The organism is Paraburkholderia atlantica (genome assembly GCF_000092885.1).
Classification (GTDB): Bacteria; Pseudomonadota; Gammaproteobacteria; order Burkholderiales; family Burkholderiaceae; genus Paraburkholderia; species Paraburkholderia atlantica.
Genome location: NC_014117.1, coordinates 2576719 through 2632892 on the forward strand (window position 1 = coordinate 2576719; position 56174 = coordinate 2632892).

A 56174-nucleotide genomic window follows, 5' to 3' on the forward strand; every position below is an offset into this window, starting at 1 on the left:
GGTTGATGCTCGATCTTTGCCGCGCGCTTCGGCAGGATGTGATCGACCACGCTAACCGGGTTCGACGCAATTTGGCCGTGAGCCCATGCCCATTGCATAACGGCGTGCACGCGCTGGCGGTGCGGCTAGCCTTGCCGCCGAGCTTCGGAAACACACAGGTATCAAGCGTGCTGATCCACTGCGCGGCGTGCTTCCCTCTTCTTCCAGCCGGGTTTGAGTCCGCCATGAAGTTCCCGCGCCGACTCCTCGAAAGTGAGCGCGGCGGGAGCAATACAGGCGGCCTGCTGTTCGCGGAATGACGGCGTTTTTGTTTTTTGCGGCTTCGAAAACGAGAGAAGCCTGTGGAGCTTCACGTACTCGCTTACACCACCCCGAATTAAACCACCCCCACCGCCTCAACCTCGATCTTGAACCCATAGTGCAACTGCGGCACCGGCACGACCGCGCGCGCCGGTTTTGCCTCACCCGCCCAGCGCGCATAGATCTGATTGAAGCTAGCCCAATGTTCGACATCAACGACATACACGCGCACCTGCACCAGTTGCGCGACGCTGCTGCCGACGCTTTCGAGCGCCGCCTTCACATTGGCGAGAACCTGTTCGGCCTGCGCGTCGAATGACGCATCGGCGAGCTTGTCGCCTTGCGCATTGATCGGCAATTGCCCGGACACGAAGACGAAGCCATTCGCGACCGCCACATGACTGTAGTGACCGCCGGGTTTCGCCAGCGCGGCTGGGTTGTCGGTATGAGGCAAACGTGGGGCGTGCGTGCTATCGGTCATCAACCACTCCAGAAGTGAAATTCCCGGAGCGGTTCATCGCCTTGCTTCATTCAGCACAAGCCCGCGCACGGCGCATCACGCAGCCGCCATCTCGAGCTTCTCGCGCGCATCCGCACAACGGCGATTCAGATCGCGATGCATCAGCTGGCTATCGAGCAGCGCCGATACATCCGTCAACCCGTGATCAAAGCGCAACACATATTCGATGTCTGTGTAATCGTAGTAAGCGCCGCTGTCGGCCAGCCGTTGCGCTTCGGCGAATGCGGCAAATTGCCGTTCGCCGTTCATCAGGTCTTTGATCGCCATGACTGCCGCTCCGAGGAACAGTGACTTCATCATAGCAATGCAAACCGCGACGCACGGTGGTGCGCGCGCAACACCAGGTGTTTTCCGGAGAAGCAGCTTTCACGCCGTTTTCACAGCGCTCGCACAGCACGCTCACATAGCCGCAACCGGCGACTTCGTCCCGTTCCAGCGCATCACGAGCATGCGTCCGACAAAGCACAGGCAGCCCGCCACGCCGACGACGATGCCCATGCCCTTCGGCGTGCCGTCCTGCCACAGTCCGACCGCGAGGCTCGACAACGCGCCGAGCGCGAGCTGCACCGCGCCGAACACGGCCGCCGCGGCGCCCGCGTTGACGGGATAGCGATGCATCAGATCGGTCGTGCAGTTGGCGGACAACACGCCCACCACGCTGACGACGAAGAACAGCCCGAACACGATCGACCACAAGCCGCCCCACCCCGTCAGCGACACGACGGACACGAACAGCGACGCGACGAAGCTCACGGTCGCCGCGAACGAGATGATCGGCACCGGCCCGAGCCGGCCGACGAACCGCGTATTCAGGTAATTGCCGAACATGATGCCGACGATATTCAGCCCGAACAGGAAGCCATAGTGCTGCGCGGACACGTGGAAATACTCGATATAGACGAACGGCGTCGCCGTGATGTACGCGAACATCGACGCGAACGCCATGCCGCCGCACAGCATGTGCCCCCACGCGACCGGATCGCGCAGCAGCGTGCCATACGCGCCGAACGACTTCAGCAGCGCCGACTGCGCGCGCATCTCGCGCGGCCACGTCTCCGGCACCTTCAGGAATGCGGTCGCCGCGCACACGGAACCGAACAGCGTCAGCGCGACGAACACGGCGCGCCAGCCGCCCAACAGCAGCAACTGTCCGCCGATCAGCGGCGCGAGCAGCGGACCGATCGCCGTAACGATCGCGATCATCGACAGTACGCGCGCCGCATCGCCAGGCTCGTGCGCGTCGCGCGCGATCGCACGAGAGAGCACCGACGCCGCGCCCGCGCCCAGCGCCTGCACGAAGCGAAAGCCGACCAGCGAGCCGATCGAGGTCGACAGCGCGCAGGCGATGCTCGCGAGCGCAAACATGATGATGCCGCCGAGCAGGATCGGCCGGCGGCCATAGGTATCGGACAGCGGACCATACAGCAGCATGCCGATCGAAAAGCCGAACATGAAGCTCGTCAGCGTCGATTGCGCGGCGCCCGTGCTGACCGCGAAGGCCTGCGCGATGGTCGGCAGGCTCGGCAAATACATGTCGATGGAAATCGGCCCGCACGCGGCCAGCGCGCCTAGCAACAAAATCAGCCGGCCATCTGGCCGGCGTTTGACGACGTGAGACATGGGAAATCCGGATGGAACGCCGCGCCGGCATCGGCAGCGGAACGGGTGAAGCCGGAACGGCCATCAGCTGACCGGCTCGATTGTACGCGACGGTTAACCCGCTGACTGTGCGGGAGGCAGCGCCGCGCGGCGCAAACACCATCGATCGGTTAAGCTGCCGCCTGCATGTCCAACGCACTTTCCCCGATCCCGTTCGAACCCGCGATGACCGCCTTCCTGCTGATCTGGAGCCCCAAAAAATGGCCGTGGCCCGAGCTGCCCGACATCGCGAAACGCGTGGCGGCCGGCGAAGCGGTGACCGACGCATGGGGCTGCGGCTTCGCGCGCGGCATCCTGCCCGGCGATCGCGTGTTCCTGCATCGCGTCGCGCAGGAGCCGAAGGGCATCTTCGGCTCGGGCTACGTGACGCACGCGCCGTACGAAGTCCCCGACGCGTCGACCAAACGCGGCTACCGGCTGTGCATCGACTTCGTCTACGACTGGCTCGTCGATGCGCATCACGCGCCGGTCATCCCACGCGATCAACTGCGCGTGCATCCGTTCTCGGTGCAGACGTGGGATGCGCAAAGCTCCGGAACGATCATCAAGCCCATCGCCGAAGGCGCGCTGGAGAAGCGCTGGGCCGAATTGACCGGCAAGCGCAAGCCGCCGGCGATACCCGCGCCGGGCAGCTAGGCCCCAAAACGCTCGCCGCTGCGACCGCCCGCCCGCACAGCCCGCCTGCGCCGACTCCGGTACAATTTCTCGATCCATCCCAGCATCGCGCGAAGTGCCCGCGGGAATCGTCCGAGGCCCTTCGCGCCGCTGCGCAACCCTTGCTCCCTATTCCAGCCATCGCCATGTCCAGAAACGAAACCCTCTTCGAACGCGCGCAACGCACGATCCCCGGCGGCGTGAATTCGCCGGTGCGCGCTTTCCGTTCCGTCGGCGGCACTCCGCGTTTCATCGAGCGCGCGCAAGGCCCGTACTTCTGGGACGCGGACGGCCAGCGCTATACCGACTACATCGGCTCGTGGGGTCCCATGATCCTCGGCCACGTTCACCCCGAAGTGCTCGAAGCCGTGCAGCGCGTGCTCGTGAATGGCTTCTCGTTCGGCGCGCCGACCGAGTCGGAAGTCGAGATCGCCGAGGAAATCTGCAAGCTGGTGCCGTCGATCGAACAGGTGCGCATGGTGTCGAGCGGTACCGAGGCGACCATGAGCGCGCTGCGTCTCGCGCGCGGCTTCACGAACCGCAGCCGTATCGTCAAGTTCGAAGGCTGCTATCACGGCCACGCGGACAGCCTGCTCGTGAAGGCCGGCTCGGGCCTCCTGACCTTCGGCAATCCGACCTCGGCGGGCGTGCCGGTCGATATCGCGAAGCACACCACCGTGCTCGAATACAACAACGTCGCCGAGCTCGAAGAAGCGTTCAAGGCATTCGGCAACGAAATCGCCTCGGTGATCGTCGAACCGGTCGCGGGCAATATGAACCTCGTGCGCGCAACGCCCGAATTCCTGCAGGCGCTGCGCCGCCTGTGTACCGAGTACGGCTCGGTGCTGATTTTCGACGAAGTGATGTGCGGCTTCCGCGTCGCGCTCGGCGGCGCGCAGCAGCTGTACGGCATCACGCCGGACCTCACGTGTCTGGGCAAGGTGATCGGCGGCGGCATGCCGGCGGCGGCGTTCGGCGGCCGGCGCGACATCATGGCTCACCTCGCGCCGCTCGGCGGCGTCTATCAGGCGGGCACGCTGTCGGGCAATCCGATCGCGGTCGCGGCCGGCCTGAAGACGCTGCAGCTGATCCAGGCGCCCGGCTTCTACGACACGCTCGCCGCGCGCGCCACGCGTCTCGCGCAAGGGCTCGCGCGGGTCGCCCGCGAAGCGGACGTGCCGTTCGCAGCCGATGCGCTCGGCGGCATGTTCGGCATCTACTTCCGCGAATCGATCCCGACGAGCTTCGCCGACGTCACGAAGAGCGACGTGCCGCGCTTCAACGCGTTCTTCCACAAGATGCTCGACGCGGGCGTGTACTTCGCACCGTCCGCGTATGAGGCGGGCTTCGTGTCGAGCGCGCACGACGACGCGGTGATCGACGCGACGATCGAAGCAGCGCGCGGCGCGTTCGCAGCGTTGAAGGGCTGAAGGCGGACCTGACGCAAAGGCCGCAACCCGCACGACCCAGACACCGCACCACAACGGACACCGATGTTCTCGCAAACCGATTTCGTCCATATGGAACGCGCGCTCGCGCTCGCGAAGCGCGGCATGTACACGACCGACCCGAATCCGCGCGTCGGTTGCGTGCTCGTCAGAAACGGCGAGGTGATCGGCGAAGGCTACACGCAGCCTGCCGGACAGGATCACGCCGAGATTCGCGCGCTGAAGGACGCGCGCTCGCGCGGCCACGATCTGCGCGGCGCAACCGCCTACGTGACGCTCGAACCGTGCAGCCATTTCGGCCGCACGCCGCCGTGCGCGAACGCGCTGATCGAAGCGCAGATCGGCCGCGTGATCGCGGCGATGGAAGATCCCAATCCACAGGTCTCCGGCCGTGGTCTCGCGATGCTGCGCGAAGCCGGTATCGAAGTGCGCTGCGGGCTGCTCGCGAACGAAGCGCGGGAGCTGAACATCGGCTTCGTGTCGCGCATGACGCGCGGCCGTCCGTGGGTGCGCATGAAAGTGGCGGCATCGCTCGATGGCCGCACCGGCTTGCCTTCGGGTGAGAGCCAGTGGATCACGAGCGCGGCCGCGCGCGCCGACGGTCATGCGTGGCGTGCGCGCGCGTCGGCGATCCTGACGGGCATCGGCACCGTGCGCGAAGACAATCCGCGCATGACCGTGCGCGCGGTCGATACGCCGCGCCAACCGCACCGCGTGCTGATCGACAGCCAGCTCGACGTGCCGCTCGACGCGCAGATCCTGGCCGGCGCGCCGACGCTGATCTTCTGCGGCGAACTCGATGCGCGTCTCGAAGAACGCGCGGTTGCGCTGCGCGAGCGCGGCGCCGAGATCGTGCCGCTGCCGAACGCGTTCGGCAAGGTGGATCTGCCGCGCATGCTGAGCGTGCTCGGCGAGCGCAACGTGAACGAATTGCACGTCGAAGCCGGCTACAAACTGAACGGCTCGCTGCTGCGCGAAGGCTGCGTCGATGAACTGCTCGTCTATCTCGCGCCGAGCCTGCTCGGCATGGACTCGATGAGCATGTTCAATCTGGACTCGCCCGACCTGCTCGAAGACCGCGTGAAGCTCAATTTCCACATGGTCGAACGGATCGGCGACGATCTGCGGATTCTCGCGCGCTTCGCACCGACAGCCGCACCCGGGACCGACGCCGTGTCCCCCACCGTTTCGAAATGATCAAGGATTAGCACGATGTTTACAGGAATCGTCGCGGCAGTGGGCCGCATCGAATCAGTCAAGCCGCTCGGTACGGGCGGCGACGCGGGCGTGCGCCTGAACGTCGAGGCGGGCGGCCTCGATCTCGCCGACGTGCAGCTCGGCGACAGCATCACGATTCAGGGCGCCTGCATGACGGTGGTCGCGAAGACCGCGCATTCGTTCGAAGTCGACGTGTCGCGCGAAAGCCTGAACCGCACGGCTGGTCTAGGCGAAACCGGCGAGGTCAATCTCGAGAAGGCGCTGCGCGCGCATGACCGGCTCGGTGGACATATCGTCTCCGGACACGTCGATGGGCTCGGCACCGTCACGCGTTTCGCGCCGGTCGGCGAATCGCACGAGCTGCGCATTCTCGCGCCGCGCGACATCGGCCGTTATCTCGCGCACAAGGGTTCGATTACGGTCAACGGCGTGAGTCTGACCGTGAACTCCGTCGCTGATCGCGACGATGGCTGCGAGTTTTCGATCAATCTGATTCCGCATACCGTGCAGGTGACGGCGCTCAAGCATCTGCGCGATGGCGTGAAAGTGAATCTGGAGATCGATCTGATTGCGCGCTATGTCGAGCGGATGCTCAATGCGCCGCGCGATGGCGATCAATCGTTGAAGTAATCCCGTTCGGGGCGAATCGCTCTTCTGAGTGAGTCAGGAGCCGTGGCCCAGCGCGCGTGCACGGTCCGAATCCGATCAGGACAATGAAAATGCCGCGCCTGCACGGTTGCTGGAATTCACGGCCTGTCCGCCTGACGAAAGCGTCGCTGATCGTTACCTGCATCGGGGCGTTTGAACGGCGCGTCAGACGGATTCCGACCGCACCTGCGACTTCAGATCGAGCAAGCCTTCCTCATGCGTCGCTAACGACGCTTCAAGACGCCGCGCGAGCTTCGTCAACCGAGCGATCGACGCGCGGCACCGTTGCGCGGCATGGCCGGACAGGCTCAGCACGCACTCGCGAATCGCGCCGCTGAGCGCGGCATGGAGGCGGCCGTAATCGACGCCTGCGACCTCGGACACCGGTCCATTTGCACCCGCGCGCTCGACGGCGATATCGTCGAAACCGACATCGTCAGCCAGCTCGATGCGTGCGAGCGAAGCGTCGGGCTCGATCAGATAATCGCCCAGCAGCCTGTCTGCCTCGCGACGATACAGCTCGAATATCGATTGCGACAGCGCATTGCACAGCCCGATCACGTCATGCGTCGCCGCATGCGCATCGAGCAACGCGGGCAGCGTCGGCACGATGCCGCGCCACACCGAGTTGGCAAGCTGCTCCTGCTGTTGCTCGAGCTGCTCGAGCGCCGCCTGCGAAGACTCGCCCAGTCCGGCGAGCAACGGCAGCACATCGCTTTGCAGGTTGCCGAGCACATTCTCTTCCAGATGATGCAGCAGCACCTCGGCCCGCTTGCGCCGCTTATACGCGAGCGCCGGTCCGGTGATGTCGAGCAACGCGGCATACAGCCGCTCGAAGCCAGCTTCGCTCATGGCTTCGGCCGTCTGCCCCGCCTCGCGCGCCACATACGCGGAGATCGACACCGGCGGTTTCAGCAGCGTCTTGTCGACGCCCATCGCGACGAGCTTGTGTTCCGCTCGCACCTTGACGTCGTGCTCCTGCAGCGCGCGACGCGGCGCGCTCTTGTTGCACAGGTACTTGACGAGTTCGCCGTCGACTTCGTCTTCCTCGTACTCGTCGCTACGAGTCACGACAGGCAGCAGCGGCTTGTTGCGATGCAATTCGCGGCCGAGCTCGTCGAGCTCCTGCACCTGGCCGGGCGACGTGGAGCCGCTCAGCCACAGCACACCGTCAGCGCTATCGGTAAAGCGCTGCGTCAATGCGGCGTTTTCCGGCGTCACCGAATGCAACCCCGGCGTGTCGAGCAGCACCAGCTTTGCGCCGAGGCGTACGCCTTGCAGCCGCGAGGTCGTTTCGGTCGCGCCTTCAGTAAAGGGCTCCGACGTTTCGACTACGCGACCCGCATCGACATGGAAATACTGCACGCTGCGCTCGTGTGCAGCGAAGCGCTCGGCCAGGAAATTGCAGAACGAGCTTTTGCCCGCGTTGAACTTGCCGAACACGAGCAGCAGTGCCTGATCGTAGAAATGGTCGGCGAGCTGCCGGGCCGCTTCGAGGCTCGACCACTGTTGCCTCGATGCTTGCACGCTGTCGCGCAGCAGCGCGTTGATCGCATCGGCCCGAATGGCCAGTGCGCTGTTTGCGTGCAAGCCGTCGCACGTCAAACAGCCGTTGTGCAGATCGGCGCTCAGCTTCGCGAGCCAGTCGTTCAGCGCATACAGCAGCGCGTCGATATCCTCGGCGATGAAATCGAATGCATCGACCTCGGCGATGAAACATTGCTCGTGGCTCGCGTCGGCTGTCATGCGCGCGCCCCCAGTATCCGCATTGCGGCCGCCGCGTCGTCCGATGCGACGAGCGCCGCTTGCGTATCGGCGATCTGCGCGGCCAGCGCCTTGCGGTCGGCGGACAGCTCGAAGTAGTGCGTGAACTCGCGCTGCATGCGTTCGCGTCCCGTCGCTTCGCAGAACATGCGGCGCAGATCCTTGCGGAACTTCACCGACACGCCCATCACCGCGATCATCACCGAGTTCAGACTTTTTGCCGCAGTGTGCCGCTCCGCCGGCAGACCGATGACACCGTGCCCGGTCAGCATCGCATCGATCTCGATGCACGCGCGCGAGTACGCGATCTGGATGTGCGCGCGCTCCAGTTTGCCCGCGGTGATCGCGTAGGCGTCCTTCGCGGTATCGGGCACGATCGCGTGATCGGTGCCGAGCGCATTCAACATCGCGTCGATGTCGGCGCTGACCTTGCCGATGACGGCCGCGAGGCTCCGATCGAAGGCCTGCTTTTGTTGTTGCTGGGTGGTGCGCAAAATGTCCAGCGACGTCTGCCGTGCCGCGCGCAGCCGTTGCAGTTCGTCGCGGATTTCGCCGATCAGAAGCGTGATTTCGTGAGCGCGCGCATCCGGCACACGCGCGAGTTTCGCGCGCAACGCGGTGTGCAGCGCGGGGATGCCGCTCTTTTCCAGCAGCAGTTTCTTGCCGCCGTCGAGCCCCTTGCGATGCCGCATCGACGACACCGCGTTCAGCGCGAAACCGGGCATCTGCCGGTCGATCGCCGCGCCGATGTTCTGCAACGCTGCGTCGTCGGGGAGCTGGTCGACTTGCGACAGCACGAACAGCGTCTGCCGGCCGGTCCTGACGCGGTCGGCGTCGAGCTCGGTCAGCAGCGTCAGTTCCTTCACGTCGAGCTCGCCCTCTTTCGCGGCGTGCACGAACAGGCGAATGTCGGACTTCAGCCACGCGGCGCGCAACGCTTCGCGGTCGTCTTCGCTGCCGACGTCGGCGTCGAGTCCCGGCGCGTCGAGCCAGCGCACACCCTGATGCACGCTGTCGGACAGGCGCACCGTTTCGCGCCGGTCCGACACCGCGAACGCATCGCGGCCCAACAGCTCGTTGAGCAGACTGCTCTTGCCGTGGTTGTATTTACCGACGACGGTGACGACCGGTTCACTGTCGTCGATCAGAATCAGCAGGCGCGCCAGATCGTGGGCCCGATCGGGCAGCACGGACGCGACATCGTGCGCTGCCTGCTCACGCAGTTTGCTCGACACCGTCAACTCCTCGACGCTTCAGGGGATTGATCCGGCCGGCAGGACTGCCGGCCGTTGGCAACGAAAGGCGGCGGCCGTGTCGCCACGGCGCCGCCTCGTGCGATTACGCTTCGGCCGAAGCGCGCAGACGATGGACGAGCTGGTTGTCCTTACCCTGGACTAGCGGCGTGATCGTGAAGTTGAACTCGATGTCCTTGTACGCATCGGCCTTCAGACCCAGCGCCGCGCCACCGGTTTTCTCGACGACCGGCGGAATCAGTTCTTCGCGCGTTGCATACGCGAAGTCGTCCCAAATCAGCGGATCGCCTTCGATGTTGAACTGCGTGGTCAGCTTGCGATGACCGTCGCTGCTGACGAAGAAGTGCACGTGCGCCGGACGGTTGCCGTGACGGCCCAGCACGTTCAGCAGCTGCTGCGTCGCGCCGTGCGGCGGGCAGCCGTAGCCGACCGGCATCAGCGTGCGGAACTCGTACTTGCCGTCGGCGCCGGTCTTCACCGCGCCGCGCAGGTTGAATTCGCTCTGCGCGCCGGTCGGGTCGAAGTGCGAGTAGAAGCCCTTCGAGTTCGCGTGCCAGCACTCGACGAGCGCGCCCGCGACCGGCTTGCCGTCCAGATCCTTGACCGTGCCGCGGATCACCAGCGGGCCCGCGTCTTCGTCGGCGTTGATGTCGATCTTCGATACGCCGTCGCGCACCGGCGCGCCGGCCACGTACAGCGGGCCTTCGATCGTGCGCGGCGTGCCGCCTTCGAGACCGATCTTCTTGTCCTCGGCGTCCATGCGGATGTCGAGATATTTCTCGAGACCGAGGCCGGCTGCGAGCAGCGCTGCTTCGCCGTCCTGGCCCAGCTTGTTCAGATAGTTGACGCCGGCCCAGATTTCGTCGGGCGTGATGTCGAGGTCATCGATTGCCTTGAACAGGTCGCCCAGTAGACGGAAAACGATCTGCTGGGAACGTGCGTTGCCGTTGCCGGCATCGACGTTGGAAGCGGCCTTCAGCAGATCCTGCACTTCTTTGGTTTCAAATACTTTGACGCTCACGATGACTGTCTCCAGTTGGTATAGGGGGAAAAGATGGCTTTGGATGCGCTCGCCTTGAAATGCGCCCGGCCCCTGGGCTCAGATGTCGTCGTCCCGAATCGACGACGGGTGACGACACAGAGGCGTCACCGAAATCTTCATGTACGGGAACAGAGGCAAACCGGACAGAATGTCGTGAAGTTCGGCATTGCTCTCTACATCGAAGATGCTGTAGTTCGCGTACTCGCCAACGAGGCGCCAGATATGACGCCACTTGCCGCTACGCTGGAGTTCCTGCGAGTAAGCTTTCTCGCGGGTCTTGATTTCGTTCGCCACCTCGGCCGGCATGTCGACCGGCAGGTTCACGTCCATTCGTACATGGAAAAGCATGTTTGAATCCTCTTGATCTGAATCCGTTTAGCGGGTGACCTTCATCAGCCCTTCTCGAGTGAATCGCTTGACCTTCGCCTCGTCGAGTTCGATGCCGAGACCCGGGCCGTTCGGCACGGTCAGTTCGAAGTCGCTGTAATCGAGCGGTGTGGTCAGAATTTCTTCGGTGATCAGCAACGGCCCGAACAGCTCGGTGCCCCATTGCAGATTCGCGAAGCTCGCGAACAGATGCGCCGACGCCACCGTGCTGAACGCGCCTTCGAGCATCGTGCCGCCATACAGCTCGATGCCGGCCGCATCGGCGATCGCGGCCACGCGCTGCGCGGCGAACAGGCCGCCGCTCTGTTCGATCTTGATCGCGAACACATCGGCGCCGCCGTTCTTCGCGATCTCGAACGCGCTGTCCGGACCCTGCAGCACTTCGTCGGCCATCAGCGCGACCGGGAAGCGGCGCATCAGGCGCGCGAGCGCCGCGGCGGATGCAACCGGCTGCTCGACCAGATCGCAGCCCGCGTCGGCCAGCGCCGGAATCGCCCAGGCGGCCTGGGTCTCGCTCCACGCCATGTTCACGTCGACGCGCACCGCGGCGCGTTCGCCGACCGCTTTCTTGATGTCGGCGACGTGTTTGATGTCGGTCTTCAGTTCCTTCGCGCCGATCTTCAGCTTGAAGACCTTGTGGCGGCGTACGTCGAGCATGTGCTCGGCTTCGGCGATGTCCTTCGCGGTATCGCCCGACGCGAGCGTCCACGCCACCGGCAGGCGCTCACGGCGACGGCCGCCGAGCAGCTCGCTCACCGGCACGCCGAGGCGCTTGCCGTGCGCGTCGAGCAGCGCGGTTTCGAGCGCGCTCTTCGAGAAATGATTGACCTTGACCAGCTTGCCGAGGTGCGCCATCAGCGCCTGGATCTGCGTCGCGTCCTTGCCGATCATCGCGGGGGCGAAGTAGGCGTCGATCGCGAGCTTCATCGCCTCGGGGCTTTCCGGGCCGTACGCCATGCCGGCGATCGTGGTGCCTTCGCCGATCCCGACGATGCCGTCACTGCAGTACACCTTGACCAGCATCAGCGTCTGCCCGTACATCGTGGCGACCGACAGCTTGTGAGGGCGGATCGTCGGCAGATCGACGAGGCGGGTTTCGATACGTTCGATGGTCGCGTGGGTCATGGCGGCTGCGGCGGGAAGTGAGTTCATTGGATGTTTTTATACCCCTCGCCCATTCGGCCCGTCCAATACTTTTCCTGTCCTTTTTCATACCTTCAGGGTATGGCGAGGCCCGCAACCCCGGCCTTTCTATGGATTCTGCATCGCACCATGCATGTGGCGCATTGAAAAACAGGCCGTTTTCGCGCCGCGAATATGATCTGCGTCAAGCTTCGATGCTCGTAGAGCATGTTGTGCCCGGCGGATGTAACTGGCGATAAAGCCTCACACCGCGGACAGCGCGCTGACCATCACGTAGTACGTCGTGAGCGGGCGACGTCGGCGGCTGACCGAATAACTGCTGATACCAGCCGAAGCTGCGAGCCACGTCATCGACACCGATGATCGTCCAGATACGCTTCATTCAGGCCTCCATCCGGCCAACGATATGAACGCTATAGCTCGCCGCGCGCGGCCAGCGCGGAGATACGGTCGGCGGTGCGGCACGCGATCGCCTGGATCGTCAGTGACGGATTCACGCCGCCGACGGTCGGAAACACCGAGCCGTCGCACACCCACAGGTTGCGGATGTCCCAACTGCGGCAGTCCGCATCGACGACGCTCGTCGCCGGATCGTCGCCCATGCGCGCGGTACCGTTCAGGTGGCAGGTGTCGTCGGTCTCGCGCCAGATCTCCTTGCCGCCGGCGGCCGCGAGCGCCTGCTCCATGAAGTCTAGCGAATGCGCGATGAGCCGCTTGTCGTTGTCGCACCATGAATAGGTGACGCGCGCGATCGGCAGCCCGTACTGGTCCTTCTCGTCGGCAAGCGTGACGCGGTTGCGCTGCTGCGGCAGCATTTCGCCGACGATCTTCAGCCCCGCCTGGTGGTTGTACTTGAGCATCTCCGCGCCGAGCGCGTCGCCCCACAAGCCGCGGCCGTTCTGCACCGCGACCCAGCCGTTCGGCAGCGGCCCCTGGCTCATGTAGCAGTAGCCGCCGAAAAAATCCTTGCCCTTGTCTTCGTAGTTCCAGTGCTCGGTAAGCGCGAGCGACGGCGGTCCCTTGTACCAGCGGATGTCTTCGTCGAAGGTTCCGTAGACGGCCTGGTTCGACTGCGCCATCAGGTTTTTGCCGACGAGGCCCGAGCTGTTTGCGAGTCCGTCAGGAAAGCGGCTATTGGCCGACATCAGCAACAGGCGCGGCGTTTCGATCGCGTAGCCGGCCACCACCACGTGCTTCGCGCGCTGGAATCGCCATTGCCCTTCGCGCAGATATTCGACGCCGGTGGCGAGCCCCGCGTCACTGGTGACGACTCGGCCGACCATCGCCAGATCGCGCACTTCGGCGCCGGCACGCAGCGCGCGCGGAATCCACGTGACGAGCGCGCTTTGCTTCGCGTTGGTCGCGCAGCCGGACACGCAAAAGCCGCGGTACACGCACGGATGCGCGCGGCCGCGCGGCGCCGAGATGGTCGCGAGCGGCGTCGGGCTCCAGCCGATGCCGAGCGCCTCGGCGCCGCGTGCGAGCACCAGCGCCGCCGCGTTCAGCTCATGCGCGCGATACGGATAGCGCGGCCGCTTCGGCCCCCATGGATAGTTCACCGGTCCGGAGATTTTCAGCGCGTCCTCGACCTCGCCGTAGTAGCGCCACATCTCGCGCCAGTCGAGCGGCCAGTCGGCGCCATAGCCGAGCACGCTGCGCGACTTGAACCACTCGGGCCGAAAGCGCAGCGACACCATCGCGAAGTGGACCGTGCTGCCGCCCACCGCCTTGCCGCTGTTGTTGTGGCCGAGCTTCAGCGGATTGTCGCCGTCGCAGATGCGCTCGTCGGTCCAGAAAAGTTTTTCCTGATGCGCTTCGTCCGATGCGAACTCTTCGAGCGGACGCCACCAGGCGCCGGCATCGAACGCGACGACCTTGAAGCCTTTCTCCGCAAGCCGGCACGCCAGCGTGCCGCCGCCGGCGCCAGTGCCGACGATCGCGAAATCGACCTCCTCGCCGTCGGGGTACATGCGCATCGGCACCCAGCCGCCGCGCTGGAACACGTCGGGGGCGCGGCCGTCCTTGCCGCGCGGACGTTGCTGCGCGTCATCGGACACGGCGGTTCTCCCTGGCGGCCTGCTCGTGCGTGTCGGGCGTCGCTTCGACCGCCTCCCACGGATCGCGCCGGTTCAGGTACATGCGCACATAGCCGCGCGGATTCGCCGGGCCGCCGAAGCCGATCTCGCTCCATGCATGCGGGTGCGAGTAGTAGAGCCCGCAGATGTCGTGCAGCACACGCTCGCTAAAGAACAGCTTCGACGGCATGCCGCGCCACGCGGGGTTCGTCAGATCGCCACGCTGCATCTCGCCAAGCAGCGCGATCTGCGCATCCTCCGCGAGGCTCGCGAACGGCAGGCCGCCGCGCGCGCGGCACTCGGCATCGAGCGCGGCGAGGCCGACGCGCCAGGCGTCGCGCATCGGCGGCAATCGGGCGTCGCGGTAGCCGTCGTTGCTGTTGCCGGCAAGGCGGGCGTCGAGCAGCGCGGCGAGCGGCACCACCGGCTGCGCGTTCGCTTGCGGCACGATGCGGGCGCACAGCGACGTGACCGCGAGCCACTCGACAGCGCCGAAAAAGCGCGGCTCGAGCGGTGTTGCGAGGCGTTCGGCGATCACCGCGCGGGTAGGCTCGTCCCACGACGGCGTCGTGCGTTTGTCGAGCACGTCGTAGCCGGGATAGCGGGTGGCCCGGGTCGAGCGCGGTTGATGGGTCATCTTTCACTCTCCCGCAGACGCAGCGCGGCGAGCCCGGCGAGCGCCAGCGCGGAAAAGCTCGGCGGCGCGGGCAGCGGCGGCCCGTCGAACAGGTTCTGGCTCCAGTTGCGCCAGCCGCCCTGGCGACGCGCGATCCCGCGCGCGTGAAGACCCGCACCGACAAAGCCGAGCGCGCTCGTGACGCGCAACCAGAGCCGCGTGTACCAGCGCTCGCGCGGAGCGGCCAGCGCGGCATGCACGAGCAGCGCGGCGGTGACGGGCGGAATGCTGACCGGCGCGTACATCGCGCGATGCTGGAACGCGCCTCGAAAATGCAGCAGCGCGGCCTCCCCCACGGTGCCGACGAGACCGGCCGCGACCAGCAGACCGAGCGCCTGACCGGCCGGCATGCCGAGCAGTCGCGGGTCGTCGGCGGGCTCGTCGCGCAGCCGTTCGGCGACGGCACCGAACGCGCCCGACAGCAGCAACGCGATCGGCGCGCCGAGCGGCGCCGCGTGAAACAGGTTGTTCCAGCTCCAGCCGCCCGGGCGCTTCATCACGTTGTAAACATGGAAGCCCGTGCCGGCGATGCCGGTCGCCGCCGCGCTCAGATAGATCGCATGGCGCGCGCGATGCGTGCGGCCGCGACGATCCGCGCCGCCATGCAGGCCCGCGGCGAGCGACAGACTCGCACTGACGAGCGGAGCGAACATCGCGGGATTGTCGAACGAGCCGCGATAGTGCTCCATCGCGCTGTCGGCGAGCACCGACAGCGCGAGCAGCGCGGAGCTATGGTTGAAGGTGCGTGCCGCTTCGACGTGTGCCTCTACCTCGGCGGCGGGTTTTCTCGTGTGCACACGCGCCGGGGACGTCACGAAGGCTCGACGCTGATGGTGTCGCGGACCGGTCCGACGCAATTCGCGATGCGACTCGGGTCTTCGCGCGCCGCGCGCGGCCAACGTCGCGACGGCCGCCACCGCCGCCGCCGTGTACAGCAATCCGGGTACGCTTGAAGAGCTCATCGATATCGCTTCCTTGTTCTGGCCTGCTTTATTTGATGAGGTAGCGCGCGGCGTCGCCATGCTTGAACTCGAGCCCGCAACCGGGTCGCGACAGGTCCGGCTCCATCTGGCCATCGCGCAAACGCGGCGCGCCGTCGAACAGCATGGCTTCGATCCGGGCGTGGTCGTGGAACCACTCCTGGTGGCGCAGGCGCGGCGCCGCGCATGCGACGTGCAGATGCAGCGCCGGCGCGCAGTGGGCGGACAGCGGCACGTGATACGCGTCGCACAGCCCGGCGGCCTGCAGAAAGCCGGTGATGCCGCCGCAGCGGCTCGCGTCGGCTTGCAGCACGTCGACGGCACCGGTCGCGAGCAAATGGCGGAAGTCGTCCAGCGTGTAGCCGTATTCGCCGGCGGCGATCTCCATGCCGGCCGGCGCGTGCTCGCGCACGTTGCGCAGACCCGCTTCGTCGTCCGATGACACGGGCTCCTCGAACCAGCTCACCTGGTGCTCGGCGAAGCGTTGCGCGTAGGACAGCGCCCGTTGCGGCGTGAACGCGCCGTTCGCGTCGACGAACAGGCCAGCGCCGCCGATCGCCTCGCGCGCCGCCGCGACGCGCGCCGGGTCCTTGTCCGGCTCGCTGCCGATTTTCATCTTGACCCACCGGCAGCCGTCCTGCGCGACCCAGCCGGCGAACTGCTGCTGCAAGCGCTGGTTCGTGTACGTGGTGAAGCCGCCGCTGCCGTAGACCGGCACGGTCGGGCGCAGCGCGCCGAGTACCCCGACGAGCGGCACGCCGAGCAGCTTCGCCTTCAGGTCCCACAGCGCGCAGTCGATTGCTGAAATGGCGGTGGCGGCGAGTCCCGCTCGGCCGAAATTGCGCACCTGGCGTTGTAGCCGTTGCCAATGCGCGCCGACGTCCAGGCCGTCGTGATTCAACACGCAAGTGGCGAGCGCGCCCTGGATCAGCGCGACGATGCAGGCATCGCTGTACGTGTAGCCGATGCCGGTGTCGCCGCCGGCGTCGACCTCGACGACGACCAGTGTGGTCGCGTCCCACGCGAACGTGCCGTCGGCCTCGGGCGCGTCGGTCGGAATCCGGTACGCGCTCGCGCGCAGCGCGCTCACGAGCGCTTGCGAGGAGTCCCCGCTCGTGACGCCGCGCTTCATGGCCGCGCTCCTTGCTCGCGCGCGCGACGCCTTGCGGTAATGCAATAACCGACGGTCCCCGCCATTCCGGTCTCCGGGTGGTAGTGCGACGAAGCTACCTGCTGCGCCGCAAGTACCGTTCCGCACTATTTCAATCCGTAAAGCGGACCGCGATGGCAACCACGCCCGGCTCTTCGTCAATCGGCCAAACCGCCTATGTCGTTTGGCGGAGGCGACTTGGGCCCGCGCGTGGCGTAAAATACGCGCTTTCCCGAAAAACTCGCCAACATGACGCTCGCCTCCACCCAAGAGATCATCGCCGAACTGAAAGCCGGTCGGATGGTGATCCTCGTCGACGAAGAAGACCGCGAAAACGAGGGCGACCTCGTGATCGCCGCCGAGTTTGTCACTCCGGAAGCGATCAATTTCATGGCTCGCTACGGCCGCGGCCTGATCTGCCTGACGCTAACCCAGGACCGCTGCAAACAGCTGAACCTGCCGCTGATGACCTACCGCAACGGCACGCAATACGGCACCGCGTTCACGGTCAGCATCGAAGCGGCCGAAGGCGTGACGACCGGCATCTCGGCAGCCGACCGGGCCCGCACCATCGCCGCCGCGGTCGCGCCGGACGCGAAAGCCGAACACATCGTGCAGCCGGGCCATATCTTCCCGATCATGGCTCAGCCGGGCGGCGTGCTGGTGCGCGCCGGCCATACCGAAGCCGGCTGCGATTTCACGAGGCTCGCGGGCCTGACGCCGGCCGCGGTGATCTGCGAAGTGATCAAGGACGACGGCACGATGGCGCGTCTGCCGGATCTGCTCGAGTTCGGCAAGGAACACGGCCTGAAGACCGGCACGATCGCCGATCTGATCCACTATCGCAGCCGTACGGAATCGATCGTCGAGCGCATTTGCGAACGCACGATGCAAACGGCGCACGGCGCGTTCCGCGCGGTCATGTATCTCGACCAGCCCAGCGGCCAGCCGCACATCGCGCTGGTGCGCGGCACGCCGTCGCCCGATCGCGACACGCCGGTGCGCGTGCACGAGCCGCTTTCTGTGCTGGATCTGCTCGAAGTCGGCGAATCCACGCACTCGTGGACGCTGGATGCGGCCATGAAAGAAATCGCGGAACGCGATCTCGGCGTGGTCGTGCTGTTGAACTGCGGCGACTCGAAAGACCATCTGATCGACGTCTTCAAGGCGTTCGACTCGAAGGAAAAAGCGGAAGCGCTGAAGCGCCGGCCGGTCGACTTCAAAACCTACGGCATCGGCGCGCAGATTCTGCGCGAACTCGGCGTCGGCAAGATGCAGGTGCTGTCGAACCCGCGCAAGCTCGGCAGCATGTCGGGTTATGGTCTCGAAGTGACGGGCTTCATTCCGATGCCCGGCAGCAAAACGCAAGCCCCGCAAGTCTGATCCGGCCACTTACGCGCCTCGCGCCCACTCAAACACTACGGAATTCACATGGAAATCGGACAATACCAACCGAATCTCGACGGCGACGGACTGCGCATCGGCATCGTCCAGGCGCGCTTTAACGAACCCGTCTGCAACGGCCTCGCCGACTCCTGCATCGAAGAACTCGAACGCCTCGGCGTGACCGGCGAAGACGTGCTGCTCGTCACGGTGCCGGGCGCGCTGGAAATCCCGCTGGCACTGCAAAAGCTCGCGGAAAGCGCGCAATTCGACGCGCTGATCGCGCTCGGCGCGGTGATCCGCGGTGAGACATACCACTTCGAACTCGTGTCGAACGAAAGCGGCGCGGGCATCACGCGCATCGGCCTCGACTTCGGCATTCCGGTCGCGAACGCGGTGCTGACCACCGAGAACGACGAGCAGGCCGTCGCGCGCATGACCGAGAAGGGCCGCGATGCCGCGCGCGTGGCTGTCGAGATGGCGAACCTCGCGGTCGCACTCGAACAGCTCGGCGGCGATGACGACGAAGATGAAGACGAAGACGACGAGGAAGAGGCATGAAGAGCGCACGCCGACGCTCCCGCGAACTGGCCACGCAGGGGCTTTACCAGTGGCTGCTGTCGGGCTCGCCCGGCGGTGAGATCGACGCGCAACTGCGCGGCGCGCAAGGTTACGACAAGGCCGACCACGAGCATCTGGACGCAATCCTGCATGGCGTGATGCGCGATTCCGAGGAATTGTCCGCCGCGATCGCGCCGTGCCTCGATCGTCCGATCGATCAACTGTCGCCGGTCGAACGCGCGGTGCTGCTGGTCGCCGCGTTCGAACTGAAGAATCACGTCGACATTCCGTATCGCGTGGTGATCAACGAAGCGGTCGAGCTGACCAAGACGTTCGGCGGCTCGGACGGCTACAAGTACGTGAACGGCGTGCTCGACAAGCTCTCGGCCCAACTGCGCGCCGCCGAAACGCAGGCGGCTCGCAAGGGCTGAGCGCTGTGCGGGTAGGGCCGTGCCGCGCATCGGCTCCCGCCACGCCGCATTGCACAGGGCGAAGCACCTCGAGCGCCCGCAAGGACGCCGCCGCGCGCATCGATGAGCGCATCATTCGATGAGTGGGCGCCGTCTGCTTTTGAACTGGATCTGACCGTATGAACTCCGTGACCGAACCTCTCGTGCGGCTTGCCGCGCGCGTCGATGCCATCCAGCCTTTCTACGTGATGGAACTGGCCAAGGAGGCCGCGCTGCTCGAACGCGCGGGGCGCGACATCATTCACATGGGCATCGGCGAACCGGATTTCACCGCGCCCGAGCCGGTCATCGAGGCGGCCGCGAGCGCGCTGCGCCGCGGCGTCACGCAATACACGAACGCGCTCGGCGTGCACGAGCTGCGCGACGCGATTTCCGAGCATTACGCCGAGTTCTACGGCATCGACGTGGATCCGGCGCGGATCGTGGTCACGGCGGGCGCGTCGGCGGCGCTGCTGCTCGCGTGCGCGGCGCTCGTCGATCGCGACGACGAAGTGCTGATGCCCGACCCGTGCTATCCGTGCAACCGCCATTTCGTGATCGCCGCCGAAGGCAGGCCGGTGATGGTGCCGAGCGGGCCGGCCGAGCGCTTCCAGCTGACCGCCGCCGACGTCGAACGCCTGTGGGGCGAGCGCACCCGCGGTGTGCTGCTCGCCTCGCCGTCGAATCCGACCGGCACCTCGATCGAGCCGGCCGAGCTCGAGCGGATCGTCAAAGCCGTGCGCGCGCGCGGCGGCTTCACGATCGTCGACGAGATCTACCAGGGCCTCAGCTACGACGCGAAGCCCGTGTCGGCGCTGTCGTTCGGCGACGACGTGGTCACCGTCAACAGCTTCTCGAAGTATTTCAACATGACGGGCTGGCGTCTCGGCTGGCTCGTCGTGCCGCCCGCGATGGTCAGCGCGTTCGAAAAGCTTGCGCAGAACCTGTTCATCTGCGCGTCGGCGCTCGCGCAGCACGCGGCGCTCGCCTGCTTCGAGCCGGAGACGATCGCGATCTACGAGGCGCGGCGTCTCGAATTCAAGCGACGCCGCGACTTCATCGCGCCGGCGCTCGAATCGCTCGGCTTCTCGGTGCCGGTGATGCCCGACGGTGCTTTCTATGTGTACGCGGACTGCCGCGGCGTCGCGCATCCCGCGGCCGGCGACAGCGCAGCGCTCACGAAGGCGATGCTGCACGATGCCGGCGTCGTGCTGGTGCCGGGCATGGACTTCGGCACGCACGCACCGAGGGACTACATCCGGCTGTCGTATGCGACCGCGTATCCGAAGCTCGAAGAGGCTGTCGAGCGGCTGGCGAAGCTGTTCGGGCGGCATTGACGCATTGATGAGGATCGACTCGGCGGCGACCGGCCTGCCAGACGCAAAAAAGGACACCCTCGGGTGTCCTTTTTTTCATGCGGCTAGCCAACGTCTAACTCAAGCCCCCAGCTCCGACGCCGACGCCACATGACGCGTTGCCGAATTGGCGTTCGCGTCGTCCTGCTGATCGGCCGGCTGCGAGCGCGCCGCCGGGGTCGCCGAGCTCAGTTCGTGACCGCCCTGCAAAGTCACCTGGACGCGCCTGCCGTTGCCGCCGCTGGTCGAGGCGGCTGGCGTCGGCGTCGCCGACGCGGTCAGCACCGGAGCCTGCGGCGCATTGATCGGCACCTTGCGGCCACGCGCGACGTCGCGCAGGCGACCGCGCTCGGCCATCACCTTCGCACCGTAGCCACCGTCGTCCTGCGTGCTCGAGCCGACGTACAGACGCAGGCCGCCCGGCAGCGAGCCGCCGCGCGCGATGCAGTCCTTCAGCACGAGCGCGCCGACCTTGATGTTCGCGAGCGGTTCGAGCGCAGCGCTCTGGCCGCCGAAATACCGGAATTTGTCCGAATGCACCTTCGACATCACCTGCATCAGGCCCTGCGCACCGACGCCGCTCTCGGCGTACGGATTGAAGCCCGATTCGATTGCCATCACTGAGAGCAGCAGCAGCGGATCGAGGCCGACTTCGCGGCCGGTATCGAACGCGGCCTTCACGAGCTCGCTGACGGGCTCCTGAGCAACGCGATAACGCCGCGCGAGGTACGACGCGACCAGGTCCTGCTCATGACTCGACACGAGCACGCGGTCGTCGCGCGCATCGGCCGACACGCGCTGCTGCGGAATCAGACGCGCGAACGCGCTGACGCCCTGCATCGTGCGCGGATCGAGGCCGTTGAGCGCGACGGTGCTGGTGCCCGACGTGGCGGCGTTGTCGAACGCGCCGTCGAAGCTGGTGGTCGCTGAGGTGAGCGTCATGCTGCCGTCGCTCGAGGCATCGGCGGGGCTCGGCGTGGAGGGCGAATTGGCCGACAGCGATTCGTCGGATGCGCCAGCGTTTCTGGTCGGTCCGATGGCCGGCAGCGGGTTGCCTTGCAGCAGACGGGCGGGGCCCGCTTGCACGGCGGCGGAAATGACCGGCATCAGACGCGCGGCGAGCACGCCGCGCCAGGTCGGCATCAGCCACAGTGCGAGAGCCAGCACCACGGCGATCCCGCCGACAATGCTGAACAGGTGATGACTCAGTCGCGTCCCGCGGCGCAGCGCACCGCGCACAAGCTGCGCAATACGCTCATCAGGACGCCACGATAACCAGGCGTTCATTCAGATCTCCCATCTTGCATGATCCGCGAACTCCGCCGGGTGAAATCAGGCGGTACAGCGCGCTCGCAGAGTCAAGACATCGCGTGCTCTCTGGTTGGGCAGCAGCGACGTCGGGAAAACGGCAACAAATACCGTTTCGGGGAGCCATCTCAAAAACAGCCCACACATATTCAATGTGTACCGGGCTTGGCTCCCACGCGAAAACCAGCGTTGATGGACGCTGGTGAGGGACTTCAATAATGCCGTTCTACCCTGCAGGGAAGTAAAACGGTGACGCGTTGCGTCTGAGGACCGGGGGCGACGGTAAAAAGGTTAACGCCCTGCAACCAATGTGGACGGATTCTATGCACGGTTTTATAGATCGTCAACACTATAGAATGCAATAACTATAACTATTTGTAATTATAAACAGTGTTCAGTCGGCCGAAAGCCCTGCTCTATGTGCGTTTTAGGCGATCCGACCCTGGCTGTTCCGGATAGACCATTTGGTTGATCTACGTGCGCTGGCTAACGCAGGTAAAATCGACAATCGATTTTTGCGCTGGGCAGGGACCACCGTCGTTCCCTGCTGCGCCCTCAGTCCTATGCGCCGTGCATGCGGCCCTGAACCGTCACAGATGAAATATAAAGACTTGCGCGATTTCATCGGCCGCCTCGAGGCGATCGGCGAATTACGCCGAATTTCGCAAAAGGTGTCGCCGAATCTCGAAATGACCGAACTGTGCGACCGCGTGCTGCGCGCGGGCGGTCCGGCTCTGCTGTTCGAGAACACCGAGCGCCACGCGTTCCCGGTGCTCGGCAATCTGTTCGGCACGCCGCGCCGCGTCGCACTCGGGATGGGCATCGATACCGAAGCGGGCGCGGGCGACCAGGCGGCGCTCGAATCGCTGCGCGACGTCGGCCGGCTACTCTCCGCACTGAAGGAACCCGAGCCGCCGAGGGGGATTAAGGACGCCGGCAAGCTGCTGTCGTTAGCGAAGGCCGTGTGGGACATGGCGCCGAGGACGGTCAGCGCGCCGCCCTGCCAGGAAATCGTCTGGGAAGGCAACGACGTCGACCTCGCCAAATTGCCCATTCAAACCTGCTGGCCCGGTGATGCCGGGCCGCTGATCACCTGGGGTCTGACCGTCACGAAAGGGCCGAACAAGAGCCGACAAAACCTGGGTATCTATCGCCAGCAACTGATCGGGCGTAACAAACTGATCATGCGCTGGCTCGCGCATCGCGGCGGAGCACTCGATTTCCGCGAGTTCGCGCTGAAAAATCCCGGCAAGCCTTATCCGGTGGCCGTTGTGCTCGGCGCCGACCCGGCGACGATCCTCGGCGCGGTCACGCCGGTGCCCGACACACTGTCCGAATACCAGTTCGCCGGCCTGCTGCGCGGCGGGCGAACCGAGCTCGCGAAGTGCATCACACCCGGCGTCGACGGCCTGCAGGTACCCGCACGTGCCGAGATCGTGCTCGAGGGCTTCATCTATCCGCAGGAAGGCGCGCCCTCGCCTGCTCCGGCTGGCGCGCCGCCGCGTCCTTCAAAGGGTGCCTCGGCCAGCTACGAACACGCGCTCGAAGGCCCGTACGGCGATCACACCGGCTACTACAACGAACAGGAGTGGTTCCCCGTCTTTACGGTCGAGCGCATCACGATGCGCCGCGACGCGATCTATCACTCCACCTACACCGGCAAACCGCCCGACGAGCCCGCGGTGCTCGGCGTCGCGCTTAACGAAGTGTTCGTGCCGCTGCTGCAGAAGCAGTTCACCGAGATCACGGACTTCTATCTGCCGCCCGAAGGCTGCAGCTACCGCATGGCGATCGTGCAGATGAAGAAGAGCTACCCCGGCCACGCGAAGCGCGTGATGTTCGGCGTGTGGAGCTTCCTGCGGCAGTTCATGTATACGAAGTTCATCGTTGTCGTCGATGAGGACGTCAATATCCGCGACTGGAACGAAGTGATCTGGGCGATCACCACGCGAGTGGACCCGACGCGCGACACCGTGCTCGTCGACCGCACGCCTATCGACTATCTCGATTTCGCGTCGCCGGTAGCCGGTCTCGGCTCGAAGATGGGGCTCGACGCGACCAACAAGTGGCCGGGCGAAACCGACCGCGAATGGGGTCGCCCGATCGTGATGGACGAGGCGGTCAAACAGCGTATCGATAGCTTGTGGAACGAATTGGACCTCGGCCTGTAATGCGCACCGGACAACACAATCAATAACGGATGGAGCGCTCGCGCGGATGCACGCTTTTTCAATGATGTCGGACGGCTTTTTTCTGTCCTTGTCGCTGTGCCTCGACATCGGTCTCGTCAACGTCGCGATCATTTCGCTGACGCTGTCGCACGGCTTCCGGCCGGGCTTCTGGCTCGGCCTCGGCTCGTGCGTCGGCGATCTCATTTACGCGACGCTCGCGCTCGCGGGCATGGCCGCGCTGCTGCAGTTCGAATCGGTGCGCTGGGTCGTGTGGATCGGCGGCGCGGCAATCCTGCTGTTTCTCACCTGGAAGATGGCGCGCGAAGCGATGTTCCCGGCCACGGCGCCCGCTGTTGCCGGCGAAGGCGACGCGGCCGCGCCGCCTCAGTCGCCATGGCGCGGCTTTCTGCGTGGCGTGCTGCTAGCGGTGTCGTCGCCTTCGGCGATCCTGTGGTTCGCGGCGGTCGGCGGCGCGCTGATCGCGAAGGCTGGAGCGACGAGCCCGACGACCGCGTTGATTTTCCTCGGCGGCTTCTTTCTCGGCGGCCTGTGCTGGACGCTTTTTATCTGCGGGCTCGGCAGCCAGGGACGCAAGCGCGCGGGCGCTGGTCTGCTACGCGCGTGTCACGTTCTGTCGGCGCTGCTGTTCGCTTATTTCTCGTACAGCGTGATCGTCAACGGGTATCACGACCTGATCGTGCAGAGCCCTGCGCAACTGGCAAGCTGAAGCGGTTCTCGAATGAAAAAAACGGCTCGCATCGGGGAGCCGTTTTTCTTCATGCGACTCGACGTCAGTCGCTCATGCGAGGTACTGCGCGAGCTTCGGCAGATCGACGTTGCCGCCGCTCACCAGCACGCCGACGCGCTTGCCCTTCACCGGCACGATGCCATTCAGTACCGCCGCCGCCGCGAGGCAACCGGTCGGTTCGACGACGATCTTCATGCGCTGCGCGAAAAAGCGCATCGTCTCGATCAGTTGCGCATCGCTGACCGTTTCGATTCGCGCGACCAGCTGGCGGATGACCGCGAACGTGTAATGGCCCAGATGCGTCGAGGCGGCGCCATCGGCGATCGTGCGCGGCGTGTCGATATGCACGATCTCGCCGCGCGCGAGCGACTGCTGGCCGTCGTTGCCCGCTTCGGGCTCGATGCCGATCACCGTGCAAGCCGGGCTCAGCGCGGCGGCCGACAATGCGCTGCCGCTGAGCAAGCCGCCGCCGCCAAGGCACACGAACAACATGTCGAGCGGGCCGGTTTCGTCGATCAGTTCTTTGACCGCGGTCCCCTGCCCGGCGATCACGTGCGGATGATCGTACGGCGGAATCAGCGTCATGCCGCGCTCCTCGGCCAGGCGCCGGCCGATTTCCTCGCGATTTTCCTTGTAGCGATCGTATGTGATCACTTCGCCGCCGTAGCCCTTGGTCGCGGCGACCTTGGCCTCGGGCGCGTCGTGCGGCATCACGATCGTCGCGTGAATGCCGGCGAGGCGCGCCGACAGCGCGATCGCCTGCGCGTGATTGCCCGACGAATAGGTCAGCACCCCCGCCTGGCGCTGCTCCGCGTCGAAATGCGAAATCGCGTTGTACGCGCCGCGGAACTTGAATGCGCCCATGCGCTGGAAGTTTTCGCACTTGAAGAACACCGACGCGCCAGTGCGCTCGTCGAACGTGCTCGACGTCAGAACGGGGGTACGGTGCGCGACGCCTTCGAGACGCGCGGCAGCGTCGAGGACGTCATCGAAGGTGGGAGCGGGAAGCGCTTGCATCGGCGAAACTCTCCTGAGACGGGGCGAAGCAGCCATTCTCCCAGCTTCATCGACGCTTTGGAACGGGCTTGCGCGAGCGCGCGACACCCGTGAAGAACGCGGCGGAAAGCAAAAAACCGGCGGCGCAAATAGAAGCGGCGTAACCCGGCACAAGCCGGCGTTACGCCGTCGACGTTCCCGCGCGCGTCATGCGCGCCCGTGCTTCTTAATGACGATAGTACGGGTGCCCGTAGCCGCCGCGATAGTAGCCATGGTAACCGTGGTAGTAGCCGCGATAGTAGGGACGGCCATACCCGTAATAGCCTCCGACCACCACTGGCGCCGGTGCCACTACAACCGGCGGCGCATACACCGGCGGCGGCGGCGGCGCGTAATAGACAGGCGGCGGCGCCGCATAGACCGGATAGGCCGGCGCGACCGGAACCCCGAGGCCGATACCGACGGAAACACCTGCTTCAGCAGCCCCGGCAAGTCCCAAGCCGAGTGCGGCTGCAACGACAAACGGAACGATCTTTTTCACTTCTATTCTCCTAGCGCGGCCTGCCAAGGTCGCCGACTGCGCATGCCTCGCATGCTGTGGCATCAATGTATCCAAAAAGCCCCGGCCGAACTGTTCGCATTTGTTGCAAATTGCAAGGGCAAGCCGAAGCGCTTTGCCGAACGCTGCGCGAGGACGCCTACGCGCCGCCGCGACGACGACGAAATCAGCCCGGAATCAAGGGGTTGCACGCGAGCGGCGGGCCGGGCGTCATAGATTTGACGCGAGCGTGAGGAGCTAGAGTTCGCGCATCGGTAAACTTTAATTACAAATTCGCTTCAATCCTGACAGCCGGGACGAATTTCCCAATAAAAAATGCCCGGCTCAATGGCTCGAGCCGGGCACTTTCTCACCTGCGAAGATCGCGCGACTAGCCGACCTTCACATACACGAATTCGCGGGACACGTTGGGCGGCACATATGCGCCGCTGATCCGCACGCGCGGCGTCAAGCGCTTTTTCTGATCCCACCAGCGGCGGCGCTGGGCGTGCGTGAGGAACCGCAAGTGTTTTCGGTAAGAAAAAATACTCATCGCTACCCTCCCGATTTTCCGACTGCGAACGAAGTACGAAAAATACGACCGTCAAAACCGGCTCATCGACCACTGTTCCCTGTCACTACGATTGTGAGCAGTTTTCACACCCGTGGGCGTCGCGCCACCCGATGACCGACCGGTGGCGCCATATCGCCCGCAAACTCATCCGACGACAGCTGTCGACCCGCGCAAGGGGCCGGATCGCCCGCGCTTCGCCGGATGCGAGATACTGCTGCTTTCCCGTTCACACGATCCGTCCGGAGCAGGTGACCATGCCCCAGTCTTCCTTGCCGCGCGTCGGCTTCATCGGCGCGGGGCGGCTTGCGCGCTGTCTCGCGCTCGCGTTTGCGCGCGCCGGCTACCCGGTCACCGCGGTGGCGAGCCGTTCGGCCGATTCCGCGCGCCGGCTCGCCGCCCAGATCGCACACTGCGCGGCCTTTGACGAGCCGCAACAGGTCGTCGGCGCCGCCGATATCGTTTTTTTAGCCGTTCCCGACGACAGCATCGGTACGACAGCGCACACACTCCGCTTTGGCGGCGATGCGACCAGCTACCCCAGCAAGGCGCTCGTGCACTGCAGCGGCGCATCGCCGGTCGAGCTGCTCGCGCCGGCGCGCGATCAGGGCGCGGCGATCGGCGGCTTTCATCCGCTGTATCTATTTAGCGGCGAGCTCGCCGATCTGGAGCGGATCGCCGGCTGCTCGGTGACGATCGAAGCCGACGGCGATCTGAAGGAGACGCTGACCTTGCTCGCGCTCGCGCTGCGCTGCCATCCGCTGTCGATTCCGCCGGGCGGCCGCATGCTGTATCACGCCGCCGCTCACTACGCGGCGAGCTTTGCGCTCTGCAGCCTCGCCGAATGCGTCGCGTTGTGGCGCACGCTCGGCTTCGCCGAGGACGACGCGCTGCGCGCGCTGCTGCCGATGCTCGCCGGCACGATCGAAACGGCGCGCGACAAAGGCCTGCCAAACGCGCTCGCGGGCCCGGTATCGCGCGGCGACACGGGTGTCGTCGAGAAGCAGTTGGCGCTGCTCGAAAGCTTCGACGGCGACCATGCCGCGCTGTACGGTCTGCTGACGCGCCGCGCGGTCAACCTCGCCAGACGCCGCGCAACTCCACCCGCGACGATTGAAGCGATCTCCGAAGCTGTGGAAGAATCGCTGGGCCGCTCGCTGAATCAGGCGGCAGCAGGTGCAAGCGTCAAGTAAGCCGTGATAATGTGACGTCCGGCGCGCCGGGCGAAGCAGATGCGAATCACGCGACGACTCGCGCCGCGCCTCGGGATCAACAGACGAGAACGCACAATGATCAAGGTCAGCATCCTCTACCCGTACCGGGAAAACGGCCACTTCGACATCGACTACTACTGCGCGACCCACATGCCGCTCGCGGCGAAGCTGTTCGGGCCGGCGCTGAAAGGCTGGTCGGTCGACGCGGGCCTGAACGCCGGGCCGCCCGGCACGCCGCCGCCTTACGTGGCCGCGGGTCACTTCCTGTTCGATAGCGCGGACGACTTCTACGAAGTGTTCAAGCCTGCATCCGAGCAACTATTAGCGGATATCCCGAACTACACCGACGGCGGCAACGGCACGATCCTGATCAGCGAGGTCCGGATTTCCGTGTGATGCCGGACAGACAACCACCGGTAGGCGGTGCGCAATGGCGTCGAACCTCCGGTTGGCTAACCAGGTAAAGCCAGAAAACCGCCGGCGCGCACCGATCTTGCGACGCCGGCAGCCCGCGGCCCGCCAGTGGCCGTTATCAGAAGCATAAGGACCCGAGATGTTTGGCGATATCGCCCGTTTTCTGCTCAATACCATTTTCACGCTGTTCGGCGCCGCGCTGCTGTTGCGCGCGTGGCTGCAGGTCGTGCGCCTACCGCCGTACAACCCGGTCTCGAACGCCGTGCTGCAGGCGACCAACTGGCTCGTGCTGCCGCTGCGGCACATTCTGCCGAGCACGCGCAGGATCGACTGGGCGAGCGTGGTCGCGACGCTGATCACCGCGATCATCTACGTCGTACTGATGATCGTGCTGACCGGCGCCGATCCGCTGACGCTCGTGCCGACGATGCTGATCGTCGCGGTGCTCACCGCGATCAAATGGGCGCTCAATCTGATCATCTGGATGACGATCCTGATGGCGCTGCTGTCGTGGCTGAATCCGCGTTCGCCGGCGATGCCGATTCTGTATCAGTTGACCGCGCCGTTTCTGAATCCGCTGCGCCGCGTGCTGCCGAAATTCGGCGGTATCGATCTGTCGCCGATCCTGCTGTTCGTGATCGTTCAGGTGCTGCAGATGGTCGTCACCCGCGCGGCGGTTCAGCTGACTTATTTTGTGATCTGAGCCGATCGCGCTTGAAACGCCGCCGTTTGCGACTGCATGCGGCGGCGCGTTTTCGTGTCAACTGATCGTTGTTGCGGCTTCGACCGCCTCAGGCGGTCAATTTCCAGATAGCGGCACTCGCTCGCGAGCCGCGGATCAGAACCTACTCCAGTCACCATCCGCAGCAGCCGCCACGCGCTCGCGCGCAGGCGCGGCCATCGCTGGTTGCGGCAACGCCGGCTGATCGACACGCACGCGCGCCGGCGTTTGAATGGGCGCCGGCACCGGCTTCGGCAAGGCCGCCGCAAAACCACGGCTTCCCGCCGTCCGGAACACCGATACCGTCTGCTTCATCTTGCGCGCCTGCACTTCGAGCGATTGCGCGGCCGCCGCAGCCTGTTCGACGAGCGCCGCGTTCTGCTGCGTGGTCTCGTCCATCTGCGTGACGGCCTGGCCGACCTGGTGAATGCTGCGGTTCTGCTCTTCGGAGGCCGTCGCGATCTCGCCGACGATATCCGACACGCGATGAATCGCGTCCTTGATATCCGCCATCGTCGTGCTGACTTCGGCCGCCTGCTGCGTGCCGCCCTCGATGATCGCGACCGACGTCGTGATCATCTCCTTGATCTCCTTCGCCGCGCTCGCCGAGCGCTGCGCCAGATTGCGCACCTCGCTCGCGACCACCGCGAAGCCACGCCCCTGCTCGCCCGCGCGCGCCGCTTCGACCGCCGCGTTCAACGCAAGAATATTCGTTTGGAACGCGATGCCTTCGATCACGCCGGTAATCTCCGAGATCTTCGTCGAGCTGCCGCTGATCTCACCGATCGTGCGCACCATGCCCTCGACCGCCGTGTTGCCGGTGTTGACGACCTGTGCGGCCTGAGTCGCGAGCGCGCTCGCGTTGCGCGCGTTGTCGCTATTGCGGCCGACGGTCTGGGTCAACTCCGACATGCTCGCCGCGGTCTGTTCGAGCGAAGCGGCCTGCTCTTCGGTGCGAGCGGACAGATCGATGTTGCCGCTCGCGATCTGTTGCGAAGCGATGCTGACCGACTCGGCGCTTTCGCGGATCGAACCGATCGTCGACGCGAGACGCTCCTGCATATGCGCAACCGCGCGCAGGATGCTGCGCTCGTCGGCGGCGCCGGTGTTCAGGCGCTGGCTCAGGTCGCCGCCCGCGATCTGCTCGACGACCCTCGCGACTTCGGCCGGTTCGCCGCCGATCTGCCGCACGACCGCCCGCGTCACCAAGAGTCCGAGGCCAATCGCAATCGCCACGCCGACGACCGCGCAGCTCGCGATCCACCACGTCACCGAGCGAACCATGTCGACGCCGTTCGCGACGCGCTGTTTGGCCAACTCGTCCCGCACGTCCGACAGCTTGATCATCAGCGTGCGCAGCTTCACGTGCAGCGGGTCGGTGGTCGATTTGAGCTCGGTGAGCGCGCCGGTCTGATCGCCCTGGTCGGCCAGCGCCATCACCTTCGCGACCGAACTCATGTAGGCCGGATAGGCGGCGTCGAAATCGCTCAGCAATTGCTTTTGTGCGTCGGTGGTCGCGTGCTTGCGCTCGTAGTCGAACGCCGCCAGGATCGCCGCTTCACCGCCGTGATTCAGTCGCACGGTATCCGCGCGGCCGGCCGGCTCCGGATTCAGGATGTACGAATAGAGGCGCCGAAAGTGCGAGGCCGCCTGCCACGCGGCGGTGCCGTCGTCGCGCACCGGCACGAATTCGCGGTCGTACATTTCGGTTTGCATCGTCGCGACTTCGCGCACCTTCAGGACACCGACCGTGCCGACGACGGCCGTCACGAATGCGCACAGCATCAACGAGCCGACCAGCTTGTGGCTCAGTTTCAGATTGGAAAACCACTGCATCTTGGGAAAGTCTCTTGAACAGGATGGGGAGCGCCGGGAGCGCGCCGGCTTGCGGGTGCGCGAGCGCACGGTGTTGCGCAGCATTCGGGTTAACGGCAGGCGCAGACGCCATCTGAAGGCGCGCGCCGTTCTGATCGTCGACGCGGAAGGACGGGGTGACTGTTCGTGCGCGCGAACCCTACCCCTGCCCAAACCGCCCAAAAGGCTGTAAAATTGCGAGTTCCGCGGGCGTCGTATAATGGTAATACCCTAGCTTCCCAAGCTAGAGCCGTGGGTTCGATTCCCATCGCCCGCTCCACTTTCCTGCTGAGTATTCAGCGGAAGCTAGCAAGAGCCGCCTCCCTGAAGGCGGCTTTTTTGTAGTGGCAACGGCCCGGCACAGCGCGCAAGCCGCGCAGCCCTCACCCTTGCAGCAGCATCGACGATGATCCACGATCCAAACGACTCCGGTCTCCCGGACGACTCCCCGACTCCCACGAGCGCAGCAGACCAGTCCATCGGCGACGAGGCAAATACCGTCGACGGCACGCCCGGCGCGACGCCGGCAGACACGCTTCATCACCGCCGCATCCGCAGCTTCGTCACGCGCGCGGGTCGCGTGTCGACCGGCCAGCGCCGCGCGCTGGATGAGTTCGGCCCGCGCTTCGTCGTGCCCTATGCGCCGCAGCAGCCCGACTGGACCGCCGTGTTCGGCCGTGAAGCACCGCGCGTGCTGGAGATCGGCTTCGGCATGGGCGCCACCACCGCGCAGATCGCCGCGCAACGTTCTGGCGATGACTTCCTCGGCGTCGAAGTCCACGAGCCCGGCGTCGGCGCGCTGCTGAAGCTGATCGGCGAGCAGTCGCTGACGAACATCCGCATCATTCAGCACGACGCGGTCGAAGTGCTCGAGCACATGATCGCGCCCGACAGCCTCGACGGCGTGCACATCTTCTTCCCCGATCCGTGGCACAAGGCGCGCCATCACAAGCGCCGGCTGATTCAGCCGAAGTTCGTCGCGCTACTCGTGTCGCGTCTGAAGCCGGGTGCGTATCTGCATTGCGCGACCGACTGGCAGAACTACGCCGAACAGATGCTCGAAGTGCTCGGCGCCGATCCGCTGCTCGAAAACACCGCCGACACCTACGCGCCACGGCCCGACTATCGTCCGGTGACGAAGTTCGAGCGGCGCGGTCTGCGGCTCGGCCACGGCGTGTGGGACCTCGTGTTCCGCAAGCGCGCCACCCCGTAACGCGACGAAACGGCAAGCCAACGAAAAAAGGTCCGCATTTGCGGACCTTTTTTTCATCGCACGGCCAACCTCAATCGGCCCAGCTCAACCCGCCGCTATAGCCGATCAGCAGGATCAGCAGACCGAAGCCGATCCGATACCACGCGAACACCGTGAAGTCGTGCGACGCGACGTAGCGCAGCAGCCAGCGGATGCAAATAAACGCACTGACGAACGCAGCTACGAAGCCGAGCGCGAAGCTGCCGAGCGCGTCGGTGGTGAGCAGATGCCAGTCCTTGTACAGCTCGTAGGCGGTCGCGCCGAAGATGATCGGGATCGCGAGAAAGAATGAAAACTCGGTCGCGGCGCGGCGCTCGATGCCGAACAGCATGCCGCCGATGATCGTCGAACCCGAGCGCGAGGTCCCCGGAATCAGCGCGAAGCACTGCGCGAGGCCGACTTTCAGCGCATCGAGCGGGCTCAGATCGTCGATGCTGCGCACCCGCACCGCCGCGTCGCCGCGCGCGCGCTGACGCGCCTCCGCCCACAGGATCACGACGCCGCCTGCAACCAGCGCGAATGCGACCGGCACCGGCGCGAACAGCGCCTCCTTGATCGACTTCTCGAATAGCAGGCCGAGTACGATCGCCGGAATCGTCGCGATGATTACGTTCAGCGCGAAGCGGCGCGCTTCGGGCCGGTTCGGCAGACCCACGATCACGTTGCCGATGCGGCGGCGAAACTCCCAGCACACCGCGAGAATCGCGCCGAGCTGGATCACGACATCGAAGGTCTTCGCGTGTTCGTCGGAGAAATCGATAAGACTACCGACGACAATCAGATGCCCGGTGCTCGACACCGGCAGGAACTCCGTCAAGCCCTCGACCACGCCGAGAATCAGCGCCTTGCAAGCCAGTAGCCAGTCCATCCGTGCCCCTTATCGCAGTTGGTTGTCACAACGAAACAGGCCGGCAAGGTCATGACTGGCATGCGCGGCCCTCGTGGCCGCGCGTGCACGTCATCTTTCGACGATCTGCACGCGTATGCCGTTTGAAAGGATGGTGATTGTACCGGGTTCGTAATGGACGCCGGCAAATTGCAGTTGCTCGGGCTTGAACGTGTAGATTGGATAGTTGGTCAGCAATTGGGTCGCGAGCAGCGCCGCGGCCGCGTTGATCTGCTGCGTGTACATCTGCGCCTGGCCGCTCACGCTGACGTTATCGACACTCGGCGACTTGAGGATCACTGAGCGACTCGCCGCGTCGTACGCAAGTTCGCTCGACAGCGTGAACACGCCATCGACCGGCTCTTGCAGGAACGGGCTCGCGAAACGCGCGTCGAGCTTCACCTGCACGCGGTTCGCCTCGGGCAGCATGCCCACCACCGGATTGCTCAGCGCGACGTCGAACACCTGCGACACCGTGCGCTGATACGGGAACTTGCGCTGCACGGCCTCCTGCACCTGCTTCTGCGAGAACGTGTACTGCGACGGCATGAACGGAAACGTCGGGCTCGCGCAAGCCGCGAGCGACGCAGTGATGCCAAGCACGCTGCAGCCGGTCAGCGCGGCGCGCAGAAAGCGGCGCCGGGCCGGCGCTGCGGGTCGAGTCATGCGAAATCTCCTGTGGAAGCCCTGGCGGACATCGGCTTGCGTTGGCTGTGAGGTGGGTGATGGCGCTTATCGCGCGTCGCGCATCATGGATGCGATGCCGGTTGTGTTTGCGCCTCGAGTTGCGTGAGCCACGCAAGCGCTTCACCGCGATTCGCGCCACACATTTCGAGTTGCGGCTGCAGACCCGAGCAGCATGCGGGCCGTTCCGGCCGGCCGAAGATCGCGCAGCGCAGATCGTCACCGAGTTGCACGCAGCGAACGCCTGCCGGCTTGCCGTTGGGCATGCCCGGAATCGGACTCGAAATCGACGGCGCGATACAGCACGCGCCGCAATCGGGACGGCACGCGTGATCGTCCACTCGTGCGCTGTTCAACTTTTGATCCACGTCATCTTTCCTGAACTCAAACCTTGGCAACGCGTTGCCAGACCCGCATTGTGCCACTGCCTGTCTGTGCGACCTTTTTACACAAACGGAGCCCGCAGGCGCGCACTTAAACTGAAAACTCCCGAATGGCCATGCACCCGCGCTACGCCGCGAGAGCCGCCCACCGTCGATACCGCTCATGTCCCTAGCCGACACCCTGTTCCGCCCCGACCTACTCGCGCGCTACAGCGCGAATGGTCCCCGGTACACGTCCTATCCAACTGCGCCGCAGTTCCGCGAGTCGTTCGACACCGCCGACTATCATCGCGCCGCCGCCGACCCGGGTGCCGCGTCGACCGATCTGTCGCTGTACTTCCACATTCCGTTTTGCGACACCGTGTGCTTCTACTGCGGCTGCAATAAGGTCGTGACGAAAAACCGCGCGCATGCGCGGCCGTACCTGGAACGGCTCAAACGCGAAATCGCCTTGCAGGCAGCGTGTTTCGATACGCAGCGGCCCGTGTCGCAGTTGCATTGGGGCGGCGGCACACCGACGTTTTTGTCGCATGACGAGATGAGCGAGTTGATGGCCGCGACGCGCGAGCACTTCAATCTGCTGCCCGACACTGAAGCCGAGTATTCGATCGAGGTCGATCCGCGCGAGGCGTCGCCCGACACGATCGCGCTGCTGCGCCATCTCGGCTTCAACCGGCTGAGCCTCGGCGTGCAGGACTTCGATCCGCGCGTGCAACAGGCGATCAATCGCATGCAGCCGTTCGAGATGACCGCATCGGTGATGCAAGCGGCGCGCGCACACGGTTTTCATTCGATCGGGGTCGATCTGATTTACGGCCTGCCGCATCAAACGGTCGCGAGCTTCAGCCGCACGCTCGACACGATGCTCGAACTCGCGCCGGACCGGCTGTCGGTGTTCGCGTATGCGCACATGCCGCAGCTCTTCAAGATGCAGCGGCAGATGGATGCCGCGACGCTGCCGTCGAGCGAGGAGCGGCTCGCGCTGCTGCAACGGGTGGTCGAGCGGCTGACGGGGGCGGGTTATGTGTACATCGGCATGGATCACTTCGCGCTGCCCACCGACGAGCTCGCGCGCGCGCAGGCACAGCGCACGCTGCACCGCAATTTCCAGGGCTATAGCACGCGGGCCGAATGCGATCTGATCGGCTTCGGCGCCTCGTCGATCGGCAAGGTCGGCGACGTGTACGCGCAGAACGCGCGAGAGCTGCCCGCCTACACCGACGCGATCGACGCGGGCCGGCTCGCGATCGCGCGCGGCATCCGCCTGTCCGCCGACGACCGTCTGCGGCGCGACGTGATCACGCAGCTGATGTGCAACCTCGAACTGCGCTTCGACGAATTCGAGGCGGCGTACGGCATCCACTTCGGCGACACGTTCGCGCCGGAGCTAGCTCGTCTGCGCGCATTCGAGGACGACGGGCTGATCTCGCTCCGCGCGCGCAAGCTCGAAGTGAGGATGGCCGGCCGCATGCTCGTGCGCAATCTCGCGATGGTATTCGACCGCTATCTCGGCGAGCAGACGCTCACACGGTTCTCGCGCACGGTTTGAGCACGGCTCGTTGCGAACGCGCTGCGGTCGGTGACGGCAATCGGCTTGCCCGTCGACCGATTTTCGGCCATAATCTGCGTCTTCCTCGCGCGCTGAACTTCTGACGCGCGCTGCAGTATCTGCCCAGGTGGTGAAATTGGTAGACGCAGGGGACTCAAAATCCCCCGCCGCAAGGCGTGCCGGTTCGATTCCGGCCCTGGGCACCACAAGCTGTTCCGGCGAGAGCCGATAAATTCCGAACAACCCCGCAAGATCAAGGCCTTGCGGGGTTTTTTATTCCCCAGCGATCTGTTTTTGGGTGGTATCTGGCTCGGTTTTGGGTTTGTCCACAGGGAGATACCACCATGTCGCTGACCGATGTGCAGGTTAGGAACGCCCGCTACAACCCGAGGGAACCGGCAATCGCCTCGCGGACAGCGGTCGCATGTATCTCCAGCTCGACAAGTCCGGCGCGAAATACTGGCGGATGAACTACCGGTTCGCCGGGAAGGATAAAACGCTCGCGCTCGGCGTCTATCCGGACGTGTCGCTCGCAGCGGCGCGGAAGAAACGAGACGATGCCCGCGAAAAGTTGGCGGCGGGATTGGACCCAAGTAATGTCAAGCGCCTCGAGAAACGAGCCGCCAGGCTTGCAGCGGCTAACTCTTTCGAGGCAGTCGCGCGCGGCTGGATGGATGAGCGCAAGAGCGGCGTCGAGCTCGCCCAGCATGTGAAAACCCTCGCCCGTATGGAAAACGATGTGTTCCCGTGGCTTGGCAAACGTCCAATCACAGAGATCGATGCGCCCGACATTCTGGTCGTTCTGAAGCGCGTTGATAGCCGCGGCGCCCGCTTCACGTCTCATCGTGTGCGCAGCGAAATCAGCAGAGTGTTCCGGTACGGTATCAAAGAGGGACATTGCAAGGCCGACCCCGCACGCGATCTGGTCGGCGCCATTCCACCAGCACAAACGCCCCCCACTTCGCTTCGATCACCGAACCGACCAGGGTCGGCGAAATGCTGCGCGCGTTCGACGGGTTCGCCGGCACCTTCCCTGTCCTCTGCGCGCTCAGACTTGCGCCGCTACTTTTTGTTCGGCCCGGAGAGCTTCGTCAGGCCGAATGGCCCCAATTCGATCTGGACAAAGGCGAATGGCGCTACCACGTCACCAAGACTGGGACTGAGCATCTGGTGCCTCTTTCCAGACAGTCGGTCGCCATTCTGCGTGAACTGCACGCGCTCAACGGTGCCGGCCGCTATGTGTTCCCTGGCGCGCGCGATCGCAAGCGGCCGATGAGCGAAGGTACGATCAATGCGGCACTTCGTAGATTGGGCTACGACACACGCACGGAGATCACGGGGCACGGCTTTCGCGCGATGGCACGCACGATTCTGCACGAGGAACTCGAACCGAAGCCGGAAGTGATCGAACATCAGCTCGCTCACACGGTAGCGGACAGCCTCGGCACAGCCTATAACCGCACGAAGTTCATCAGGGAACGCCGGGTGATGATGCAGAAATGGGCCGACTATCTGGATTGGCTCCGTTCGGGCGCGGAGGTTATTCGTATTGGAAGCGGGAAAGCGGCGAGTTAACGAGCGCCCAGTGACATTTCAGGCGTGCCAATAGGTGCGCATTGGTGATGACCTCGCTCCGCTGAGTCAACTTTCAAATGGTCGAAGCAATCTGATTTTCGGGAACCCTCTCTATTGCTCTCGCGTTCAAAGATTGACCGTATCCGGTCTAATGGGGAAACTGAACGCGTCCTGAACGATCATCGATCCGGGTGTGATGTCGCCGGGTTCTGTCTTAGTTCGCGACCGCGTACCTCGGGCGCGCATGGAATTCGTTGGAGTAACTTTCTTTTTTCTTTTGTGGACAATTCGCAACGGCGATCGTAAGTCGCGGTTGCTTCGCTCACATGCGCGTGAGTTTGAAACAGGTAGTTCTGTAGGCGGGCAGCGGATGCCTGGTTTGCCTGTGCCAGAACCGACGGTCAAAGCTTTCTGTATCACCCGAGTTGAACCCGTTGCTCGCGCGGGGCGCAACTGCATCTGAGACGATTGCTTCGCGGTTTGCTCGGAATGGTCCCCTCCGTTCAGAACAAGGCGCACTGGCATGCAAAGCGTGTCGAACAAGCTAACGGTCCGCTTAGTAACGATTCCGACAGCGTCCCGCGGAGAGCTGATTGCATTTGAAATCGCACGTCAAAAACAACAAGAAAATTAGGAACTGTAGGATGGGCTTGCGCCGGTTTTAGGCGCCATGCACGTTGCGACATCCGTCCACTAATAACGTTGATAGTACCGGGAGAGACAGTCGCTTTCGTCGCCGGATGCAAACGCGAGTCGATCTCGACGGGTTTGCGCTTTCGGCCGAACCTGTCCGCAATTTAGTGTGCGAGACGGTTTCCGGAGTTATCCGCGTGCGTGCGTGAAGCGCTCGCCAAACAGAATAGCAAATTAGTTCATGGCGGATGGCCAGTCGCTTGCGGCTCGCACCGACTTGGCCATCACATCACGAAGCGGCAGCCACAGCAGCTTGATGGCCGCCTCGTCGTTTGGGAAGTGCCCTCGGGTCTTGATGTTCTTGCGCAGTTGCATACTCAGACTCTCGTGCGTTTGTAGTGCACATGACCCGGCGTATCTCAGACGGGAAAACGAAGAGGGGCGTGACCTTTTTCACGCTCGTCGCCAGAACTACACGATGGTCGGATATTCCGTTCCCCGCAGCCCGTGAGCGAAGTCTTCCAGCGCCTGCTGTGCGGCCTGTTCGTTGGCTGCGGCGTAAATCGGGCGCAGCGCGGTGGCAACCGCCTTACGGTCCTTGTAGCTGGTGGCCGCATCCCTTCGCCTGCAAAACGGGCCGCTTGGTGAAACAGTTACAAGATAAGTATTGACGCTGGTCCATCCGGCGGGTACTGTTCACCCCGAAGTTCAAGAAGTTCGGTTGCTGTTCATCAATTCCTCGCTCCTCCGCGGTATTCGTTGTCCTCTCCCTCCTTGAAGCTTCACGCGCTCTTTAATAGAGCAAACTTTCGCATTTTCTCTCAAGGATTCTTTATGGATACCGGCACCGTTAAGTGGTTCAACGACAGCAAAGGCTTTGGCTTCATCACCCCAGACAAGGGCGGCGACGACCTGTTTGCTCACTTCTCCGAAATCAGGGGCGACGGTTTCAAGACGCTGGCTGAAAATCAGAAGGTGAGCTTCGAAACAAAGCAAGGCCCGAAGGGGCTGCAAGCGGCTAATATCAAGCCGCTGTAAAGTTGAAGAGCCCGGCCTCCCGCAACGGACGCCGGGTTGCAGCGATACCCTCGCGGAGCTTCGTCTCCCTCGGCTGGAGCAATCGCGCCTGATTGGCATCTGCTTATTGAGCAGTTTGCCAAGAGCGTCATACGCCTTCTTGCGCCTCAATCTCCCCTCAGGCTTCGACGCCATTTTTCGCTGTTCGACTGCTTCAGAAGTCGGCTCGAATGGCTTTGAATCAGCGCGCCCGTGCACTTTTCGCACGGCATGTGCGCACTCAAATATCATTAAAATTAAAATGCAAAACAGACGAATTCAACATTACAACGGCTATGCCGTCCAATCCTCGGCGCATCGTTTGTCCGACGGTAGCTTCTCATCAAACTTGCTGCTCGAACGCATCGATAGCGCGCGAGCCGAAGGCCGCTACCGGTTCTATTCGCTCGACTACTTCAAAAGTGAAGAGCAGGCCTTGCAGCACTCAACCCAATGGGCACTCAACTGGATCAATACGCGCGGTTAAAGACGACGCTACGGTTCAAAACACCCAGCGCATCTGAGTCACCAGGGGGTGCAACAAAACCCGCCCAAACATCACGCAGCGGCGCAACGCAAAGAGCCGCATTTCGTGGTCGTTTATAGCGCGATTTGCGACTGTCGGCTGTGCCCCGTCCCTGTGCCACGACGCTGCGTGCACATCCGCATCACCATTCGCAATTTCTTGCCGATCTCAACCAAGGAAAAAATTGACTACCGTAATTCTGAAACCCGACGAGCCCGTGGAAGTTGCATTGCGCCGTTTCCGTCGCGCGATCGAGCGCACAGGCCTGATTCCGGAACTTCGTGTCCGGACAGCTTATGAAAAACCTACCGCAGAACGCAAACGCAAAAAGGCTGCTGCAGTGGCACGCCTGCGCAAGCAGATCAAACGGTCGTTGCCGCCGAAAAAGCGGTACTGACCGGGAACTGCCGGGCGGCCATGCTGAAGCGGCCGCCTATGCGGACTGTGCGTGGCATCTCCCTGGCAGGCAGGGCCACTGGCACGGGATCCCCTCAAAAGGCGGGTCAATGTGAACACAGCCGCGTGCTGCGGTTGCTCACGGTTATCGTGCCGCACCGAATTGCTGTGGCTGGAGCACTCAGGCCGCTTCCCAGATAGTGCGTTCAGATCCGTCACCGTCAATCAGCATTTCGGCGTAGGCCACCGACGCGCGCCTTGCGTCGCCGGCACTCTCGAAAGGCCGCTTGCCGGGCACACGGAATAAGCGGCTTCGGGGGCCGTCCGTCACGGCATCCGGGTCGCTGATGCGAATCGAAGCATCGAATCCTTCCTCGTAATTGTGACCATATCCCGGTTGAGTCGTGCAATGCGGATACACGAGCAGGGAAATATCGAAACCTCGATAATGGCGAGTGGTTGTCATCAAGTAACTCCTTTGGACCGCGGCACGCAGCCGGTTTTTTTATCGTTCTACAGATCTGGCTGAAGGCGATATACCAAACGCCAGACGAGCCGCACCGACGGCGGCGAAGTGACCGGAAGGCCATGGGCGGACAGCCTTCGTCATTTGTGTGACGAAGCTGGCATCCGGGGCCTGCCTCATTGCGTGTGGCCCCCGGCCGTCGCTGCGGTAGCGCCCTGAAGAAACTGCTACGTAAGCGTGGACGTGGAGCGAGGCTGATAGCTGTCGTCAGGTCGTCGAAATCAACGTGATAACGGTGCGGACAGTCGCCTGCTTCGCAAACCTTGAGTTTCAACATACGCGCCACAGTACCTTCGGTCAATGCAATTCTGGTAACAGTCTCGGTCGCCCGACGCTGTCCGTTCCACGGTATAGTGGGTCCTCCCCTGCGGAGTGACCACCATGCCGACACACCCGATTCTTCTCTACAAGGGGTACGAACTTCATCCCCTCGTCTTTCCCCGCACTTTCAGTCGCTTTGACGGGCATTCCCGTTACGCCGAAGGTTATGACATTGCGGTGCGGATATGTCGTCCGGCGGTGATAGCAACCCCCGCCGCAAGCCGGGTCTTCAGGCTCAACCAGCCGCATGCGTTCTCCGACTTCGGTACGGCAAGGCGAGCCGCCCGGCAGCAGGGAAAGGACATCGTCGACGGAAAGGTGAGTGGCGCTTCGGTCATCGACATATGAAAACGCTGCTGAAGCGCGGCCTTAACTGATGTGCCCAGGCGACGGGTCGCTCTCTGCCTGGTCGCCGATCTAACTGTCGTTGCATCAGAAAGGTGGCCAGTGGCTGAGAGCGATCTTCTGCATGCCACGTGTTGGCCGTCGGCTGCGCGTCCCGAACACTGACCGACATTTCCTGCGCCGCGAAGCAAAGCAAACCTTCTGTCGCGAGCGTTCGCAAGAGCCTGACGCGGGCTCCGCTCAATTAGCACTCCATGCGCACGGAGATGCGGGTGTGCGCATCAGTCCGCATGCCTGAATGAATGTCAGGTCGGATTGGCTGCCGCCCCGTGACTGGGCCAGCGCGTAGTCTTTGTCGACGGGAAACTCGTCCGCTGGCACGTCCACCCGTCGGTCGTCTCCCTGCGCGTATCGATCCATCAATCGGAGCGCCCTATGTACCGGATGATCCTGTATCGGGGTTCCGAGATTCACATCGTACAGACCCTCGGAAGGATCTGTTTCGCGGTGGTTGAACCGTTGAGGTGGAGACTTCCCGACTCGCATGTCGAAATGGCGCATTGTGCGTCGCTACCTGACGAGCCCGAGAGGAGGAGCAGTCGGATGCGGATCATCGGACTACCACAGTCCACCGGCACTAAGGTCATAAGTACCGAGCTGACTTGCACGCTCCCCCGTGCTTTTCCGACGGCGCCCAAAGCACGGGTTCTTCTGTACAAATCTATCAATGGGCGTAGCATGAGATCTGCGCTCGACCTGCGGCCGTTACCGACATCCTGATAGTTGTTTCACTCGCGGAACGGGACTTTCCCGCTTTCACCCATGACCGCTCGACGTGGCCGAACGTGTGAAGCGCTGCCGATGCAACGGCTCACATCTCTACGCTTCCTCTCCTGCGCCGTACGGTGATGCGGCCTTCAAGGTGCCTAATGACAACGCGGTCCCGTCTCTACCGAGGGCTGGACCTTCACCCGCTTGTCGTGGACAGCGCGCCATTGCACACATTGGAGTTTGATATGCAAAGGAATGACCTGCTGAAATGGATCCGGTGCAATGGCTCGGGCATCGTCGACCAGTTTCTGCCGCCCGGCGCGGAGGCGGAACTGGATAGCGTCATCCGTGACTGTCGTCACGAGGTCAATTCAGACGCGTTTCTGATGTTCGTGTCGATTCGTGCGTTGCTGCGTGAACACGGCATGACAAGCTGCGAGTCGGATTACGAGGCCGGACAGATCATGGCCAGGCTTAGCATCTGAGTCGCGCTTTTCGACGCCCCTATGCGACAGCCGCAATCGGGCGACAACCCTGAAGGAACCCCTATGCGCTTCAATTCCACTTTGATCGTTGTCGACCCGACACCGCGTAGGGCCGACGGGGAGTACATGGCTCACGCGCGCATCAGCGGCAGCCGTGCGGACGGCACCGGGTACGAGATTCACTCGAGCGGCGATCTGGCCGGCTTTGACGCACGCGAGGACGCGATAGCCTATGCGAAGAACTGGGCGCAGGACTGGCTGGAGGCGCGCTTCGGCTGACAGACGTCTCGTCATACAGATGCAACGTGAGAGCGATTCATCTGGAGGCGGACCATTCGCGGTTAGCGGGGCGGGGCCGAGTGGGACAGCAACTACCACTCGATGAATGTATCGCAGTCGTCAGCTCGTTTCAGTAACGTTGCCGTTCGGACATCAACGCGCACCTCATTACGCCGCTTGGTCCTGATATGCTGTACGGTCAGCACTGCGCGCCTCGGCGCGTTTCGCTGACCGCTTCAGGGAAGCCGGCGCTGCGCCCATCGTTGGTGCTTAAGTGAGAGTTCGGGTGCAAATGAGGCGGCAGCAGCTGCGAGTGGAGCAGCATCGCGATTGTCTAACGCTTTGGACAAGGTTGAAGTCAGCACGTGGATCCAGAGGAACGAACTGGCGATGGTCGAAGGCGAAATGGTTAGATGGCAAACGCTGCAGCACAGGCTATCTGCATCGATCGATTCCCGCATAAGACGGCCTTTAGGCTGATCGCCAGTGTCTGACGCCGCCCCGCCGCGATCCGAGGCGACGCACCTGTCACTGCCTACCTATTTTGCCCAAGAAATCGAAAAACCACTTACCCCCAAAAGCGGATGACCTTTGCGGTCCGGGCTGCGACCATCGAAAGAGCATTCCGAAACGGCCGGACCGGGTCGGGTACGGCCGATTGCATCGGGCGGCGTGCGGCCATCATCGGCCCTCGGCACTCTGCAGGCAGACGTCCGCTGACGAGCGAGGAGCCGCCATTTCGCAAAGCAACGCGATCGAAGATTCGGCAAACGAGCCAACTCTGTTTTCCCGTGCTGCGGGCAGCGGCTCAGATTAGATGATACGGAGGCGGACGATGGCTCCGTCACTTGCCTGTTGCCAAGGTCGTATTTGTGTCATAACGGCAAGCACTTCGATTGCCATTTTTAATGGCTTGCGTATATTTGATAGAGGGCATCATCGCATATCGAAGCGTATCGGGACCACGGCTGCTTTCCTTTGGCAAAAGTGTTGCAGCGCACCCGCTGATTGCCATGTTTACTGTCCTCCTTGTCGATGACGAGCCCCGACCTCTTACACATACCTCCTGCATGTGCTCATCGAACTGCCGCAACGTGCGCCGCACGCCGATGTCGCCGAGCTTCTGCCATTCAACTCCGCGAAACGGTCCGCTGTGGGTGCCAATCCCGCTTGACCAAAGTCGGTGTGAGCGGCCTGCTGAAACAAGGCGGCAGGCAGCCGCTATCTCTGGAATATCTGGGTTTATCCTTGAAGAGTGGCCGCAGCGATGCCCTGCGGCGATTCCAGACAGGGGCCCCCATGACGCTTCTGACAATGGAAGAATCTGCGCTAGCGCTCGCGGATCGCCATATCGTGGAAGCGCTGCAGCGAATCGCCCTGCAAGAAAAGCGCGTTCATGACCAGCAGAAATACGGGCGAGATTCGTCGCAATCGGAAAAGCTTCTGTGCATCATGCGGGACATCCTCTGCTCCTTTACCGAGCATCGGCGCCAGATTGAGGAAGAGCTTGAAAGAGAGCGGCGCTTGCTGAAACCCCTCGGACCCTGAGCGACAGTCTCGACGATGCGTTGATATGGATCTGGATCCGTGTGCTTGAGCGAGACGTTGGTGACCGAGATACTTAAATTTGGATCGGTGATCGGTCTGCTCTGTGCGGGCTGCCTGGCCGCCACGGGCAGTGCGCACGCGGACGACCGCCTCATGAAGCTGCTGCAGTTGCAGACCCTGAACCGCATGGCGTCAGAAGCTGCCCCGACGAAAAAGAACCGTTCGGGTGACGACAGCACACACAAGGACGATGGAGCAAACGGCCGAGCATCCCAACGACAGCCCTACAATCGCGGCTCGTCCGCAGACGGTACACCGGCCCGGCAGCCGTAACACCGCGCCGTCATTATGCGTCCTCCCTGCGCGCCGAGCGCCTCGGTGCCGCGTTTGATCTGAAAAGTCACGTCAAAAGCTTCATCTGCAGCCCTGGTCAGTTCGAGGTGAATCTCAAAGCCGCGGTAGCGAATGATGCTGTACATGCAGGCGCTCCATTGGGAGAGACACGCCTCTTGTAGGAGTTGCCGGCAGTTCTCCAGGTAAAGCCAGTTAATCGCCAGATTGCGCGCCGGCCTGTTGCGTACCAGCCGGATCTGCGCATTCAAACTTAGCTGTACAAAGTCCCGAAAGCGCGTAGGATGGGACATGCCGACGGGTCGAGTTCGATCTTCGGCGCCGAGCAGTGCTTTCGACGATCTCACCGAGGTCCGTCATTCATCGGAGGCCGTGCAACGCGGTCAACGTGTCAGTACAACCGATACTGCTCCATACACCGTCTCGTATTGCCGCACATATTGCCGCCTGAACAGGCGAGGTTCAATCATGACAGTCAATTTCCGCTTATATCGTGGGCTAGAAATCAATCTACTCGTCTTTCCACGTTGTCCGACTTTAAACGGTCACGGTCACAACTATGAGGACGGATTCGATGCCGCTGTGCGTATTCGAGAGCCGGAAGGGCAAGACGGTCGGTCACGCAGTTGCGTGTTCAGGCTGCCGGCCGAGAGCGCATATGAGAGCGCGGGCGATGCACGGCGCGCCTGCACCGCATATGCAGAAAGGCTAATCGACACTTCCCCGAAGAGCCGGGCATTCTTCGGTTTGCAAGCGGACGATCCCGCGCGGGAACCTGCGACCCCGCAAAATGCAACGACGGAATCGCGCGCGCCTTCCAAACAGGTCAGATAGACCAGGCGAAACATCATGCAAACGATCTTCACGAACTTTCGCATCGATCCGACGCCGCGCAGGGCGGACGGAGAGTACATGGCGCACGCACGCATCAGCGCCAATGCCGCGGATGGCAGCCAAACCGACATCTTCATGAGCGGTGACCTCGCGGGCTTCGACCTGCGCGCCGATGCGGTGGAATTCGCAACGAAGTGGGCGAAAGAATGGCTTGCAACACGCTTCGGTTAATGCAATAAACGCGGCACCCGACCGCCGATGAATGACTGCCCGACTGACTTCATCATTCAACGCTCTACGACTTGGACATCGATCAGAGACGTTCCCGGAGGCTCCCGAAATCGCCCTCAGCAAACGGAGATTTCGCCAGGCGGCGAGTCGGTAAGCCCTGGTGTCCGTTGTACGCCGGAAAAAGCGACGTTTGCCCGCCGACGCTCTGGCTGGCCGCTGTATAGGGTCGCTCAAAGTCATTCAGCGAACCCAGCGGCGCCTTGATTGACATAAATCTGAACTCGACACAGGCTCTCGAGCGTCTGTTCATGCGAATGCTGGAGTCATTCACGAGAGTTGGTCGAATGGCACAAACGGGTCGAGAGTACGCGCTGCCGACTGGCCGCTTCGGGGCCGCAGACTCCAGTGACCGCTTCCGAACGATGAGTTTGGGGAGCGGACTGACGCAGCCCTGCCTTTATGCAGCTGTTGACGGGGGAGGCCGCCCTGATGCTCATCGTTCTGATGCTGGCCGCCGCCCTCGGGCACAGCATACCGGCAGCGGTCGGCTGAACGTTGTTTGCAACATATTCCAGCGACCGCTGACTGGAGAATGCGGCGCTGACCGACCGCTTTCGGCGCTTTCTGCCGACCATCTCTTCATGGCCGGTCTTTACCTTTCGGCAACGCCGAGCCGTGCAACGTTTCTAGACTTCCTCGAACAGATCCAGGATCGCGCCTTTGCAGCATAGGCGCATAATGGCACTAAGTATCGTTGCAGAGCCGTTCCGGTCGAGAGCGCTACTATGGGAGGAACCCATGCTAACGCTCGATGAAAAAGCGCATCTGCATAGCGCCAACGACCATCTCCGCAACGCCGTCTACCTCATTGCGGTTCAGCAAGACCGAGTGGAACGACAGACGGTTGCGGGGCTCGATACAGCCTTGAGCGAAACGCTCCTCAGTCTGATGAATGCAACGCTTCGGAACTTCATCCTGCATCGCAAACTTATCTGCGAGACGATTGAGAGAGCCGGTCGGTGAGTCCCCTCGCGCTGCACGCTTAAGCGCCGGCCGGAAGTTGATTGTCCGCAGTTTCGGTCTTTCAGCCGACTGACCGGTGCTGGCCCGAACTGAGTCCGACACCGTCCGGCTCAGTACGACCCTGAGCGCTCACGCACCCGCTACCGCCCGCAATGACCATTCTGAGAGATCCAACGGTCACGCACTCGACTTCGGTATTCAAACGGTCTAGCTCATGGTTTCTTCGACGGCGGCGAAAAACGGTAACCGCGCAGTTGCTAACCGCGCTGGACACGTGCGTCGGTCTCCGGGTCGTTAGTGATCTTTTTCACTCTCTACCCCCCGAGGCAGTGAGACCGAAAACACTGTCTGCGTTTCGTCGGACCGCGCTTCAATCGCGCCGTGATGAGCTCTGGCGATTTCGCGGGCTATATACAAACCCAGCCCCAGGCTCGTTTCCGCGCCACTTGCGGTCTGGCGATCCTGGCCACGGGTCAGCGGATCGAAAATGCACTCCAGCGTTGCATGTCCAATGGCAGGTCCCTGGTTTATGACGTCTATACGCACCTGCGTTGTATCGCCAGTCGCGTCGACCGTGACCGGCGCGTTCTTCGCCCCGTACTTGATTGCATTGAGAACAAGATTCTGAAGCAATTGCTGCAGGCGCTGGCCGTCCCAGGTGCCCCGTAAATCTCCACTAACGTTGAGAAGGATCTGCTTGTCGGGATGAATGGCACGGATTTCGTCCAGTTCTTCAGCCAGCACCTGGGTCAGATCGACGTTGCGGGGCACCACGTTGATGCCCAAGCCCAGTTTGGTCCTGTTGAAATCGGTCAGATCGTCGAGCAGTGCCTGCATCCGCGCTCCGCTCCGTATGAGGCGGGCCGCGGCTTCCGATACTTTACCGCCGGCGTTAAGTGCCGCGAGATAAGCTGAGGTCATCTGAATCGCCTGCAGAGGGCTACGCATGTCGTGGCCGAGCATGCCCAGAAGAAGGTTTCGATCCTCCTCGACCTGTGCTGTGAAAAAGGAGACGGATTCGGCAAGCGCCTGGTCGATCGCTTCGCTGAAGCGGATGACGTCGTCCAGATCGGCCTCGCAGGGCTCGCAATCATCGATCCACAGGCGAAGCACACTTGCGCGCAGCGCGCGATACTCGGCGGCCATTTGGTTGATGTTGAAGCCGGCCCGTGCTCTCAAAAGAGCATGTGTTTGCGCGGCTGTTTCGGTCGCGTCAAGCGGGGAAGGGGCTCGCCCCACGGATTTCTGAAACTGCGCTTCCCGGCTCTGCGAAGTTCGCAAATCCTCTGCGATGGCCAGCAGGATCTGCTGCGCATGGTCGCGCAGCCCCGATGACTGCATGTTCGCCGCTGCGGGCAGAAGTGTGGCGGCGAACGCCTCCCACTGCGTCAGGATCGGCTCCGCATTCTGCAAAATAAAATCAGCAAGCCGCATGGACTCTCCCTCGACTGGCAGGACTGGCACAGACAAATAGGCGGCGTTCCATGTTACCCGGGCCGTCGCTACCGTCGGACTGACGTAGTTGGGCGGGAATAGCCCGTGCCGCAGCCAGGAATATTGAGCCTACCAGAAGCGCTTGCGCGTATGAATCCGTTCCTTCCCACTGCGCGACGGACATTACGCACCCTCCCTCGGCGACAGCGAAACGAACCGCCTCGCCTGCTCGTGATCGACGACGATGAAAAAGGCGCCGAAGCAATCGCGGCCTTGCTCTCCGCGTCGCGATACGGGGCCCGATTAGCCGTGGGTGTCCCCGCGGCGTTGGCCGCCATGGCTGCCTGGATGCCGGAGATCGCCTTGCTCGACATCAACATGCCCGGCACGGACGGATTCGGATTCGCCCGGCAATTGCGACGTGACGCCAGTACCCAGCATCTGGTCCTTTTGGCATTCACCGCGTATGACGAGGTTACCGTCCGCGCAAATGGGATTGCGGCCGGCTTTGACGGGTACTGTCAGAAAGGTGCCGCTCCTGATTTGCTGTTGAGTCTCTCCGACAAATGCACCTTAACCCCGGATGCCCTGGCTCCTCGAATGATCAAAATCTATGCCTGCTCGGCCATTCGCTGCTCAGCAATCAGGAGTGCGGAGGTGGGCACCCGGCCAACGGCGCGCATCAAATCGACCCGTTGCAGCCGGTCGAGCAGTCTCTGTTCTAAGGGTAGGTATCGGAGCGGAACGGTCATTCCGTGCCGTCGCCTGGAGGACAAGTCATCGGCCTCTGCGGACGCTCAGACCCGTGAGTCGGTGAGGCGGCTTACGCCGTGCAAGGGTGACGTCTTGCTCTACCCACGAATTGCTCCCGAGCGTAAGTTTGATCTCTCTGTATCCAATCAGCTTGTCGTTCACCAGATCGAAAGAAAGCGCCCGCAAGGTTAGGGATGGTGTTCAGAGCTCGTTTTGCCGCACTGAGCCATCAACATGGGGCCGATGCGGTGCAAGCGGTGCGGCACCTGGCTCGAATGCAGCGCGACGTTCGGCATAAGGAAGGCGCCGATTGCCTGCCGGCTCGTGCGGCTTTTGCGCTCATACAGTGCCCTCGCGCATCAGTCGTTCGCGCGTCGTCCACAGATTGCTCGGAGCGAACAGCGTGTGCAACTGCTGCGGGTTCTTCATTTGCCACTGTGCGCGGAGATGAACATGGCGACGGCCGACCGGCAATAGGATTCGATTTCGTTGTCGTCCGCTGCTTTCGCCTCATCGAAGCGTGCGATAAGCAGGAGATCGGATCCTTTGAAAAGCGCAGCAAACAAGCGGGCGGACCGGAGAGGATCGGGCACGTTCAGAATCGCTTTCGCGTGCAACTGACGCAACACGGCCTCGATCTGGGCGATGACATGGGCGGGCCCGGCTTCGTAATGGAGCTTGCTTAACGACTTTTGATTCGTCTTGTCGGCCAAAACCATGGCTTCGACACTGCGGACGTCCGGGCTCAACAGCGTGCGAAGCAGTGATGATCCCACCGCCATGAGCTGATCTTCGGCCGAACCGTCGACGCCTTCAGAAAGGGCCTGTGGTGCAAACTGATGGCAGTGGGCCGCCATGGCCGCGCTGAACAGCGCCTCCTTGTTCTCGAAGTGCCGATAGATGCTTAGCTTGGATATTTTCGCCCGCTGGGCGACCTTGTCCATGGTCGTCGCTTGAAAACCCAATTCCACAAAGAGTTCGCAGGCGGCGTCGACGATCGTTTGGCGAAGCGCCTCGTTGGCGGGCCGGCCGCGCCGGCCCTGGCTGTTTTCGGTCACGACAATTCCAGTACTTGACAGTATTCAAATTCTCGCATTACGATACCACATGGTATCTTAAATGTGCAAGCCAACGGTAGCTTTCGACCGATTGCCCAGATCAGGTTTCCCCGGGCCGCCCGGCGATATCGAATGCCGCATTGTCCGGCCGGTCAACACAGTGATGGGCGACTTTCTCGCCGATGCAGAAGCCCTGCCCGCTGGCCGTCTCGAGCGCGTATCGCCGGACGATATTGCACACCACGCCCAGCCCACTCCTCCATCCACAACACGGAGCCCCTCACCATGAATGACGTCATCATCATCGGCGGCAGCTTTGCCGGTCTCGCCGCCGCCCTGCAGCTCGGCCGTGCCCGCCGCAAGGTCACGGTTCTCGATACCGGCCGGCCGCGCAACCGCTTTGCCGGCCACTCGCATGGCCTGCTCGGCCACGATCACAGGCCGCCGCTGGACATCCTGGGCGAGGCGCGGCAGCAGCTGGCGCGCTATCCAACGATCAGGCTGGTCGATGCCCGGGCCGAGAGCGTGTCTGGCGCCATCGACGATTTCTGCGTCGTCACTGACGATAACGAAAGCCTGAGGGCGCGCCGCGTGATCCTGAGCTATGGCGTCGCCGACCAGATGCCTGATGTTCCGGGCTTTGCCGAAAGCTGGGGCACGTCCATCGTGCCCTGCCCCTATTGCGACGGCTTTGAAGTCGCCGGCCAGCATTGGGGCCTCGTCTGGTCCGGCCCGCAGTCGCACCAGTCTGTCAGGCTGTTCCGCGATTGGACGGACAAATTGACTGTCTTCGCCGATGGTCATGACATTGCGCCCGATATCCAGGCCGATCTGGCGCGCCGCAACATACCTGTGGTCGATGGCCGGATCGCCAATATCGCCCATCACAACGGCCATATCGCCACCGTCAATCTCGATACCGGCCGCAATGTCGCGGTCGACATCCTGTTCGCCCAACCGCGCAACAGGCCGTCCGCAAGCCTGCATGAATCGCTGGGCCTCGCCACGGTCGATACGCCCACGGGCATCGTCCTCAAGGTCGACGAGCGCCGCCAAACCAGCATGCCCGGCATCTACGCCGCCGGCGACCTCGCCACGCCCTTCTTGCCCTCGGTCACCCAGGCGTCATCGCAGGGCGCAATGGCGGCCATCTTCGCCCAGCAGTCGATGGTGGTTTGAGAGCACCGATTCCCTTCTCCCGTTGCGTCGTCGCTGTCGGAAAGGTTGGCGTAGATCGGCGCGGTGAAGGACGTATCGTCGAGTCAAGGAGATGACATGGCAAAGCAAAGTGCCGATCAGGTGGGTGACTGGAATGGTCAAAGCGGGGAGCGCTGGGTCGCCAACCAGGCCCGGCTCGACGCTATGGTGTCGGTGTTCGGCCAGGCCTCGATAGAAGCCGCCGCGCCCATGACGGGCGAACGCGTGCTGGACGTCGGCTGCGGTGCGGGCGCGTCGAGTCTGGCTCTGGCCGCCCGCGTCGGCGCGGGAGGGCAAGTGCTGGGCGTGGACATATCCGTACCGCTGATCCGCCGGGCGCGCGCGCTTGCGCCACAGGATACGCCGGTCCTTTACCAGGTGGGCGACGCCAGCAGCGCCGATCTGCCCGAGGGCGCGTTCGACATCCTGTTCTCGCGTTTCGGGGTGATGTTCTTCGACGATCCGACAGCGGCGTTCGCCCATATGCGACGCGCGCTGCGGCCGGGCGGGCGGGTCGCTTTCGTCTGCTGGCGCGGCGCGGCCGAGAACGATTGGGTGCGCCTGCCGATGGGCGCGCTCAAGGGCATCCTCCCGCCGAGCGCGCTGCCCGATCCCGAAGCGCCCGGCCCATTTTCGTTCGGCGACCGGGGTCGCGTGGCACGCATCCTGACGGCGGCCGGCTTCACCGATATCGCTATCACGCCCTTCGATGCTTCCGTCCCGTTCGGCGAGGGCGAAACGCGGGACGCTGCGATCGACGACGCGGTGAAGATGACGCTCGAAGTCGGCCCACTGTCGCGCGCGCTCGCTGATCAGCCCGACTATATCCGCGCCCGCGCCTCGGCCGCAGTTCGTGCCACCTTCGCCAGCCTCCCCGGCGAGGGATCGCTGATGATCGACGGCGCGGCGTGGATCGTCATGGCACGCAATCCGTCAAGCTGACAGGGATTAACAGGGGAGTCGCCCCCGCTCGGTGGGGCTGTGCGTCATTGGCCGCTCAGAATGATGTCCCTTCTGGCCGATGAACGAGCGCTCGCCTTGTGACAATCAGATGGCCGGTTGCGAAGCAGAGCCGACGCCTGAGCGGCTTGCCGGCGGCGCATGTGACCGGCAGTTTGTGGCCGATTTGGTCAGGTCGTCAACGGCCGTTTAGTGGCACCGCAGTTCGCAGAATCTGACTCTGGACGGCTGACCTGTGTGGAGAAAGCTGTATGACCGAGATTGGTCGAACTCGGCCGACTCCAGTATGCCTCGTTCGCCGATAAGCTCTCGCTCGCTCTTTCTGGCGAGCACCCACGCCCGGTGGTATTTCTGGTGGTATCTGCACAGGCAAAATTCCGCAAACATGCTCCAGCAAAACGATAGCAGGAATTTTTCGATTCAGGCCCTGGCCACGTTTTTCTCCGACCAGCTTTACGCATCCACTTCCCGGCTTGTCAGCACGCATTCCGTAGCAGTCACCCTCATACGCACAGGCGCGAACTTCGAATCACGACTGCACCCGAGTGCGCCGACGTATCGTCACTAGACGCTAAAGAGGCCCTTTGATATTCTCGCCCGCGATGAAAATATCCGACCATCGCGCGCGGGCCGCGCTCGTCTTTCTGCTCGCTTTTCTCATCATCTGGTCTCGTGCAACTATCCGGCTTGAGCAGGGATTCTTGTGGGCCGAGGACGCTCCCATTTTTATTCTGCAGGCGCATCAGTTGGGTTTGCGCGCCATGCTGACAAACTATGCCGGCTATCTGCATCTGATACCTCGGCTGATCGCCGAAACCCAGCGGGCTATCTTGCCATTAAGCTCGACTCCCTACTTTTTCGTGTGGTGCTGCGCGGCGCTTACGTCAGGCGCATGTGCATACATCGCGTTTGCTCTGCGTCAGGTCACACCGGTCACGGCAGCGTTCATGGGCCTCGCGCCGGTCCTTGCCCCTCAGAACGGCGAGGTGCTGCTCTCGATCACCTACCTGCAATGGGTGTTGCTGCCTGCGCTGCTCGTGCTGCTGTGGGAAGCAATCTTTGGAGATCAGGATCGCCGGCCGCTACCGCGCGCCATCGCAGTCGGACTGTTGGCACTGACCGGCCCGTTCGGTGTTCTCCTAGTGCCAGCCGTCGCAATAGCGATTGCGCTACGCCGGCTGCGACCTAGAGGTGGCTCGATAAACTGGCCGATCGTGGTCACATATTTTGTCGCCGTTGCCGTGCAGACCCTTGTGATGCTGCGCAATCCGCAGGATCCGAAAGGAGTACACGATGTCCCATGGCTCACCTGGATGATTCAGGCGATGTTTACGGATTACCTGCCCTCGGTGCTCGCCACTACCGCGTCCGGCTGTCTATTCGCCGTGCTTTTGATAGGCGTGTGCGTTCTGTCGCGTGCGCGGCTGGTTTTCGCATGCCTGTTCTGCTTTGGCGTGCTTCTCTGGGGTCTGGGTGTCACGAGAGTGGTGCCACCCGTGCAGATTGCCTGGTACGGAACTGGTGCGCGCTACGTATATCCCTGGGGCATTTTCATGCTATGGACATTAACGCTGTCGATCGTCAACCCGGGGATCAAGTCGCTCAAACCGCTAGCAGCTGTTCTGATTTTCCTGATTCTGCTTGCCTCCGGTGAACGATTCGAAGCGCAACTTCTTCAGAAGTGGGAAATTCTATCGAGCGCTACTTCCTATCACGTTACCGTTCCGCCCGGGTGGTCCATCGACGTTGCGCGGTAGAAGCGATTGCCGGTATGCCGGAGGTGCACTGCGTCAGATGACGGCATCGCATCCCACCAGAGCCGCCGGTTCCTCGCAACAATGAGTCATAGGGTCCGCTGCGCGCGCTGTCGAACTACCGTCGACGGCGAAAAATACCGCGCGACGCAAAGCCCGTAAATAATCGCCGCCGCGACGGTATAGGACACGAACCTTGCTGAAAAAAACAGCAATAGCACAGTGAATGCGCCGAACAGCATCTCAAGTCTCGGACCGAGCGCCGACAGCTGGCCGTCGCGCGCTTCGAATGCGGTGCCCAGCAGAATCAGCAACGGGATCAACGCGAGCACCATGTGGATCGGCTCGAGGATCGGATAAGCCACGAGCATCGTCATCGAGGCGAGCGCGTAGTCGATGCGGCTGTCCCGATGGCGGTGAAACACCAGATACGCGGACAGCAGGCAAGCAGCCAGCACCAATGCATGCGAGACAATCGACAGCACCGTAGCGGACATCGGCATGCCGAGCGTCGCCGATAGCGTCTGCAACGCGCCCCGCACGGCGTTGTTCATCGGCGCGCCGCCTCCGCTCATCGCCATTGCCATGCCGTTCAGGCGCGGCATGTCCGACACGAAGTAGTGCCACAGAACGTCGAAGCCGAGCCGCGCTCCAGTAATCAGCGTCAAGGCGATCGCAACCACGCTCGCCATCACGAACGTCCGCCATTCGCGGCGCAGCAACAACAGACCGGCGACGGCGAGAGGCGTGAGCTTGATCGCGATCGCGAAGCCGAGAAAGAGTCCCGCGGCGTAGCCTTTGCCACGCTCGATCAGCGCGAAGGTCGCAATCAGCAGGAAGAACAGCAGTTCGTTCGACTGGCCGTCGTAGGTATCTTCGACGAGCGGAAAGCTCAGCAGCGCGACCGCCACCAGCAGCAGGTTCACGCTGCGCTCCGTGCCGCGGTATGCCATCGTGACGACGAGATACAAAGCTACCGCGAACAATACGATCGATGCACTCACCCAGACGATTTTCGCGGCGAGCGGCGTCAGCAGCGCGAGCGGCGCAAACACCAGCGCGAACTGCGGCGGGTAGGCGTAGAAGATGTCGTCGCCCGTGGAGCGCGCGCCGATGCCCTGCAAGAACGCAATCAGGGCGTCGTGGTCGTACAGCCGTGCCGGGTCATGCAGCACGACGTTGAAGGCGTACAGGTAGAAATTGAAATCGCCGAAGGCGTCCGGCACGTCGCCACGAAACTTCGCGACGACGTGCAGGATGCGCAGCGCGAGGCAGGCTACCGCAATCAGCAGAAGGAGCGCGGCACCCGCGCCGAAGTTCGACCTGGTCCGTACGGCAGCTGCGTTGAACATGGTGTCTCTCCGCGCCGGCTTCGTGCCGGACGACCGGACAGAGATTACCGGTTCGCAAAAATCGATCTGTGCGCTCGCCCACACAGGAGCGACCTAGGTGGGGAACTTCGGCGCGTGAAGATCAGTTCGCAATCCCCACGCCAGCGCGCGCCACCTCGCGGCGCCGCTTGATCACGTAGCCGACCCACATCAGCACGAGCCATGCCGGCACCAGCCAGACCGAGACCGACAAGCCCGGCGTCAGCGCCAGAATCACGAGGATCAGCGCCATGAATGCGAGGCAGATCCAGTTGCTGAGCGGAAACCAGAACGAGCGGAACACCAGCGTCTCGCCCGCGGCCACCATCGCCTTGCGCGACTTCAGATGCGTGAGGCTGATCAGCGCCCAGTTCAGCACCAGCGCCGCGACCACCAGCGACATCAGCAGACCGAGCGCTTCAGCCGGGATCACGTAGTTGATGATCACGCATGCGAACGTCGCGAGCGCGGACAGACCGATCGCCAGATACGGCACGCCGCGCCGGTCGACCTTCAGCAGCGCGCGCGGCGCGTTGCCCTGCTCGGCGAGACCGTACAGCATGCGGCTATTCGCGTAGACGCCGCTGTTGTACACCGACAGCGCCGCGGTCAGCACGACCACGTTCAGCACGTTGGCGGTCAGCGACGAGCCCATCTGCGAGAAGATCATCACGAACGGGCTGCCGCCCGCCGCCACCTCGTTCCACGGATACAGCGACAGCAGCACCGCGAGCGAGAAGATATAGAAAATCAGGATTCGCAGGATCACCTGGTTCACGGCCTTCGGGATGCTT

Annotated in this window: 56 protein-coding genes, 2 tRNA genes and 2 pseudogenes (1 of these 60 running past the window's edge); 31 read left to right on the plus strand and 29 right to left on the minus strand. The window is 63.3% G+C overall.

Annotated elements, in window-relative coordinates:
- Positions 1-161: 161 nt before the first annotated feature.
- From BC1002_RS38830 to BC1002_RS11545, 4 genes are all read right to left on the minus strand, one after another.
- Complete coding sequence (locus BC1002_RS38830; protein WP_238537891.1) at positions 162-353, minus strand: hypothetical protein; 192 nt, start codon at positions 351-353, stop codon at positions 162-164.
- Between the two features lie 23 nt (positions 354-376).
- Positions 377-781: a RidA family protein gene (locus BC1002_RS11535; RefSeq protein WP_013090210.1), complete on the minus strand. Its 405-nt coding sequence runs from the start codon at positions 779-781 to the stop codon at positions 377-379.
- A gap of 75 nt (positions 782-856) precedes the next feature.
- Positions 857-1087, minus strand: a complete 231-nt coding sequence (locus BC1002_RS11540; protein WP_013090211.1) for a hypothetical protein — start codon at positions 1085-1087, stop codon at positions 857-859.
- A 132-nt stretch (positions 1088-1219) separates the two neighbouring features.
- Positions 1220-2440 (minus strand): Bcr/CflA family multidrug efflux MFS transporter, encoded by a 1221-nt coding sequence (locus BC1002_RS11545; RefSeq protein ID WP_013090212.1) that lies wholly within the window; start codon positions 2438-2440, stop codon positions 1220-1222.
- A 204-nt stretch (positions 2441-2644) separates the two neighbouring features.
- Between BC1002_RS11545 and BC1002_RS11550 the strand changes: the two genes are divergently transcribed.
- The 4 genes from BC1002_RS11550 (at position 2645) to BC1002_RS11565 (ending at position 6429) form a co-directional block, all read left to right on the plus strand.
- Complete coding sequence (locus BC1002_RS11550) at positions 2645-3115, plus strand: hypothetical protein (protein ID WP_041734685.1); 471 nt, start codon at positions 2645-2647, stop codon at positions 3113-3115.
- Between the two features lie 164 nt (positions 3116-3279).
- Positions 3280-4563 (plus strand): glutamate-1-semialdehyde 2,1-aminomutase, encoded by a 1284-nt coding sequence (hemL, locus tag BC1002_RS11555; RefSeq protein WP_013090214.1) that lies wholly within the window; start codon positions 3280-3282, stop codon positions 4561-4563.
- 63 nt (positions 4564-4626) lie between these two features.
- Positions 4627-5778: a bifunctional diaminohydroxyphosphoribosylaminopyrimidine deaminase/5-amino-6-(5-phosphoribosylamino)uracil reductase RibD gene (gene ribD / locus BC1002_RS11560; protein ID WP_013090215.1), complete on the plus strand. Its 1152-nt coding sequence runs from the start codon at positions 4627-4629 to the stop codon at positions 5776-5778.
- 15 nt (positions 5779-5793) lie between these two features.
- Positions 5794-6429 (plus strand): riboflavin synthase, encoded by a 636-nt coding sequence (locus tag BC1002_RS11565; RefSeq protein ID WP_013090216.1) that lies wholly within the window; start codon positions 5794-5796, stop codon positions 6427-6429.
- A 183-nt stretch (positions 6430-6612) separates the two neighbouring features.
- Here the strand turns inward: BC1002_RS11565 and BC1002_RS11570 are convergent, their stop codons facing one another.
- From BC1002_RS11570 to BC1002_RS11610, 10 genes are all read right to left on the minus strand, one after another.
- Positions 6613-8193: a GTPase gene (locus BC1002_RS11570; protein WP_013090217.1), complete on the minus strand. Its 1581-nt coding sequence runs from the start codon at positions 8191-8193 to the stop codon at positions 6613-6615.
- Entirely contained in the window at positions 8190-9446 is a 1257-nt protein-coding gene (locus BC1002_RS11575) for a GTPase (protein ID WP_013090218.1), read from the minus strand. Before BC1002_RS11575 ends, BC1002_RS11570 begins: the two co-directional genes overlap by 4 nt.
- A 103-nt stretch (positions 9447-9549) precedes the next feature.
- A complete protein-coding gene (gene catA / locus BC1002_RS11580; protein ID WP_013090219.1) occupies positions 9550-10485 on the minus strand; it encodes a catechol 1,2-dioxygenase in 936 nt (311 codons plus the stop codon).
- 78 nt (positions 10486-10563) lie between these two features.
- The gene (gene catC, locus BC1002_RS11585) at positions 10564-10854 is read right to left on the minus strand and encodes a muconolactone Delta-isomerase (protein WP_013090220.1); all 291 of its coding nucleotides are present in this window, start codon (positions 10852-10854) and stop codon (positions 10564-10566) included.
- Between the two features lie 27 nt (positions 10855-10881).
- A complete protein-coding gene (locus BC1002_RS11590) occupies positions 10882-12018 on the minus strand; it encodes a muconate/chloromuconate family cycloisomerase (protein ID WP_013090221.1) in 1137 nt (378 codons plus the stop codon).
- A gap of 202 nt (positions 12019-12220) precedes the next feature.
- Entirely contained in the window at positions 12221-12418 is a 198-nt protein-coding gene (locus tag BC1002_RS38615; protein WP_013090222.1) for a VOC family protein, read from the minus strand.
- A 31-nt stretch (positions 12419-12449) separates the two neighbouring features.
- Entirely contained in the window at positions 12450-14093 is a 1644-nt protein-coding gene (locus tag BC1002_RS11595; RefSeq protein ID WP_013090223.1) for a GMC family oxidoreductase, read from the minus strand.
- Positions 14083-14748, minus strand: coding sequence for a gluconate 2-dehydrogenase subunit 3 family protein (locus BC1002_RS11600; protein ID WP_013090224.1), 666 nt, complete (start codon positions 14746-14748; stop codon positions 14083-14085). Before BC1002_RS11600 ends, BC1002_RS11595 begins: the two co-directional genes overlap by 11 nt.
- Positions 14745-15749 (minus strand): hypothetical protein, encoded by a 1005-nt coding sequence (locus BC1002_RS11605; protein WP_013090225.1) that lies wholly within the window; start codon positions 15747-15749, stop codon positions 14745-14747. The genes BC1002_RS11600 and BC1002_RS11605 overlap by 4 nt, the downstream gene beginning before the upstream one ends.
- Before the next feature lie 28 nt (positions 15750-15777).
- Positions 15778-16899, minus strand: a complete 1122-nt coding sequence (locus BC1002_RS11610) for an enolase C-terminal domain-like protein (RefSeq protein WP_013090226.1) — start codon at positions 16897-16899, stop codon at positions 15778-15780.
- A 267-nt stretch (positions 16900-17166) separates the two neighbouring features.
- Here BC1002_RS11610 and ribBA point away from each other — a divergent pair, with 267 nt between their 5' ends.
- From ribBA to BC1002_RS11630, 4 genes are all read left to right on the plus strand, one after another.
- Positions 17167-18300, plus strand: coding sequence for a bifunctional 3,4-dihydroxy-2-butanone-4-phosphate synthase/GTP cyclohydrolase II (gene ribBA, locus BC1002_RS11615; RefSeq protein ID WP_013090227.1), 1134 nt, complete (start codon positions 17167-17169; stop codon positions 18298-18300).
- A gap of 48 nt (positions 18301-18348) precedes the next feature.
- Entirely contained in the window at positions 18349-18861 is a 513-nt protein-coding gene (ribH, locus tag BC1002_RS11620; protein ID WP_013090228.1) for a 6,7-dimethyl-8-ribityllumazine synthase, read from the plus strand.
- Positions 18858-19292 (plus strand): transcription antitermination factor NusB, encoded by a 435-nt coding sequence (gene nusB / locus BC1002_RS11625; protein ID WP_013090229.1) that lies wholly within the window; start codon positions 18858-18860, stop codon positions 19290-19292. The genes ribH and nusB overlap by 4 nt, the downstream gene beginning before the upstream one ends.
- 158 nt (positions 19293-19450) lie before the next feature.
- Complete coding sequence (locus BC1002_RS11630; RefSeq protein WP_013090230.1) at positions 19451-20647, plus strand: pyridoxal phosphate-dependent aminotransferase; 1197 nt, start codon at positions 19451-19453, stop codon at positions 20645-20647.
- A gap of 99 nt (positions 20648-20746) precedes the next feature.
- On the opposite strand, the gene BC1002_RS11635 is transcribed toward BC1002_RS11630, so the two are convergent.
- On the minus strand, positions 20747-21952 hold the full coding sequence (locus BC1002_RS11635) for a transglycosylase SLT domain-containing protein (RefSeq protein WP_013090231.1): 1206 nt from the start codon (positions 21950-21952) through the stop codon (positions 20747-20749).
- A gap of 617 nt (positions 21953-22569) precedes the next feature.
- On the opposite strand from BC1002_RS11635, the gene BC1002_RS11640 reads away from it, so the two are divergent.
- On the plus strand, positions 22570-24144 hold the full coding sequence (locus BC1002_RS11640) for a UbiD family decarboxylase (protein ID WP_013090232.1): 1575 nt from the start codon (positions 22570-22572) through the stop codon (positions 24142-24144).
- A 46-nt stretch (positions 24145-24190) separates the two neighbouring features.
- Positions 24191-24871 (plus strand): LysE family translocator, encoded by a 681-nt coding sequence (locus tag BC1002_RS11645; protein ID WP_013090233.1) that lies wholly within the window; start codon positions 24191-24193, stop codon positions 24869-24871.
- A 72-nt stretch (positions 24872-24943) separates the two neighbouring features.
- Here BC1002_RS11645 and BC1002_RS11650 read toward each other — a convergent pair whose 3' ends face one another.
- The 3 genes from BC1002_RS11650 to BC1002_RS38430 form a co-directional block, all read right to left on the minus strand.
- A complete protein-coding gene (locus tag BC1002_RS11650) occupies positions 24944-25909 on the minus strand; it encodes a threo-3-hydroxy-L-aspartate ammonia-lyase (protein ID WP_013090234.1) in 966 nt (321 codons plus the stop codon).
- 205 nt (positions 25910-26114) lie between these two features.
- Entirely contained in the window at positions 26115-26429 is a 315-nt protein-coding gene (locus BC1002_RS11655; RefSeq protein WP_013090235.1) for a hypothetical protein, read from the minus strand.
- 388 nt (positions 26430-26817) lie between these two features.
- A complete protein-coding gene (locus tag BC1002_RS38430; protein WP_013090236.1) occupies positions 26818-26979 on the minus strand; it encodes a hypothetical protein in 162 nt (53 codons plus the stop codon).
- A 275-nt stretch (positions 26980-27254) separates the two neighbouring features.
- Between BC1002_RS38430 and BC1002_RS11660 the strand changes: the two genes are divergently transcribed.
- The 3 genes from BC1002_RS11660 to BC1002_RS11670 all read left to right on the plus strand — a co-directional run bounded on the left by BC1002_RS11660 (position 27255) and on the right by BC1002_RS11670 (position 29328).
- Positions 27255-28190 (plus strand): Rossmann-like and DUF2520 domain-containing protein, encoded by a 936-nt coding sequence (locus BC1002_RS11660; protein WP_013090237.1) that lies wholly within the window; start codon positions 27255-27257, stop codon positions 28188-28190.
- 96 nt (positions 28191-28286) lie between these two features.
- Positions 28287-28607 carry an EthD family reductase gene (locus BC1002_RS11665; protein ID WP_013090238.1) on the plus strand — a complete coding sequence of 107 codons (321 nt, stop codon included), beginning with the start codon at positions 28287-28289 and terminating at the stop codon, positions 28605-28607.
- Between the two features lie 157 nt (positions 28608-28764).
- The gene (locus BC1002_RS11670) at positions 28765-29328 is read left to right on the plus strand and encodes a YggT family protein (RefSeq protein WP_013090239.1); all 564 of its coding nucleotides are present in this window, start codon (positions 28765-28767) and stop codon (positions 29326-29328) included.
- A 135-nt stretch (positions 29329-29463) separates the two neighbouring features.
- Here the strand turns inward: BC1002_RS11670 and BC1002_RS11675 are convergent, their stop codons facing one another.
- A complete protein-coding gene (locus BC1002_RS11675) occupies positions 29464-31182 on the minus strand; it encodes a methyl-accepting chemotaxis protein (protein ID WP_013090240.1) in 1719 nt (572 codons plus the stop codon).
- Positions 31183-31406: 224 nt separating this feature from the next.
- On the opposite strand from BC1002_RS11675, the gene BC1002_RS11680 reads away from it, so the two are divergent.
- Positions 31407-31480 (plus strand) — tRNA-Gly (locus BC1002_RS11680).
- Between the two features lie 126 nt (positions 31481-31606).
- Entirely contained in the window at positions 31607-32413 is an 807-nt protein-coding gene (gene trmB, locus BC1002_RS11685) for a tRNA (guanosine(46)-N7)-methyltransferase TrmB (RefSeq protein WP_013090241.1), read from the plus strand.
- A 70-nt stretch (positions 32414-32483) separates the two neighbouring features.
- Here the strand turns inward: trmB and BC1002_RS11690 are convergent, their stop codons facing one another.
- The 3 genes from BC1002_RS11690 to BC1002_RS11700 form a co-directional block, all read right to left on the minus strand.
- Positions 32484-33320: an undecaprenyl-diphosphate phosphatase gene (locus BC1002_RS11690; RefSeq protein ID WP_013090242.1), complete on the minus strand. Its 837-nt coding sequence runs from the start codon at positions 33318-33320 to the stop codon at positions 32484-32486.
- Positions 33321-33410: 90 nt separating this feature from the next.
- Positions 33411-34004, minus strand: a complete 594-nt coding sequence (locus BC1002_RS11695) for a DUF1439 domain-containing protein (RefSeq protein WP_013090243.1) — start codon at positions 34002-34004, stop codon at positions 33411-33413.
- A gap of 83 nt (positions 34005-34087) precedes the next feature.
- On the minus strand, positions 34088-34390 hold the full coding sequence (locus tag BC1002_RS11700; RefSeq protein WP_013090244.1) for a YkgJ family cysteine cluster protein: 303 nt from the start codon (positions 34388-34390) through the stop codon (positions 34088-34090).
- Positions 34391-34568: 178 nt separating this feature from the next.
- On the opposite strand from BC1002_RS11700, the gene hemN reads away from it, so the two are divergent.
- The 3 genes and pseudogenes from hemN (at position 34569) to BC1002_RS11715 (ending at position 37529) form a co-directional block, all read left to right on the plus strand.
- Positions 34569-35954: an oxygen-independent coproporphyrinogen III oxidase gene (gene hemN, locus BC1002_RS11705; RefSeq protein WP_013090245.1), complete on the plus strand. Its 1386-nt coding sequence runs from the start codon at positions 34569-34571 to the stop codon at positions 35952-35954.
- A gap of 121 nt (positions 35955-36075) precedes the next feature.
- Positions 36076-36160: transfer RNA gene (locus BC1002_RS11710), tRNA-Leu, on the plus strand.
- A gap of 138 nt (positions 36161-36298) precedes the next feature.
- Positions 36299-37529 (plus strand): annotated as a pseudogene (locus BC1002_RS11715) (tyrosine-type recombinase/integrase).
- Between the two features lie 867 nt (positions 37530-38396).
- On the opposite strand, the pseudogene BC1002_RS36225 reads toward BC1002_RS11715, so the two are convergent.
- Positions 38397-38777: pseudogene (locus BC1002_RS36225) on the minus strand (transposase); the annotation flags it as partial.
- Positions 38778-38996: 219 nt separating this feature from the next.
- Between BC1002_RS36225 and BC1002_RS11725 the strand changes: the two are divergent.
- The 3 genes from BC1002_RS11725 to rpsU all read left to right on the plus strand — a co-directional run bounded on the left by BC1002_RS11725 (position 38997) and on the right by rpsU (position 40141).
- Positions 38997-39200 (plus strand): cold-shock protein, encoded by a 204-nt coding sequence (locus tag BC1002_RS11725; RefSeq protein ID WP_008919208.1) that lies wholly within the window; start codon positions 38997-38999, stop codon positions 39198-39200.
- Between the two features lie 280 nt (positions 39201-39480).
- Complete coding sequence (locus BC1002_RS11730) at positions 39481-39705, plus strand: hypothetical protein (protein ID WP_013090246.1); 225 nt, start codon at positions 39481-39483, stop codon at positions 39703-39705.
- A 223-nt stretch (positions 39706-39928) separates the two neighbouring features.
- Positions 39929-40141: a 30S ribosomal protein S21 gene (gene rpsU / locus BC1002_RS36230; protein WP_013090247.1), complete on the plus strand. Its 213-nt coding sequence runs from the start codon at positions 39929-39931 to the stop codon at positions 40139-40141.
- A gap of 180 nt (positions 40142-40321) precedes the next feature.
- Here rpsU and BC1002_RS36235 read toward each other — a convergent pair whose 3' ends face one another.
- The gene (locus BC1002_RS36235) at positions 40322-40606 is read right to left on the minus strand and encodes a hypothetical protein (protein ID WP_013090248.1); all 285 of its coding nucleotides are present in this window, start codon (positions 40604-40606) and stop codon (positions 40322-40324) included.
- Between the two features lie 441 nt (positions 40607-41047).
- Here BC1002_RS36235 and BC1002_RS11735 point away from each other — a divergent pair, with 441 nt between their 5' ends.
- From BC1002_RS11735 to BC1002_RS11755, 4 genes are all read left to right on the plus strand, one after another.
- Positions 41048-41335 carry a hypothetical protein gene (locus BC1002_RS11735; RefSeq protein WP_013090249.1) on the plus strand — a complete coding sequence of 96 codons (288 nt, stop codon included), beginning with the start codon at positions 41048-41050 and terminating at the stop codon, positions 41333-41335.
- Between the two features lie 1013 nt (positions 41336-42348).
- Positions 42349-42588, plus strand: coding sequence for a hypothetical protein (locus BC1002_RS11745; protein ID WP_013090251.1), 240 nt, complete (start codon positions 42349-42351; stop codon positions 42586-42588).
- 63 nt (positions 42589-42651) lie between these two features.
- The gene (locus BC1002_RS11750) at positions 42652-42867 is read left to right on the plus strand and encodes a hypothetical protein (protein ID WP_008919201.1); all 216 of its coding nucleotides are present in this window, start codon (positions 42652-42654) and stop codon (positions 42865-42867) included.
- Positions 42868-44037: 1170 nt separating this feature from the next.
- Complete coding sequence (locus tag BC1002_RS11755) at positions 44038-44415, plus strand: hypothetical protein (protein ID WP_041734404.1); 378 nt, start codon at positions 44038-44040, stop codon at positions 44413-44415.
- Positions 44416-44699: 284 nt separating this feature from the next.
- Here the strand turns inward: BC1002_RS11755 and BC1002_RS37695 are convergent, their stop codons facing one another.
- Complete coding sequence (locus tag BC1002_RS37695; RefSeq protein ID WP_013090253.1) at positions 44700-44894, minus strand: hypothetical protein; 195 nt, start codon at positions 44892-44894, stop codon at positions 44700-44702.
- Between the two features lie 721 nt (positions 44895-45615).
- Between BC1002_RS37695 and BC1002_RS11765 the strand changes: the two genes are divergently transcribed.
- The gene (locus BC1002_RS11765) at positions 45616-45831 is read left to right on the plus strand and encodes a hypothetical protein (protein ID WP_013090255.1); all 216 of its coding nucleotides are present in this window, start codon (positions 45616-45618) and stop codon (positions 45829-45831) included.
- A gap of 798 nt (positions 45832-46629) precedes the next feature.
- Entirely contained in the window at positions 46630-46854 is a 225-nt protein-coding gene (locus BC1002_RS11775) for a hypothetical protein (RefSeq protein ID WP_013090257.1), read from the plus strand.
- A gap of 294 nt (positions 46855-47148) precedes the next feature.
- On the opposite strand, the gene BC1002_RS11780 is transcribed toward BC1002_RS11775, so the two are convergent.
- Positions 47149-48288, minus strand: coding sequence for a sensor histidine kinase (locus BC1002_RS11780; RefSeq protein WP_013090258.1), 1140 nt, complete (start codon positions 48286-48288; stop codon positions 47149-47151).
- A gap of 231 nt (positions 48289-48519) precedes the next feature.
- Here BC1002_RS11780 and BC1002_RS35625 point away from each other — a divergent pair, with 231 nt between their 5' ends.
- Positions 48520-49233, plus strand: coding sequence for a response regulator (locus tag BC1002_RS35625; RefSeq protein ID WP_238537892.1), 714 nt, complete (start codon positions 48520-48522; stop codon positions 49231-49233).
- A 233-nt stretch (positions 49234-49466) separates the two neighbouring features.
- On the opposite strand, the gene BC1002_RS11790 is transcribed toward BC1002_RS35625, so the two are convergent.
- The gene (locus BC1002_RS11790; RefSeq protein ID WP_013090261.1) at positions 49467-50099 is read right to left on the minus strand and encodes a TetR/AcrR family transcriptional regulator; all 633 of its coding nucleotides are present in this window, start codon (positions 50097-50099) and stop codon (positions 49467-49469) included.
- A gap of 285 nt (positions 50100-50384) precedes the next feature.
- Here BC1002_RS11790 and BC1002_RS11795 point away from each other — a divergent pair, with 285 nt between their 5' ends.
- From BC1002_RS11795 to BC1002_RS11810, 3 genes are all read left to right on the plus strand, one after another.
- Positions 50385-51278 carry an NAD(P)/FAD-dependent oxidoreductase gene (locus BC1002_RS11795; RefSeq protein ID WP_013090262.1) on the plus strand — a complete coding sequence of 298 codons (894 nt, stop codon included), beginning with the start codon at positions 50385-50387 and terminating at the stop codon, positions 51276-51278.
- A 96-nt stretch (positions 51279-51374) separates the two neighbouring features.
- Positions 51375-52238, plus strand: coding sequence for a class I SAM-dependent methyltransferase (locus BC1002_RS11800; RefSeq protein WP_013090263.1), 864 nt, complete (start codon positions 51375-51377; stop codon positions 52236-52238).
- Positions 52239-52858: 620 nt separating this feature from the next.
- Entirely contained in the window at positions 52859-54013 is a 1155-nt protein-coding gene (locus BC1002_RS11810; protein WP_013090264.1) for a hypothetical protein, read from the plus strand.
- Positions 54014-54099: 86 nt separating this feature from the next.
- Here BC1002_RS11810 and BC1002_RS11815 read toward each other — a convergent pair whose 3' ends face one another.
- Together BC1002_RS11815 and BC1002_RS11820 are read right to left on the minus strand one after the other, a co-directional pair.
- The gene (locus BC1002_RS11815) at positions 54100-55362 is read right to left on the minus strand and encodes a glycosyltransferase family 87 protein (protein WP_013090265.1); all 1263 of its coding nucleotides are present in this window, start codon (positions 55360-55362) and stop codon (positions 54100-54102) included.
- Between the two features lie 121 nt (positions 55363-55483).
- Positions 55484-56174: the final stretch of an amino acid permease gene (locus BC1002_RS11820; RefSeq protein WP_013090266.1), read on the minus strand. The gene runs 692 nt beyond the window's last position; 691 of the gene's 1383 nt are visible here — the last part of the coding sequence; its start codon lies off the right edge, out of view; the stop codon is at positions 55484-55486.

Bases quoted from the DNA above. Each gene is read 5' to 3' on its own strand.
- ribBA (WP_013090227.1), top strand. From the start codon at position 17,167: ATGACGCTCGCCTCCACCCAAGAGATCATCGCCGAACTGAAAGCCGGT.
- BC1002_RS11565 (WP_013090216.1), top strand. From the start codon at position 5,794: ATGTTTACAGGAATCGTCGCGGCAGTGGGCCGCATCGAATCAGTCAAG.
- BC1002_RS11800 (WP_013090263.1), top strand. From the start codon at position 51,375: ATGGCAAAGCAAAGTGCCGATCAGGTGGGTGACTGGAATGGTCAAAGC.
- BC1002_RS11645 (WP_013090233.1), top strand. From the start codon at position 24,191: ATGCACGCTTTTTCAATGATGTCGGACGGCTTTTTTCTGTCCTTGTCG.
- catC (WP_013090220.1), bottom strand. From the start codon at position 10,854: ATGCTTTTCCATGTACGAATGGACGTGAACCTGCCGGTCGACATGCCG.
- BC1002_RS38430 (WP_013090236.1), bottom strand. From the start codon at position 26,979: ATGAGTATTTTTTCTTACCGAAAACACTTGCGGTTCCTCACGCACGCC.
- BC1002_RS11725 (WP_008919208.1), top strand. From the start codon at position 38,997: ATGGATACCGGCACCGTTAAGTGGTTCAACGACAGCAAAGGCTTTGGC.
- BC1002_RS11540 (WP_013090211.1), bottom strand. From the start codon at position 1,087: ATGGCGATCAAAGACCTGATGAACGGCGAACGGCAATTTGCCGCATTC.
- ribH (WP_013090228.1), top strand. From the start codon at position 18,349: ATGGAAATCGGACAATACCAACCGAATCTCGACGGCGACGGACTGCGC.
- nusB (WP_013090229.1), top strand. From the start codon at position 18,858: ATGAAGAGCGCACGCCGACGCTCCCGCGAACTGGCCACGCAGGGGCTT.
- BC1002_RS37695 (WP_013090253.1), bottom strand. From the start codon at position 44,894: ATGTACAGCATCATTCGCTACCGCGGCTTTGAGATTCACCTCGAACTG.
- BC1002_RS36235 (WP_013090248.1), bottom strand. From the start codon at position 40,606: ATGACAACCACTCGCCATTATCGAGGTTTCGATATTTCCCTGCTCGTG.
- BC1002_RS11675 (WP_013090240.1), bottom strand. From the start codon at position 31,182: ATGCAGTGGTTTTCCAATCTGAAACTGAGCCACAAGCTGGTCGGCTCG.
- BC1002_RS11550 (WP_041734685.1), top strand. From the start codon at position 2,645: ATGACCGCCTTCCTGCTGATCTGGAGCCCCAAAAAATGGCCGTGGCCC.
- BC1002_RS11665 (WP_013090238.1), top strand. From the start codon at position 28,287: ATGATCAAGGTCAGCATCCTCTACCCGTACCGGGAAAACGGCCACTTC.
- BC1002_RS11570 (WP_013090217.1), bottom strand. From the start codon at position 8,193: ATGACAGCCGACGCGAGCCACGAGCAATGTTTCATCGCCGAGGTCGAT.
- BC1002_RS11590 (WP_013090221.1), bottom strand. From the start codon at position 12,018: ATGACCCACGCGACCATCGAACGTATCGAAACCCGCCTCGTCGATCTG.
- BC1002_RS11780 (WP_013090258.1), bottom strand. From the start codon at position 48,288: ATGCGGCTTGCTGATTTTATTTTGCAGAATGCGGAGCCGATCCTGACG.
- ribD (WP_013090215.1), top strand. From the start codon at position 4,627: ATGTTCTCGCAAACCGATTTCGTCCATATGGAACGCGCGCTCGCGCTC.
- hemN (WP_013090245.1), top strand. From the start codon at position 34,569: ATGTCCCTAGCCGACACCCTGTTCCGCCCCGACCTACTCGCGCGCTAC.
- BC1002_RS11795 (WP_013090262.1), top strand. From the start codon at position 50,385: ATGAATGACGTCATCATCATCGGCGGCAGCTTTGCCGGTCTCGCCGCC.
- BC1002_RS11745 (WP_013090251.1), top strand. From the start codon at position 42,349: ATGCAAAGGAATGACCTGCTGAAATGGATCCGGTGCAATGGCTCGGGC.
- BC1002_RS11670 (WP_013090239.1), top strand. From the start codon at position 28,765: ATGTTTGGCGATATCGCCCGTTTTCTGCTCAATACCATTTTCACGCTG.
- BC1002_RS11600 (WP_013090224.1), bottom strand. From the start codon at position 14,748: ATGACCCATCAACCGCGCTCGACCCGGGCCACCCGCTATCCCGGCTAC.
- BC1002_RS11635 (WP_013090231.1), bottom strand. From the start codon at position 21,952: ATGAACGCCTGGTTATCGTGGCGTCCTGATGAGCGTATTGCGCAGCTT.
- BC1002_RS11660 (WP_013090237.1), top strand. From the start codon at position 27,255: ATGCCCCAGTCTTCCTTGCCGCGCGTCGGCTTCATCGGCGCGGGGCGG.
- BC1002_RS11690 (WP_013090242.1), bottom strand. From the start codon at position 33,320: ATGGACTGGCTACTGGCTTGCAAGGCGCTGATTCTCGGCGTGGTCGAG.
- BC1002_RS11750 (WP_008919201.1), top strand. From the start codon at position 42,652: ATGCGCTTCAATTCCACTTTGATCGTTGTCGACCCGACACCGCGTAGG.
- BC1002_RS11765 (WP_013090255.1), top strand. From the start codon at position 45,616: ATGCAAACGATCTTCACGAACTTTCGCATCGATCCGACGCCGCGCAGG.
- hemL (WP_013090214.1), top strand. From the start codon at position 3,280: ATGTCCAGAAACGAAACCCTCTTCGAACGCGCGCAACGCACGATCCCC.
- BC1002_RS11695 (WP_013090243.1), bottom strand. From the start codon at position 34,004: ATGACTCGACCCGCAGCGCCGGCCCGGCGCCGCTTTCTGCGCGCCGCG.
- BC1002_RS11735 (WP_013090249.1), top strand. From the start codon at position 41,048: ATGCCGACACACCCGATTCTTCTCTACAAGGGGTACGAACTTCATCCC.
- BC1002_RS11610 (WP_013090226.1), bottom strand. From the start codon at position 16,899: ATGAAGCGCGGCGTCACGAGCGGGGACTCCTCGCAAGCGCTCGTGAGC.
- BC1002_RS11605 (WP_013090225.1), bottom strand. From the start codon at position 15,749: ATGAGCTCTTCAAGCGTACCCGGATTGCTGTACACGGCGGCGGCGGTG.
- BC1002_RS11730 (WP_013090246.1), top strand. From the start codon at position 39,481: ATGCAAAACAGACGAATTCAACATTACAACGGCTATGCCGTCCAATCC.
- BC1002_RS11650 (WP_013090234.1), bottom strand. From the start codon at position 25,909: ATGCAAGCGCTTCCCGCTCCCACCTTCGATGACGTCCTCGACGCTGCC.
- BC1002_RS38615 (WP_013090222.1), bottom strand. From the start codon at position 12,418: ATGAAGCGTATCTGGACGATCATCGGTGTCGATGACGTGGCTCGCAGC.
- BC1002_RS11535 (WP_013090210.1), bottom strand. From the start codon at position 781: ATGACCGATAGCACGCACGCCCCACGTTTGCCTCATACCGACAACCCA.
- BC1002_RS11630 (WP_013090230.1), top strand. From the start codon at position 19,451: ATGAACTCCGTGACCGAACCTCTCGTGCGGCTTGCCGCGCGCGTCGAT.
- BC1002_RS11640 (WP_013090232.1), top strand. From the start codon at position 22,570: ATGAAATATAAAGACTTGCGCGATTTCATCGGCCGCCTCGAGGCGATC.
- BC1002_RS11775 (WP_013090257.1), top strand. From the start codon at position 46,630: ATGCTAACGCTCGATGAAAAAGCGCATCTGCATAGCGCCAACGACCAT.
- BC1002_RS11545 (WP_013090212.1), bottom strand. From the start codon at position 2,440: ATGTCTCACGTCGTCAAACGCCGGCCAGATGGCCGGCTGATTTTGTTG.
- BC1002_RS11810 (WP_013090264.1), top strand. From the start codon at position 52,859: ATGAAAATATCCGACCATCGCGCGCGGGCCGCGCTCGTCTTTCTGCTC.
- BC1002_RS11815 (WP_013090265.1), bottom strand. From the start codon at position 55,362: ATGTTCAACGCAGCTGCCGTACGGACCAGGTCGAACTTCGGCGCGGGT.
- trmB (WP_013090241.1), top strand. From the start codon at position 31,607: ATGATCCACGATCCAAACGACTCCGGTCTCCCGGACGACTCCCCGACT.